The sequence below is a fragment of the Marinobacterium halophilum genome (assembly GCF_003014615.1).
In the GTDB taxonomy this organism is placed as follows: Bacteria; Pseudomonadota; Gammaproteobacteria; order Pseudomonadales; family Balneatricaceae; genus Marinobacterium; species Marinobacterium halophilum.
In genome coordinates this window covers 1-57,671 of the sequence record NZ_PYGI01000020.1, presented here as the reverse complement: position 1 = coordinate 57,671, position 57,671 = coordinate 1, and the positions used below count along the sequence as shown (strand labels likewise).

Here is a 57,671-nt window from a genome sequence, read left to right as displayed (position 1 = left end):
CACTTCGGAGGAGGTACTGTTCCTGCACTGGATCGAACTGTTGGACGCTCCTGTCTGAGCGCATGACCGCCGACAGCAGCTAGACTATGTGTAACCGTTAGCGATAAAAACAGGAGGCGATATCATGTCACTGGCCGATAAACGCTGTGTACCGTGCAAAGGCGGCGTGCCCGCCCTGAAGCGGGAGGAAATTACACCCTATCTGGAACAGCTGGACGATTGGCAGTTATCGGATAATGCCAGTCGTATCCGACGCGAATTCATTTTTCCCGACTTCAATACGGCACTGATGTTCGTCAACCATGTGGGCCACTTGGCCGAGGCGATGGGGCACCATCCTGAAATCCTCTTTGGCTGGGGCCATGCAACCGTTGAAATCTGGACCCATAAGATCGGAGGGCTGCACGAGAATGATTTCATCCTGGCCGCACAGATCGACCGGTTGCCAGAGGTCTAGTTATTGTTGCACAGGCTCTTTACTGAACAGCTGGGAATTATTTAGTTTTTATAACTTATAGATCTATCATGCGTGGGTCGAAATCATTCAGACTTTCAGGGTGCCACCATCACACCCGCGCTGCTCTCCACACGGCTAATGACTCTGGCTACGTTGCCGCTGACCTGAACACAGGGTAGCCGGTACTGGGCATTGGGTAAGCATCTATGGGTGAGTGTGAAGCTTGGGGTCTGCTAATATGGGCATGTTTGTTGTGAACCTGTTGAAAACCCGTTGCGGACCGAATATTGATGACATTGGACATACTGCTCCCCACCTTGATTGCCTCCTGTCTGGTTGCCCTATCGGTGTGGGCGTTGACCCGTTGGCGCACGTCTGCCGTGCTGCAGCAGGTACAAGCACTCAACGAACAGCTGCAACGGCATGCCGAGCAGCTGCAGGATGAAGCCGACATGCTGCGTGACCAGAGTCTGTCGCTGCAGCAGGAACAGACACAGCTGCAGATCGAATTGGGTCGGATGCAGTCCCGTGGTGAAGAGCGTGACCAAACCCTGGAACAGTACCAGCAATGGTGGCAACAGGAGCAACAGCGTCATCAACAGCTACAGGGCGAATACCAGCAATTGCAGTCTGAGCACAGTGCACTGACCTCGCGCCGCGAGCAACAGGAGCTGCATTTCCGTGAACAGCTCCAGCAGCTTGAGCAGAGCCGTGAACGGCTGAAGCAGGAGTTCGAACAGTTGGCCAGTGAGATTCTGGAGCGCAAGGGCAAGGCGTTCACCGAAATGAGTCAGCAGAGCCTGAGCCAGCTGCTCAACCCGATTCAGCATGAGATGAAAGGCTTTCGCGAAAAGGTGGAACACATTCACCTGCGCGAGACTGAACAGCGCGTGCAACTGCGTACCGAACTGCAAAACCTGCAGCAACTGAACCAGGCGATCACTGACCAGGCCGAGAAACTTACCAGTGCGCTGCAGGGACAGAAAAAAGTGCAGGGCAACTGGGGCGAGTTGATGCTGGAAAATGTGCTCGACAATGCCGGTCTGAGGTTGGGGCAGGATTACAAGCGTGAGGTCAGCATTACCACCGAAGAGGGGCGTCAGCGGCCCGATGCCATCGTCTATCTGCCTGGCAACAAGCACCTGATCATTGATGCCAAGACCTCACTGGCGGCCTATACCCGTTACGTTAATGCCGAGAAGGAAGGTGAGCGCCAGCAGGCACTGCGTGAACACGCCCGTGCCGTGTCCGATCGGATCAAGGAACTGGCCGAACGGCGCTATGATCGTCTTCCCGGCATTAATTCGCCGGAGATCGTCATCATGTTCGTGCCGATTGAATCGGCCTATGTTGAAGCCCTGAAAGCGGACGAAACTCTGTATCAGCGCGCATTGGAACAGAATGTGCTGGTGGCTACACCCACCACGCTGCTGACCAGCCTCAATATCGTGCGCCAGCTGTGGCGTTTTGAGGATCAAAGCAAACATACCGCCGAACTGGCCGACCGTGCCGAGAAATTCTACACCAAACTCAACAGCTTCCTGACCAGTATGCAGGATGTGGGCAAAAAACTGGATGGTGCCCGCGCCAGCTATGATCGTGCTTTCGGTCAGCTGTATTCGGGGCGTGGCAACCTGATCAAGCAGGCTGCCGAGTTCAAGGATCTGGGCGTGTCCGTGCAGAAAGAACTGCCCGCTGAATTGGTGGATAAGGCGCGTCTGGAGCTGGATAGCGGCAACTGATGATCTTCGGCAATCTTTTCCCTGGGATTGCCGCACTAATTTTATGCCAAGCTCCACGTTTATTGTGTAGAGTATTGGAAATATTATATAAACCGAGAAAACATTTAATGGTTAATAAAGATTTTATCCTTCAGAGAATTTGTATTTATGCAGGGCAGGATTTTGATCCCCTTGTCGATGAACAAGTAACGGAAGTTTTACGATCCAGGTTTAATATTAACTTGCCGCAGAAATCATCATTGGATTACTCTCTGGAATCAACAATAAGTGATCATGAGATTATTAATCTTATATTGCAGTATCGTGCCAGTGAATGACTTTTAAAGCATATTGAAAATTAATAAACTATATTTCCTATAGTGTTAAATAAATAGACAATATATATTTTTATGGAAAATTATTAACTTAACGGGAGTGGATTTTGAAATATTTCAGAATGGTCAGTGTGCTGGAAGGGCTTTCCTATCTACTGATACTAAGTGTTACCTTGGGGTTTATCAGTCGTGATTTTGTTTCCTACCTCGGCATGGCGCATGGTGTTCTATTTATCGTATATTTGATGCTATCGCTTCAAGTGTCACATGCCAAAGAATGGCCCGTGACAGTTTGGCTTCTTGTCTTCCTGGCTTCTCTCGTTCCATTTGCTTTTATTGCTGTAGAACTCTTTATGCGAAAAGAGTCTGGTGAGTCCGCTGTCCGCGCAACGACTTGATTGTTAACCACTATATTCAAGTCGTGAAAAAATGTAAAAGCAGCCAAATGGCTGCTTTTACTATTGGTCCTGCCCCCGCACTTTGCAACAGTATCTCTAAGCTTGGCAGCTAATATTCAGTGGCCTTGGCCGGGCACCCTCAGTACAACACGTCCTTGAAGTCGATAAACTCCAGTAGGTCGCCTTGCCGAATAGCGGTATTGGCCGGTACCCGCAGCAGGCCTTCGGTGCGCATGAATACGGACAGTACACCTGAGCTCTGGTTCTCGCTCAGCAGCACATCGTCATTTGTTCCCGGAGATACACGCAGGTATTCCTCACGTGTATTGGTGCGTGAACGGTTGAAGCCAGCGCGTACCTTACGTGTTTTAACACCGAAGTCGGTAGCACCCTGGGCTTTCAGTAGGCAGGGGCGTACCAGCAGGGCAAAGGTAACGATCACCGCGCCTGGATTGCCGGGCAGTCCGTAGAATGGAATGGACTGAACGTGACCGGCAGCAAAGGGTTTGCCCGGTTTCAGGTTCAGTCGCCACATATCCAGATGTCCTAGTGCCTCAATGGCATCCTTGACATGGTCTTCTTCACCGACAGAAACGCCGCCAGTAGTCAGGATGACGTCGGCTGTTTCTGCGGCGTGCTGTAAGGCTGCCCGGGTGGCGTCCGGTTCGTCAGGAGTCGTGCCAAGGTCTACCGGCTCCATTCCCAGTTGACGTATTAGCGTCAGCAACAGATAACGGTTCGAGTTATAGATTTGACCCGGTTGCAGCGGGGTGCCGGGCTCTGCCAGCTCGTCACCGGTCGACATCACGCCTACTCGCAGGGGGCGATACACACTGACCGACTCAGCACCGACCGATGCAAGGACGCCGATGCTGAGGGGATCAAGCCGCGCACCGGCGGCCAGCAACGTTTCCCCGTTAGCAATGTCCTGGCCACGCGGACGAATGTTCTGCCCCGGTTTTATACTGGCAGGCAATACAACCCGGCTGCCTGCAACAGACACCTGCTCCTGCATGACCACGGCATCGGCACCGGGCGGAATCGGGGCACCGGTAAAGATGCGTGCTGCCGTGTTGGCCTTCAGGGCGGCGGGCGCGGTGCCCGCGGGAATGCGCTGACTGACTTCCATTTCAGTGGGTACGTCTGCTGCCGTGTCGGCATAGCGGACGGCATAGCCATCCATGGCGCTGTTATCGGAGGGTGGCACGTCGATACGAGCGACATGATCAGCTGCAAGCACCCTGCTGTTGGCATCAAGCAGTGCGCAACGTTCAGGCTCGACACGGCAATGGGCCTGGTCCAGCAGGTGCTGTCGGGCCTGTTCCAACGGAATGAGGCCCGGTTGTGAGCAGGGGTCTTGGTATGGATTGGTCACGATTATTATCCCTGCTCGGTTCGACGGGTTTCCAGCGCCTGTTGCAAGGTGCCGACAAAGTTGCATGGGCGATGTCGGGCATCCAGTTGCTCGCAAATAATGCGATCCCATCCGGTTTTACAGGCACCCGTTGAGCCGGGCAGACAGAAAATCAGGGTTCCATTGGCCAGACCACCAAGGGCACGGGATTGAATGGTTGAAGTGCCGATCTCTTCATGCGACAGCTGACGGAACAGCTCGCCGAAGCCTTCGATATGCTTGTCCAGCAGCGGTGAAATAGCTTCAGGAGTGGAGTCTCGGTGAGAAAAACCGGTGCCGCCGGTCAACAGTACGACTTGAATATCAACATCGGCAATCCACAAAGATACTCGAGCGCGCAGCAGGTAGATATTGTCTTTGACAATATCCCTTTCGATCAGCGTATGGCCGGCCTTTTCAAGGCGCTCGACAAGTGTATCGCCAGAGGTGTCTGTTTCTGGTGTACGCGTGTCCGATACGGTAAGAACGGCAATATTGAGAGGAGTAAAGGCTTTTTCGGTTGTGTGTGACATATTGAGTCCCTACAGAGGTTTCTGAATTAACCGCCCGTCATATTCATGAAACGAAGAATTTGTGGTTCATCTTCAAAACTGAATTCATGCTTTTCCGGCTTGATCGCCATGGAGTCGATGATTGTCTGTTGCAAGCGCGCCCGGTCGCCTGGATGGTTGCGCAGTACGTCACGCAGGTCAACGGAGTGTTCATTGCCCAGGCACAGGAGCAGCTGGCCTTCCACGGTGACTCGCACCCGGTTACAGTCTCCGCAAAAATTATGGCTGTGGGGCGAAATAAACCCGATCCGAATATCGCTGCCGGGTAGGCGGTAATAGCGTGAAGGTCCGCCCGTACGCTCGGTCGAGGGGTGGAGATCAAAGTGTGTGCCAATCAGCTCACGCAGCTCATCACTGGAGCAGTAGCTTTCAGCACGGCCATGCTCGGTAATCTGACCCAGCGGCATCTCTTCAATAAAACTGATATCCAGCTCAGAGCGGCGGGCAAATTCGATCAGGTCGAGCACTTCATCATCGTTGCGTCCTTTGAGCACCACCGTATTCAGCTTTATGCGTTTGAAACCGGCAGAGCGGGCCGCTTCAATGCCATCCAGTACCTGATGTAAACGACCTGTTCGGGTTAGATCCTTGAAACGTTCATGCTGCAAGGAATCCAGGCTAATATTCAGACGGTCAACGCCAGAAACCGCAAGATCCTGGGCCATTTTCTGCAATTGGGAGCCGTTAGTTGTCAGGCTCAATTCTGCCGGCAGACGGCCTAACCGTTCGATCAGGCTCATAATATTGCGCCGTACCAGCGGTTCCCCCCCGGTCAGGCGAATCCTGTTGGTGCCCAGCTGGCTGAAGGCGGCGGCTACCTCATACAGTTCCTCAAGCGACAGCACTTCGCTGTGCGGCAGGAACTGCATTTTTTCCGTCATACAATACACGCAGCGGAAGTCGCAGCGGTCAGTGACGGACAGACGCAAGTAATTTACACGTCGACCAAAACGGTCGATAAGCTGGGAGGGCATGGGAATCTCCCCGATTTATATTTGTTTTGTATGGTCACCAATCGACCGGAAAATCTGTGGCTGATTCACAGGGTGAGCAGGGTTTTAAACGCCTCAGGCTGATGAGACACTAGCGCACTGTGCCGAGGTTCGTGCTTGAAGTCCAGCGCAATCTGATTGGAAATTCGGGACGAAACTTGGTGAAACAGCCGGCACTTTACACGCCTTAAAGCACTGGGCAATTAGCCTAAAGGCGCAACCGGAACTGCCAAAACATGAATATTTCCCGCTTGGCAGAGCGGTAACATGGATCTCAGGAGGGTGGTGTGTCGCAGCGTAACCTTGATCCGAAAAAGTTGACGGGTGTAATTCTGGCTGGCGGTCGAGGCCAGAGAATGGACGGGCATGACAAGGGTCTGATATTGCTGGCAGGTCAGCCACTGGCGGTGCGTGTCAGAAACCGTCTGGGCCCTCAGGTTGGCACATTGATACTCAACGCCAACCGTTCAGCGGAGCAGTATTCCCAGTTTGGGTTTCAGGTCGTCTCCGACCTTGTCGATGGTTACGCAGGGCCTCTGGCCGGTATTTTGACGGGACTGGCCAGCGCCAAAACGGAGTGGGTTGTGTTCAGTGCTTGCGACACTCCCTGGATTCCGGAAGATCTGGTTGCGCGCTTATGGCGGGCAGTCGAACAGAGCAGGGATGGTATTGCAGTGGCCCATGATGGCGGGCGCATGCAGTGGCTCAGCTGCCTGGTGCACAGAGATCTTCAGCCCGGATTGGCCCAGGCCCTTGCGGACGATGTTCGGAGCATGAAGGGTTGGATGTCACAGCTGGATGTGGCCGTTGCCGATTTCAGTGATCAGGCTTCCGCCTTTGCCAACCTGAACAGCCGTGAAGATATTGCACAGGCGGAAACCCGAGGTGTATGAGTGTGCTCTGGCGGTATCGCCGCCGGTTGCCAGACCCTGTGCAGCTTCAGCTCTGCATTTGTGCAAAGAGTACATCCGGTGTCAGCACCTCGCCACTGTTGTGGGCATCATACCCCGGCAGTTCAGCAACGGCGGCTCGAAACGGTTCGCTGCGCAGCAAGGCCAGCAATATCTGGCAGGCCGGATGCTCCAATGTGCGCTGGTGGCACGCCAGCAGGTATTGCTCTTGTGCCAAGGGGATGAAATCAAGCCCGAACTGGCCGGCTGCGGCCTGCACACCAAAACCCATATCGGCCATCCCGGCCGCTACATGGGCTGCGATGGCCGAATGGGTGTATTCAATACCGGCGGCTGACAGCGAGCTGCTGCTGCCGTGCCCTCCACGGCGTAACAGCTCGTCCAGCAACAATCGGGTGCCTGAATCATTCTCCCGGTTGATAAATACCAGATCCTCGCGGTGCAGATCGTCCAGCCCCTGAATGGCGAGTGGGTTACCTGCCGCTACCATCAGTCCCTGCTGTCGGGTGATGAAGCGGATGATGCGATGGGCACGTGGCTTCAGCAGGCGGATGGGCAGGGATTTCATTTCCTCGCTCAATACGCTCACCGGCAGGTGGAACCCCGCCAGGTCGCACTGCTCGCGCCCCAGTGATGCCAGTGCCTCGCGGGCGTTGCGATACTGCAGATCCAGTTCGAACGACTGGACGAAACGGGGCAGCAACTCGACTGCATATCCATGGCTTGCCTGCAGTCGCAGGCAAGGGCGTGTGCCCTCCAGCAGGCGCGACAGCTCCAGATTGAGATCGGACGTGATGTTGTCGAGTTGTGGTTCCAGGCGGGCAATCACGCGTTTTTCTGCCCACACCAGTTTGGCGCCCAACGGTGTCAGCCGTGCGCCCCGGCCTTTTTGTAGTTCAACCAGCGGTGTGCCGAAAAAATCGGCCCATTTGTTGAGTTGATTCCAGGCATGGCGATAGGAGATGCCGACCGACTGGGCTGCCGATGTCAGCTTTCCGTCCGTCTCGATGTATCTCAACAGTGAGAACAGCTGCGGATCCAGTTCTCGGCCGCTTTCGTCACGGAAGGACCAGGTGGGTACGATATTGATTTTGTTAATAGGCACTTTATTTCATATTTTGTAGTTTGATGGCTGATGGTAGTTTGGCTCGGATAATAAGATCAATACTCCATTCAGATATGAACTCCAGTTCATATCCTGGCGACAGGAGGTCAGACCATGAGCAATACGGACATCACACCTTGGCACCCGGAGGTCGCTGGCGCGATCATTGAGGAGCTGAAATCCCGGCCGGGTGCACTGCTGCCGATTCTGCATGCGTTGCAGGACCGCTTCGGCCATATTCCTGCCGAAGCGGTGGCGCTGATTGCGCCGGCACTCAAAACCACGCGTGCCGAAGTACACGGCGTGATCAGCTTCTACCATCATTTTCGTAACCAGCAACCGGGCCGTCATGTGGTAGAAATGTGCCGTGCCGAGGCCTGTCAGGCACAAGGTGCACGTGCGCTGGAAGCTCATGCCAAACAGACACTTGGCATTGATTACCATGGCACCAGTGAAGATCGAACAGTAACGCTGGAACCCGTATATTGCCTTGGCAACTGTGCCTGCGGCCCCTCTGTGCGTGTCGGTGATGATATCCACGCCTTCGTAACGCCCGATGCGTTCGATGTGCTGATGGATGACCTCAAAACCGAACGACTGGAGGTGAAGTGATGAACACGCGAATTTACATTCCTTCCGATACCACGGCAAAAGCACTGGGTGCTGATCGGCTGGCACGGAAAATGACCGCACTGGCCGTTGAACGTGGCGTTGGGCTTGAAATCGTGCGTAACGGAAGTCGTGGCCTGTATTGGTTAGAGCCGCTGGTGGAGGTGGATACTCCTCAGGGGCGCATGGGTTTCGGTCCGGTGAAAGAGAAGGATCTTGATGCCCTGTTCGATGTCGAGTTCTGGCGTGGTGGTCAGGATCATCCGCTGGCGCTGGGGGCGGTCGAAGAAATTCCCTATCTGAAACGGCAGCAACGGCTGACCTTTGCCCGGGCCGGTGTGATTGATCCATTGTCGCTGGCTGATTATCGGGCACATTCAGGTTATCAGGGCTTGTCCAATGCCTTGGCTCTAGATGCCCAGGCGATTGTCGATGCGGTCAAGGCGTCGGGCCTGCGCGGGCGGGGCGGGGCAGCCTTTCCGACCGGTATCAAGTGGCAGACGGTACTCGATGCTTGCGCCGAACAAAAATATATCGTGTGTAACGCCGACGAGGGTGACTCCGGCACCTTTGCTGACCGTCTGGTGATGGAGTGTGATCCCTTCATGCTGATCGAAGGCATGACCATCTCCGGTCTCGCCGTGGGCGCGACCCAGGGCTACATTTATCTGCGCTCTGAATACCCCTTGGCGTTTGAGACGCTGAACAGCGCCATTGCCACTGCTTATGCCAATAACCTGCTGGGTGACAACATTCAGGGTAGCGGGTGCCGTTTTGATCTGGAAGTTCGTATGGGCGCGGGTGCATACATTTGCGGTGAGGAAACATCGCTGCTGGAAAGCCTTGAAGGCAAACGTGGCCTGGTCCGCGCCAAGCCGCCGCTGCCTGCGATTGTGGGCCTGTTCGGCAAGCCGACGGTGGTCAACAACGTGCTGTCGCTGGCGGCAGTGCCCTTTATTCTGGATCAGGGGGCTCAGGCCTATGCCGACTGCGGCATGGGCCGTTCACGGGGCACACTGCCGTTCCAGCTCTCGGGTAATGTGAAACGGGGAGGTCTGGTGGAGCTAGCCTTTGGCCCCAGCCTGCGTGAACTGATGTTCGATTTCGGTGGTGGCACACGCAATGGCCGTCCGCTGCGCGCGGTGCAGGTGGGCGGCCCACTGGGCGCTTATCTGCCGGAAAGCCAGTGGGATACCGCACTGGATTATGAAGCCTTTGCTGGCGAAGGTGCCGTACTGGGCCATGGCGGCGTAGTGATGTTCGATGACAGCGTCGACATGAGTGAACAGGCCCGTTTCTCCATGGAGTTCTGTGTCGCCGAATCCTGCGGCAAGTGTACGCCATGCCGAATAGGTTCCACGCGCGGGGTTGAGGTGATCGACCGTATTCGTGCGGGCGAGAACAGAGAGGCCAATCTGGAACTGCTGGCCGATCTTTGCGAAACCCTGGTGGATGGCTCGCTCTGCGCCATGGGCGGCATGACGCCCTTCCCGGTACAAAGTGCGATAAAGCACTTTGGCGAGGATTTCGTTTCCACCCCGAACCGCGTGCTGGAGGAGGTCTGACATGTTGCAGCATTTTGATCCCAAGCTGGATTACAACCGTGACTACGGTACCCCGGCCTCGCTAAGTGAGAAGCAGATTACGCTGGAAATCGATGGCGTCGAGAGCCGCGTGCCCGAAGGCACTTCCGTCATGCGTGCGGCGGCACTGGCCGACATCAATATTCCCAAGCTCTGTGCCAGTGACAATCTGGACGCCTTTGGCTCCTGCCGTCTGTGTGCCGTGCAGATCGATGGCCGTCGCGGCATGCCAGCCTCCTGCACCACTCCCGTGGAAGAGGGGATGAGGGTATGGACCCAGAACGACAAACTGGCCAAGCTGCGTCGTAATATCATGGAGCTGTATATCTCCGACCATCCACTGGACTGCCTGACCTGCCCGACCAATGGTAACTGTGAACTGCAGGATATGGCTGGCGTAGTAGGACTACGCGAAGTTCGTTATGGCTTTGATGGCGAGAACCATCTGCAGGCGGAGAAGGATACCTCCAACCCCTATTTCACCTATGACCCCAGCAAGTGCATCGTCTGCTCCCGTTGCGTGCGCGCCTGTTCTGAAGTTCAGGGTACGTTTGCGCTGACAATCGATGGTCGCGGTTTCGATTCCCGTGTCGCTGCCGGTCAGGATGAAAGCTTCCTCGATTCCGAATGTGTCTCCTGTGGTGCCTGTGTGCAGGCTTGCCCGACGGCAACTCTGACGGAAAACTCCGTTATCGAAATGGGTCAGCCGGAACACTCAGTGGTGACGACCTGTGCCTACTGTGGCGTGGGTTGCTCATTCAAGGCGGAAATGAAAGGCGACAAGCTGGTGCGTATGCTGCCTTACAAGGGCGGCGAAGCGAACCATGGTCATGCCTGTGTCAAAGGCCGTTTCGCCTTTGGCTACGCCACGCACAAGGACCGCATCCGTGCGCCGATGATTCGCGATAGCATCGACCAGCCCTGGCGTGAAGTGAGCTGGGAAGAAGCGATCGGTTTTGCTGCCCGTCGTCTGAAAGAGATTCAGGCCGAGCATGGCCGTGAAAGTGTGGGCGGGATTACCTCCTCACGTTGTACCAACGAAGAGGCGTACCTGGTCCAGAAACTGATCCGCACGGCCTTTGGCAACAACAACACCGATACCTGTGCCCGAGTCTGCCACAGCCCTACCGGCTATGGCCTGAAGCAGACACTGGGCGAGTCTGCCGGTACCCAAACCTTTGATTCAGTATTGAAGGCTGACTGCGTGCTGGTGATTGGTGCCAACCCCACCGATGCGCACCCGGTGTTTGGTTCGTTGCTGCGCCGTCGTCTGCGCGAGGGAGCCAGTTTGATAGTGGCCGACCCGCGTCATATTGATCTGCTGGATACGCCGCACCTGAATGATGCCATGCATCTGCCGCTGCGTCCGGGCTCCAACGTGGCCATGGTCAACGCACTGGCGCACGTGGTGATCAACGAAGGGCTTGAAGACAGCGACTTTATTGCCAGTCGTTGTGACACCAAGGGCTACAGCCAATGGCGCGATTTTATTGCTGATGAGCGTCATGCACCGGAAAACGTGGAAGCAATCACTGGGGTGTCAGCCGATAAGGTACGTGCAGCAGCCCGAGCCTTTGCCAAGGCCCCCAACGCGGCGATTTATTACGGTCTGGGGGTAACCGAGCACAGCCAGGGGTCTACCACCGTAATGGGGATCGCCAACCTGGCGCTGGCGACCGGCAACATCGGCCGTGAAGGTGTAGGCGTCAATCCCCTGCGCGGACAGAACAACGTGCAGGGCTCCTGTGATATGGGGTCCTTCCCGCATGAACTGCCAGGCTATCAGCACGTGTCCGACCCTGTGGCTCGTGGACAGTTTGAGGCCGCCTGGGGCGTAGCGATCGATCCTGAACCGGGCCTGCGCATTCCCAACATGTTCGATGCCGCCATCGCCGGTGCTTTCAGGGCGATGTATGTGCAAGGCGAGGATATCGCCCAATCAGACCCCAATACCCAGCATGTGGAACAGGCGCTGCGCGCTCTGGATTGCCTGATTGTGCAGGATATTTTCCTCAACGAAACCGCAAAGTTTGCCCATGTGCTGTTGCCCGGCTCCACCTTTCTGGAGAAGAACGGCACCTTTACCAATGCAGAGCGCCGCATTAACCGCGTACGTAAGGTGATGCCGCCGCTGGCGGGCAAAGAGGATTGGGAGGTGACTCAGGATTTGGCCAATGCACTGGGCTACCCGATGAACTACAGCCATCCGTCCGAAATCATGGACGAGATTGCCAGCCTGACGCCTAGTTTTGCGGGCGTGAACTACGACAAGCTGGAGCAGCACGGCAGCCTGCAATGGCCCTGCAACGACACGTACCCGACAGGCTCGCCGATCATGCACGTGGACAGTTTTCCGATTGGCAAAGCGCAGTTCGCCATTACTGAATTCATACCGACTACTGAACGGGCCAGTCGTCGCTTTCCACTACTGTTGACCACCGGGCGTATTCTGAGTCAGTACAATGTGGGTGCCCAGACTCGCCGTACCGAGAACCAGGTCTGGCACAGCGAAGATATGCTGGAAGTGCATCCGCATGATGCCGAGGAACGGGGCATCAACGAAGGGGACTGGCTCGGGATCAGCAGTCGCGCCGGGCACACGGTATTGCGTGCACGCATCAGTGAACGCATGCAGCCGGGCGTGGTGTATACCACCTTTCACCACCCACACAGCGGTGCCAATGTGATCACCACCGACAATTCGGACTGGGCCACTAACTGCCCCGAGTACAAGGTAACAGCGGTACAGGTTGAGAAGGTAAGCCAGCCTTCCGAGTGGCAGAAGAACTTCCATGACAACCATCATCGCCAGCAGAGTTTTCTCCGCGAGGCCCGCTCGGAGCAATCCTGATGGCGGTACTCAAGGGCGAACAACACGTCCAGGTGTTGCGCCGTAAGGGTGCCGCCCTGGAGTGTGCCGAAGACCAGGTGGCGGATGAGGTAGCCGTCGCACTGGCCTATAACGGGTTATCCCATGTGGTCATGATGGCCACTCCCGACAACCTCGAGGACTTCGGGCGTGGTTTCAGTCTCAGTGAGGGCATCATTGAACGGCCGGAACAATTGTATGGCACCGAAGTTGTTCAGCATCCACTGGGTATCGAATTGCAGCTTGAACTGGCAACCGAGTGCTTTGAAAAACTCAAGCACCGTCGTCGTAATCTGGCGGGACGCACGGGGTGTGGGCTTTGTGGTGCTGAATCTCTGGAACAGGCAATTGGCACGCCCAGGCTGGTTAGGCCGGCTCCTTTGCCGAGTGCCGACGCGATTGAAAACGCTCTGACGCAGCTGCGCAAGCATCAACAGCTACAACGTAGTACGGGGGCCGTACACGGTGCTGCGCTTTGTGACGAGAGTGGCAGGGTTCGGCTGCTGCGCGAGGACGTGGGGCGACACAATGCATTGGACAAACTGATCGGAGCGATGGCCTCCTGTTGCATTCAGGATTCAACGGATTATGCGGGACGTTTCGTCCTGATCACCAGTCGCGCCAGCTTTGAAATGGTGCATAAATGTGCCGCCGCTAATATAGGCGCACTGGTCGCTGTCTCGGCACCTACGGCATTGGCGATCGAGCAGGCCAGCCGTGCCGGTATCCACCTGATCGGTTTTGCCCGACAGGGTCGCCATGTAATCTACACAACCACAGATAACGGGGACGACAGTCATGTCGCATGAAAAGACGTCTTTGATCAAAATGCTCAACCATATCGCCATCAACAACGCCAGCGCAGGAGACGAGGCCAGCGTTGCCGCGTTGATTGAGGGGCATGTGCAAAAATTCTGGTCACGCCGTATGAAGCAACAGCTGCACGAGCTGATCGAACACGGCAGCAATGAACTCCATTCTGCGGCGCAGTTGGCGGGGGAGAGATTGCGTGGAGCGTTGTAAGTCCACCTGATTCCGGCTTTGCCCACTATCGAGTGTGTATAACCGGAATGCCGAGTACGCAGGAGCCCGATCAGTCTCCGATTGCTTCGCGCAGCCGGCGTGCCTTGCGTTGGTTGATCAGGTCTTTGGCACTGACCAGGAAAATACCGGTCAGCACCATGAGTCCTCCGCTGACAAAGCTGGTGCTGAGTACTTCATCCAGAATCATCACACCGAATACAACGCCCAATAGCGGTGTGATGAAGACGAAGGTTGCCATGCGCGAGGCCAGATAGCGTTTCAGCAGCCAGAACCAGGTCAGGTAGCTGGCCAGTGCGATCAACACCGCCTGCAGGGCCAGGTTGGTCGTCGTTTCCGGGGTCCAGTTCATGGTCCCGTTGCCCATCAGAAATGCTGCACTGATCAACAATATTGCCGTGATGGCCATCTGGTAGAACAGGGTCTTGATGGCAGGTGCCTCCGACAGGGCCGAACCTCGGATGACCACGGTGGTAAAGCCCCATACCGCACCGGCGGCCAATGCGAACGCATCGCCCAGCAAGCTGGTACCGGCGGCTTCGCCACCGCCCATGAATGCGATGCAGATGCCGACAAAAGCCAAGGCTATCCCGCTCCATTGCAACCTGCTCAGGCGCTCGTCAGGGTGGATGAAATGCATTCCCAGCGCGGTGAAAATCGGTGAGGTATAAAGGAACACGACAACGTGAGAAGCACTGGTGCGCACCAGTCCTTCACCGACGAACAGAAATTCGGTACCGAACATGGCACCGGCCAGTAACCCGGCCTTCAGGGTGCCATCGCTGAACAGCTTTAGACCTTCGCTGCGCAGCATCAGCAATAGCAGTACCACGGCGGCAAAAGCCGAACGCAGGCCGATCTGTAACGTCGGCGCGATATCGTCCGCCGCCATTTTGATGGCAATCTGCTGAAAGCCCCAGCCCAGACACAACATCAGCAAGAGGCTGACGGCCAGCAGGTCAAGGTGGCGTCGTTGGGTGACCATGAACACTCCTTATGACGTGGTTGGCAATACAGTTGAAGCCAACCATCCGGAATTATTAAGTGTAACGAAGGTTACATACTATTCGGTCGCAATGCAGCCGCTGGCGGTAAATATTTTGCCGGACATATTATTTTGTCATCGGTGGTGAAAGCGCAGTATCAGGTGTTCAGCGTTGCAGATAATTGCTGCGTCAGTTGCAGCACACCTGCCCGCATTTCAGGGCTCAAGGCTGCATGGGGTGTGGGGACGGTTGGCATACACAGTCCGAACAGGCGCAGCCGTGTCGGCAATTGCGCTAATGTCGAGGCCAGCCTGAGTACTACCGCCAGGCCGAATCCATGGGTGGAGAGCGAATCCAGACCGGACAGCTGCTCAGGCGTCAATTCCAGGCAGGCACCGGGCGGGTATTGGTCGGTGCGTACAGCATCGATCAGGATAACCGAGCTGTATCCCTGCATCTGCTCAATCAGCGCCGGTCCCGGTCGGTCCAGGCTCAGCAGCTGTACCTCGGGCGGCAGATCCATCCGCTGCAGATGTTCGATGACCCGCCACCCCGCCTGATCATCGCCGAAGGGTGAGCCTATCCCGATAATCAGATGACGCCCGGCACGGTGGGCATTCACCGTTCAACTCTCTTCAGGGTCAGAAAGTGGGTGGCGCAGGAGATGCAGGGATCATAGTTTCGGATCACCTGTTCGGCTCGAAGTCTTAATGCGTCTTCGTCATGATCCAGTCCGAAGGCTGTGAGTGAACGGTGCAGGTCTGCTTCTATTCGCGCCTGGTTCTGGCTGGTGGGCGGGACGATGCGGGCGGCCTTGATCAGCTGATCCTCACCGATCTCATAACGGTGCCAAAGCAGCCCGCGTGGTGCTTCACTCATGCCGTAGCCGGTGCCTGCCTGCAAAGATAGCGGAGCATAGGGCGCAGCCGGGCAGGTGTAGCCCTCAAGCAGGGTAATGGCTTCATGCAGAGCCAGTTCGATCTCCACTGCGCGGGCAATCAGGCTGTGGAACATGTTGCTGGACGGCAGTGCCAGGCCTATTTCGCCCAGCCGGGTGTGCAAAAAATCGGGCAGTTGAGCGTGGTTGAGGTTCAGTCGTGCCAGCGGTCCGGTCAGGTAGGGTTGGCCGTCAAAGTCGGACCAAAGTGCAGTCGAATCGGACTTTTGGGTCTCATGGAAGTGCTGTTCGAACTGGGCAGCACTCAGCATCAAACCGGTGCTGGTGCGGATGTTGCCACATTCCATGGCGTAGCGGTCGGGGTGGTGCAGGGCTACGCCGATAAAGTCTTGAGGGTCATTCGGCAACGGCAGGCTGGCGCAGAAGCGGGTAAGGTCAGCGGCATCCGCTTGGGCCGCTTTCAGTTTATGTGTAAGGGCGGACACGTCATCCGCTGCAGGCGCATGATGAAAACCGCCGAGCCGCGCTCCGACCGGGTGTACCGAGCGCCCACCGAACAGGCGGATGAGCGCGTTGCCAAGCCCTTGCAGTTTGAGGCCGCGCTTCACTTCATCAGGGTGCTGCCCGGCCATGGCAATGGCGTTGTCGAAGCCGAGAAAGTCCGGCAGTGCCAGCAGGTGAATATGCAGGGCATGGCTCTGCAGCCATTCGCCGCAATAGAATACCCGTCGCATCGTTAACGCCCAGTCTGGCGCAGATTCGTTGGCGAGTGATTCCAGTGCATTGAGCGCGCTGATTTGGTACGCGACCGGGCAGATACCGCAGATACGGGCGACGATATCGACGACTTCCCTGGCCTCGCGACCTTCCAGAAATTTCTCAAAGTAGCGTGGTGGCTCGAAGATCGACAGTCCCAGTTCGACCAGCTTGCCATCCCTGACCTCTAGCCGCAGTGAGCCTTCACCTTCGACGCGGGTCAGCGCCGGAACATCAATACGAATACGGCGGCTAGTCATCCTGATCTCCTGGCGGTTGAGCGCGTGCTGGCGAGCGGTGAAAGACGCGGCCGGTTTGCAAGAATGCGGGTGCCTGGGAATTGATCAGCAGAAAACGGCGGGCGATGGCGTCGGGCAGCAGGCCTAGACCGGCAAAGCGGCGGGCCAGGGTGTCAGTCTGGGCGGTTTCGCTGGGGCCGTAGCAACCATAGCAGTCGCGGCCAAAGCGTGGACACAGGGCACCGCAACCGGTGCGCGTGACAGGCCCCATACAGGGCACACCCTGAGTGACCATAACGCAGACTGCCTGTTGGCGCTTGCACTCCAGGCAGACGCGGTCACGATCATCCACCGGGGCTACGCCAAACAGCAGCGCACGCACCGCGGCCAGCACTTGAGCGCTGCTGACCGGACAGCCCCAAAGTTCCAGGTCCACTTTGACCTCGGCAGCGACCGGTTTGACGTGCTTCAGCGTGTGGATGAATTCGGGGCGGGCATAGATGGCGTCACGCCAATCATCGTGATTGCCGTCCAGATTGCGTAGCGCCTGCAGCCCACCGCTGGTGGCGCAGGCACCGATGGTGACCAGATAGCGGCTGTGGGCGCGTACCTGCCGAATGCGGTCCAGTTCGTCCGGGGTCGACAGGCTGCCTTCGACAAAGGCGATGTCCACGTCGGCCTCGGCATCGCTCATGCCCGCTTCAAGAAAATGCAGAATATCGACCTGTGCGTTCAGTTGCAGCAACGCTTCACCCAGATTGAGAAAGGCGAGCTGACAACCATCACAGGAGCTGAACTTGTGTACGGCGATGCGGGGTTTGGTCATCAGGCTCTTCATTAAACGCCCTCCAGGCCCAGGCGATCACGCAAGCGCGGATAGGGCATCACCGGGCCGTCGCGGCAGATGAAGTCGGCACCGAACTGGCAATGGCCGCAATGGCCGCTGGCACACTGCATGTTGCGCTCCATACTTAGCCAGATCGCGTCGGCCGGTACGTGTTGGCGGATCAGCTGCTCGGCACTGGCCTGCATCATCGGTTCGGGGCCGCAGCAGCACACCAGGGTGTGTTCGGGATTGAGCGGCAAGCGCTTGATCAGCTCGGTGACGCGGCCGCTGTACCAGGGCCAGCCGGGTGCGGCGACATCTGCCGCCATCAACACAGTCGTTTCCGGCTGTTGTGCCCAGAATTCGTAACGGCTGCGCCAGAGCAGGTCGGCCGAGTGCTTGACCCCCTGAATAATATGAATGTGGCCATACAGCGCCCGGTTGGCAAAAGCATGTTCGATGATCGACACCGCCGGTGCACAGCCTAGCCCACCGGTGACCACACACAGGTCCATGCCCTCGGCCTGCTGCAAGGGCCAGCCATTGCCGAAGGGACCGCGCAGGCCGATCCGGTCTCCCGGCAGCAGTGCTGCCAGCGCCTGACTGACCCGGCCCAGCGCGCGAATAGTATGTGCCAGCACTGATTGGCCCTGTTCATCTTGGGCAATTGCCATGAACGAGATCGGAATTTCGCCGACGCCGAAGCGGTAAAGCATATTGAACTGGCCGGGCTGAATGCCCAGACGCCACTGCTGCGCCGGGTCGGTCAGACGCAACTGCAGGGTGAAAATATCCTCGGTCTCCTGAATGCGATTCAGGATCAGGGCTTCGGTGGGCAGCGCCGGATGAGTCATCGGCGTTGGCCGAGTGACAAGGCTTTGCTGGCAGAAACGGGCGAGTCGAACATGGGGCTGCTCCGCAGCAGTGTGTACCTTATACGTTAGATGCGGATGGCGCGGGGGACAAGCTGGAGCGGGGATAATACGGCGGGAAATGACCGAACGCAGGCGCTGTGCCCGCGTTCGGTTAATGTGCGAATCAGAGAGCGGCGTGATAAATCGCGGCGACTTCATCGTCAGTCAGTTTACGCGGGTTGGTCAGCGCACAGACATCCTTCTGGGCGTTGCCGACCATGGTCGGAATGTCTTCCGCTTTCACACCCAGCTCGCTCAGGGTCTGCGGAATGCCCACATCCATCGACAGCTCCTCAATGGCATCGATCGCCATATAGGCGGCATCGCGTTCGGACAGGCCGGTGGTGACTTCACCCAGTGCATCGGCGATGTCGGCAAAACGCTCGGTACGAGCCATCAGGTTGACGCGGCTTACGTGCGGCAACAGCAGTGCATTGCAGACGCCATGGGGCAGGTTGTAGAAGCCGCCCAGCTGGTGCGACATGGCATGCACATGGCCCAGACTGGCGTTGTTGAACGCCATGCCCGCCAGATACTCCGCATAGGCCATCTTGTCACGGGCTTCCATATCGTCGCCACGGGCCACGGCCTTGCGCAGATACTGGCCGATCAGACGGATCGCCTGCAGCGCACAGGCATCGGTGATCGGAGTGGCGGCGGTCGATACGTAGGCTTCCACGGCGTGGGTCAGTGCATCCATACCGGTGGCGGCGGTCAGTGACGGCGGCATGTCGACCATCAGTTCCGGGTCGTTGATGGCCACATCCGGGGTGACACGCCAATCCACGATCGCCATCTTCACATGGTTGGAGCTGTTGGTGATGATGGTGAAACGGGTCATCTCGCTGGCGGTACCGGCGGTGGTATTGATGGCGATGTAGGGCGGCAGCGGCTGAGTCAGCTGGTCCAGCCCTTCGTAATCCTGAATCTGACCGCCGTTGGTGGCCAGAATGCCGATGCCCTTGCAGCAGTCGTGTGCGCTACCGCCCCCGAGGGAGATCAGCATGTCGCAGTTTGCGTTGCGGTACACTGCTGTGCCTTCATCGACGTTGTGGTCGGTGGGGTTGGGCACAGTGCCGTCATATACGGCACAGGCAATATCGGCTTCTTCCAGCATGCTGACGACGCGGGCGGTGTAACCCAGCTGGGTCATGCCGCCATCGGCTACCAGCAGCGGTTTTTTGCCGCCCAGCATGCCGACACGTTCGGCCAAAGTGCTCAGGCAGCCTGCGCCCATCAGGGAAACATTGGGTACGAAAAACGCTTCAGTCGCCATGTTTAAGTCCTTGCTTTCATGAGGGTTTTGTTTCAGGAAACGTATCGGTGATGGCCGATTGATCCTTGATGCCAGACTACTCTTCCGGAATCGGTTGTAAACGGTTGTCCAGTCGATTTGCAGTAGGGATGACTCGGATCATGGGGAGACCAAATGGTCTGGAACCTGACGGCTGGTTCGTGGTCGTCAGTTGGATGTTGGAGGTTCATCACCCAGCTGTGCCAGTACTTGCAACGGATCAATGCCCACCGGACACCAGCTGATGCAGCGGCCACAGCCGGTACAGCCGCTGCGACCGTACTGCTCGACCCAACTGCCGAACTTGTGGGTCAGCCACTGGCGATAGCGCCCCTTGGTGTCGGGACGAAAGCGGTGGCCGTGGATATAGCTGTGGCCTTCGCTGAAGCAGGAATCCCATTGGCGCTGATGGCTGGAAGCCGTGCCGTCCAATTCCGGTACTTCACTTTCACTGAAACAGAAGCAACTGGGACAGACGGACGTACAGTTACCACAACTGAGACAGGCGTCGGCAACAGCGTCCCAGGCGGGGTGCCCTCCCAAATGGATCAGCTGCGCAGGGTCGAATGTTGGCAATTGACGTTGTTGCTGGCTGGCGCGGCGATATTGCGTCTCGGCCTGCTGGTGGCTGGCGTGGGATGCCGCTGTCAATGGCAAGGCTGTCATCAGATTTTTCCCCCGTTCACTGCCGGCCCGGATCAGAAAACCATCGTCCAGTTCGGTCAGGGCCAGGTCATGTCCTGCTTTCGCATCGGGACCGTCACCGGTACTGGCGCAGAAGCAGGTGTCGGCCGGGTGGGAACAGTCCACAGCGATCAGCAGCAGGGCGTCGCGCTGCTGACGATAGTAAGGGTCATCCGCAAAATGCTGGTCTTGCAACGCGAGTGCGGCCAGATCACAGCCACGGACGCCGATCACGGCGGTGGGGGTTGCCGGTTCGGGCGTTTCATGGAAACTGAGGCTGCCATCCTCATGGAGTTGTGAGCGCCACAGGGTTTCACGCGGGGTAAAAGTCAGCGGTTTCAGTGCCTGGGGGCCGTTGGCCCAGCTGAACCGGCGCGAGCTGTCGGTCTGGATCAGGCGATACTGACCGGGCTGCTGCACCTGTTCGGTCCCGCTGGGTAGCTGGTCGACGGCGGTCAGTGGCCGATAAAGAATGGCACCGTCAATCACCTGGGGGCCGACCAGCCTGTAGCCGTGTTGCTGCAGCAGATCGAACAGGTGCGACAGTGAGTGGCGGGGCAGATAATCGGCGGTGGGCATGGGCGGCGCTCTATTCGCGTGCTTTCCCTTACGTTAGGAGTGGGTGCCGCAGAATACAAGTATTCGCTTAACCGGTGGCAATACACACCTGATTACGGCCATTGGCCTTGGCGCGGTACATCGCCTGGTCGGCTGCGTGGATCAGGCCTTCGCCGGAGTCCGCATGTTCAGGGTAAACCGCCAATCCAATGGATACGGTCAGGCGTGGCATCGGTTGGCCGTCACGGCTGGTCAAGCGCAACAGAGCAATGCCTTCCAACAGGCGCCGTGCACGCTCTTCTGAATGGATCTGGCTGGCCTCGGGCAGCACCAGAATAATCTCTTCGCCGCCGAAGCGGCAGGCGATGTCGCTTTCACGGATCTGCTCTCCGATAAAGCGGGTAATGCTGCGCAAGGCCTGGTCGCCAGCCTCATGCCCCAGCGAGTCGTTGAGTTGTTTGAAATGGTCGATATCGATCATCATCAGGCTGAGTGGACGCTCGTGGCGTTGGCAACGGGACAGCTCCTGGTCCAGTCGACTATGCAGGTAGCGCCGGTTATACAGACCGGTCAGCGGGTCACGGGTTGCCTCTTCCATCAGTTGCTCGCGCAAGCGCAGATTGGTCAGTGCCAGCGCCAGGTGTTCTGTCAGAATCTGCAGCACGGCACTGACGGCGGTATCGCCCTCGGGTGCCGGCCCAAGCAGGATGACCCCGAGCAGGTGCTGGCCCGACTTCAACGGCAGGGCTCGGTGGACGCCGTGGTGGCCTTCAGGGTCGTAGGTCCTGACCTGATCCCAGGTGTTGGCATGCTCCGGCACGGTCAGCGTAGCCGCATGTTGCACTCCGATCAGTGGGAAGCGTCCCCAGTGGACCAGTATTTCCAGTTTGCGGTCCGCATTGACGCGGCAGAGAACACCCTCCATTTGCGGCAGCTGGCGCGGCAGGTATTCCGATAGCGCAGTAATGATCTCTTGAGCATTGGCAGCCGCGTGCAGACGAGCATCCAGCTGCGCCATCAAATTGAGCATTTGATAGCGGTGTTGCAGCTCGATCTGGATATTCTCGCGTTCCTTTATTTCGGCACTCAGGCGGTGATTGCTGCGGATGAGCATCTGGTGTGAATGGGTCAACCGTGCCGACCAGTAGCGGAACAGATAGATACCGAACAGGGTCATGGCAATCATCAATATCACCAGGACCGTCATTAGCGCATTGAGCGAGTCACGCACCATCCGGGCGATGGGTTGCCAGAGATAGACATCATGGCTGTATGCTGCCGTCATGATGGCATTTTTGGTCAGGCTGGCACTCAGCCAGGTAAACAGCACAACGGTCGACACCAGCAGTAGCGCGATCACCAGTGTCTGGCGCAGCCCGCGCTCGTTGAGCGGGCGAGATGGCCACAGGTGAGTGTTTTTTTGCCAGCGCCGGATGGTTGGGTCGGCAAATAACAATATCGGCAACACAATCAATACATTCTGCACCAGAAACCCCAGCCACCAACCTTGCCAGACTGCATAGAGGCCGGTGATTTGCGAATGGGTGGCATGGCTCCAGATAAACGCACCCACCGAACTCAGGACGGCGGCGGCAAAACTGAACAGAATGAACAGGGCAATATTGCCGGGTTTGCGGATCTGCAGTGCGGCGGGCAGTGCGCGATATACCATGGCCAGCAAGGCCAGTCCCAGCGGGTCTGAGCAGGCAAACAGCAACGCCCATTCGGGAGCCATGCCATAGTGGAGCGAAAGTATGAAGGTACTGGCCCAGGTAGGGATGGCCGCCCACCAGAAACCGAACCAGAACAGCCAGAACATGGCCAGAATGAGGGGAGGATAGAACGTCAGGTGAACGGTATAGTCGCCGAATGTGACCGGGATGCCGCTCCAGTTCAGCTCGACAGCCGCGACGCCAAGGAGGGTCGACATGGCAATACTGGTGACCCAGAGCAGCAGGATGAGCTTGCGCAGTATCGGGTCTTGCCCACGCAATAAGGACCGGAAATCGAGGCGTCCGGTTATGTCTGCGGGGGCAGAGGTCGGGATGCTGGGGCTCATGTGTACCGCTCGTTATTTCAAGGTACTTACGTACCTATTTATAGCGAAAAACGTGCAGTTAATCACCCGTTTGAAAGAAAAATGTTTCTGATTGGCAACTTAATGGGGAGATTGGGTAGGGGAGGTGCGGCTACCCCAGGTAGCCGCGATGACTCAGTGAGCGTTCTGTGACGACAGATAGTCGGACAAACGCTCATAGGCCGGCAGTGTGATGCAGTCGGTTGCCCGGTTGGCTGCCTTCGGGTGTGAGGCAAAGCGCACGATCACGACTTCTTTTTCCGGGTTTATATAAATGTTTTGCCCGTGTACGCCGCGTGCCATGAACGGGGACTGGGTGTTACCGGTTACCCACCACATGCCGCGGAACGACCAGTCGGCTTGCCCCGGATATTCCGGTTGGGTAAATACCGGGTGTTCGGCACCGGCACGGATGTCAGCCACAACCTTGGGGTGCAGGATCTGTTGATCACCGATACGGCCGTTGTTGCGCATGAGTTCGCCAAAACGAGCCAGATCACGCAGGCTGGCGTTGAGGCCGCCTCCGGCAAAGGGCGTACCCAGTTCGTCGACCTGGAACAGGGCGGCGCGTTCCATGCCTATTTTGCTCCATACGCGCTCTTCCAGATAGTCGGCGACCGACATGCCGGTCACTCGGGCGACCAGCCAGCCGATGACTTCGGTGTTTGCGGTTTTGTAAGCGAAGGCCTGGCCATGTTCACCGGCTTTCTGCACCAGTGGCAGGTATTCATAGTAACCGGTCGGGCCTTGATAGCCCTTGGGTTTGGGCAGCGGGTTACCGGCGGCCGAGAATACCCAAATTTCCGATTTCGGGTCGGCATAGTCTTCATCGAAATCGATACCGGCGGTCATATTCAGTACGTTTTTGACGCTGGCATCACCAAAACCGGAGTCTTTCAGTTCCGGAATGTAGTGGCTGATCGGCAGATTCTCGTCGATCAGGCCCTGATGAATCAGGTCCAGTGCCAGTGTGCCGGTGAGCGATTTGGTCACCGACATCAGGGCGTGGCGCTCGTAATCCTTGAAGCCACCGCGGTAGCGTTCATAGATCACCTTGCCTTTGTGCATGATCAGAATGCCGTCGGTATAGGTCTTGTCCAGCGCGTCGGCCCAAGAGGTTTGCTTGTCCTGGCCCCAGGGGGTAAAGGTCAGTGCATCAATGCTGGTGGTCAGCGCATCGCTCTGTGCGTAGGGCAGTTCAGACGGCGCGGTATTGCGTCGACTGACCAGTGTGGTCGGCAGGAATTCGTTCATGTGGCCTACGCTGTAGCGCAGTGCCGGGAAACTGAAAAAGGAACCGTCGGCCAAACGTACACGCTTGTCGACGGCCGGAGGGCTGCCCTGCATCCAACCCATTACTTCGGGTGCAGAGTCCGCTGCGGAGAGCGTTTGGCTGTCTTCGGCACCACACTGGGCAGCCGCCTGTAGCGCGGGTGCAAATGACACCGTTAACAGTGTCGAAAGGCTCAGTGCAGTGAGTGTCTTGGTACAGGGCATGACCTTCTCCTCAAACTCAGAATTGGCGAGTACGAACCATCGCATCCATGCCGCCATCAATGAACAGCACTGAACCATTAACGAAGGCGGACTTTTCGGACAGAAGGAAGTCGACGCCATCGGCGATTTCGTCCGGCACCCCGGCGCGGCCCATGGGGGCAACAAAATTCTTCACCGCTTCGCCAAAGCGTGCGTCATCCAGAGAGGCCTTGTGCAGTGGCGTTTCAACCGCACCCGGTGCGATGGTGTTCAAGCGCATGCCGCGCTTGCCCCATTCGACGGACTTGCTGCGAGCATATACGGTGACGGCGTACTTGGAGGCGGCGTAGGCGGCAGAGGGGTTTTCGCTCTCTTCGGCCAGCTGGCAGGCCTTGGCTTCGTCGCCTTCCAGCATGGCAGCGGCCATCGGGTGCGGCGTCGCCACCATGTGGCTGCCAGCCACGGAACCGATGATCACGGCCTTGCCGTTGCCACTGGCGGCCAGTGCGTCTTCCAGTCCGTCGAGGTATTCGCTGACACCAAAGTAGTTCACGCCGACAATCAGGCCCACCGAGGGTGCGGTCACACCGACGCCGGCACAGGCGACCACGGCATCCAGCCGGTTGTTGCAGGCGCTCAGGGTCTGTGCAACGGCAGCCTGACGGCCTTCGGCCGAGGACAGGTCGGCGTTGACGTCGGCATTGCGCAGGTCAACACGAATCAGTGTGTGGCCGGCGGCTTCAAGATGCTGGCAAACAGCGGCACCAATACCTGATGCAGCACCGGTTACGGCGATAATGGACATGGATGAATCCTCGTTGTTATTGGTTATCAAAATCGACTATGGAAGTGATCGCTTGGCCACTCTTCGTCCATTCAGACTAGAGCAGCCTGTGGTTTCATGCGTGCTTGTCGTTGGCAGTATCCCACCATGAACAGCATCCCCATGGCCAGTGCCGTACTGATACAGCCGATCAGCAAGGAGTAGCGCAGCGACTCGGCAGCCAGCAATGGTGCCATCAGATCGCTCAGTGCACCGACGGCCAGCGGGCCGATGCCAACGCCTAGCAACGTTACCAGTACGGTTTGGCAGGCCATGGCTACGGCGCGGCTGTCGGGTGACACGATCCGGGTAATCATGCTGAAGCAGGGGCCGACCCACCAGACGGCAAAAAAGCCATTCAGTGCGCACCAGATCATGGCGGTTGGTATGGTATGACCTGCCAGCATAAAGGTGCTGTCGGCGGGCCAGAGCAGATAAGTCGCCATGGCCACAATGCCGATGCCGTGCCCGACCTGCGGAATCAGCAATTGCCAACGGGGATGAGCGCTGATCAGGCGGTCAGTGAACCAGCCGCTGAACAGCATGCCCAGTGCTGCCGAGCCGCCCCCGACAAACCCGGCCAGAATACCGGCCTGCTGCAGATCCAGCCCATGGGAACGGACCAGGAAGGTAGCGTTCCACATGCCGTAGGCATTGGCACCCAAGGTGCTTAGGCCGGCGGCAAGGATCAGAAAGCGATAGGGTTTGATCGCCCACAGGGATTTGAGGGTAGCCATCAGAGACAGCGGCAGTGCCGGTTCGCTGCTGTGGTCGTCCCACGTACCGCGTTGCGGGTCGCGCATCAGCAGCATGACCACGGCAATCAGGCAGGCGGGTATGCCGACCACAATAAAGCCGACTCGCCAGCCGTACTGATCCACCAGCCAGGCACCGGCACTCATGGCGATAATGGCGGCCAGTGTGGGAGCGGTGCTGTAACAGCTGATGGCAAAGGCGCGGCGGTTGACCGGATAGAGGTCGGCAATCATGGAGATGGAACTGGGGGTGACCGCCGATTCACCGATGGCTACCAGCATACGGGCAGCGACCAGCATGATAAATCCGGTTGTGAAACCGCACAGAATAGTGGTGATACTCCAGAGCAGGGCACAGACAGCCAGCACGCGGGTGCGTGGCAAGCGGTCGGCAAGACGGCCCGCGCCGAGCCCAAACAGAGCATAGACGCCGGCAAACGCAAGCCCCGAGACCAGCCCCATGGCGGTATCGCTGGCGTTGAACTCCTGCTTGATCGGTTCAATCATCACCGCCATGATCTGACGGCCGATAAAGGTATCGGTGTAGAGCAGGGTGAGCAGGAGCAGCAATCCGTGGCGGCGCCAGGCGGATGCGGGTGAAGTGGAACCGATGGTGACCACGGATACTCTCCTTGTGCATACAGGGCCGACTGTTGTGCCGGAACCTGTTAGCGTGCAGAACCGGCCTGGACAGGCCGGTTTTCAATCGCCTGTCAGATCAGGCCCTTCTCCTTGGCCATGGTCAGCGCCAGATCTTCAATCATGTCTTCCTGTCCGCCCACGGTGCCGCGACGGCCCAGTTCGAGCAGGATATCACGGGCGGGGATGCCGTATTTCTTCTGTGCCCGCTGGGCAAACAGCAGGAACGACGAGTACACACCGGCATAACCCAGCGTCAGGGCATCACGGTCGACGCGGATCGGCTGATCCATCATCGGCACGACCAGGTCTTCGGCCACGTCCATGATCTTGTACAGATCGATACCGGTGTCGACACCCATGCGGTCGAGTACGGCGCAGAACACTTCCAGCGGCGTGTTACCGGCACCGGCACCCAGACCGGCAACGGAGCCGTCAATACGGGATGCCCCGGCGTCAATCGCGGCCAGCGAGTTGGCAATCGCCATGCCCATGTTGTGGTGGCCATGGAAGCCCACTTCAACATTGGACGGCAGCTCCGCACGCAGCAGACCGATCTTGGCAGTCACTTCGTCCGGCAGCATGTAACCGGCGGAATCGGTGGCATAGATGCAGTTGGCACCGTAGCTGACCATCAATTTGGCCTGTTCCAGAATTTTCTCCGGGCTGACCATGTGCGCCATCATCAGGAAGCCAACGGTATCCAATTCCATCTTGGCGGCCATGCCGATGTGCTGTTCAGACACATCCGCTTCGGTGCAGTGGGTGGCGACGCGGATAGTGGAAACACCGAGATCTTTGGCCATCTTCAGATGGTCAAGTGTCCCGATGCCCGGCAGCAGCAGGGCGGAGATCTTGGCGTTCTTCATCTTCGGCACGACAGCGCCGAGGTATTCCTCATCCGTGTGAGCCGGGAAACCGTAGTTCAAAGACGCACCGCCGAGGCCGTCACCGTGGGTGACTTCGATCAGCGGCATACCCGCGTCATCCATCGCCGTGGCAACGTTGACCATCTCGTCCAGGCTGATCTGGTGGCGCTTGGCGTGCATGCCGTCGCGCAGGCTCATGTCGTGCAGGGTGACTTTCTTGCCGTTCAAATTCATCGTGTGATCTCCCGCTTAGCCGCGTGCCGGCAGTGTGATGGTGCCGTTGGCCGCTTCTTCAGCGAACATCTCGGCGGTGCGCAGACCGGCAGCGGTCATGATATCCAGGTTACCGGCATACTTGGGCAGGAAGTCGCCCAGGCCTTCTACCTGCATGAAGCAGGAGACCTTGTTGCCATCGAACACCGGGCCGTTTACCAGGGTGTAACCCGGCACATATTTCTGTACCTCTTTCACCATGGCGTGCACGGACTCGGTGATCGCGGCCTGATCCGGCTCGCTCTCGGTCAGGCAATGGATGGTGTCACGCATCATCAGCGGCGGCTCGGCCGGGTTGATGACGATGATCGCCTTGCCACGCTTGGCACCGCCGATCTGTTCCACGGCACCTGAGGTGGTGCGGGTGAACTCGTCGATGTTCTGGCGTGTGCCCGGGCCCACAGAACGCGAGGAAACGGTCGCAACGATTTCGCCATACTCTACCGGCTGCACACGGCTCACCGCTGCAACCATCGGAATTGTGGCCTGGCCACCGCAGGTGACCATGTTGACGTTCATTTCCAGATTCTTGGCGTGGTCGGTCAGGTTCACCGGCGGTACGCAGAACGGGCCGATGGCCGCAGGGGTGAGGTCGATCATGATCACGCCCAGCTCGTTCAGCTTGCGGCTGTTTTCAGCATGGACGTAGGCTGAGGTAGCGTCGAAAGCAACACGGATGTCATCTTCAATCACGTGGGGGAGCAGGCCATCCACGCCAGTGGCGCAGGTCTTGATGCCCATCTCGGCGGCGCGCTTGAGACCCTCGGACTCGGGGTCGATACCCACCATCCACACCGGCTCGATCCACTCGGAACGCTGCATTTTCATCAGCAGATCGGTGCCGATGTTACCTGGGCCAATGATGACCGCTTTCAATTTTTTGGACATAGTCAGTTCCACGTATTCTTGTTTGATAGCTTGCCCGATCGCTTGCAAGGCACGCTCCTACAATGACGCTGTCCGTAGGAACCTGCCTGCAGGCGATAAATCTTGTCTTACCTGATCGCCTGCAGGGCAAGCCCCTACAATCATGTTGTCCGTAGGAGCCTGCTTGCAGGCGATAAGCCGGCGGTTATTCCACGAAGCTGATCGAACAGCTGCCCAGACCTTCGGCGGTGAGGCTGAAACGGTCGCCTGCTGCCGCCGGAATCAGCGGAGCCAGTGCACCGGACAGGATGATCTCGCCCTTGCGGAAGGGGATGCCATACTCGCCCAGTGTATTGGCCAGCCAGGCGACCGCTTCTGCCGGATGACCCTGCACCGCCGAGCCCAGGCCGGAACCGGCCGGTTCACCGTTCTTCTCGATCTGCATCGCCACGGCGGCCAGGTCCAGACTGTTCGGGTCGGTGCGGGTGTCACCGATGACAAAAACACCGCAAGACGCGTTGTCGGCCACGGTATCGACGATACTGATACGCCAGTTGTCGATGCGGGAGTCGACAATTTCGAAGCAGGGCGCAACCCATTCGGTCGCGGCCAGTACATCGGCGGCGGTAACACCGGGGCCGCTCAGATCTTCCTTCAGACAGAAAGCGATTTCGCCTTCGGCGCGGGGCTGGATCAGGCCCGCTGCAGACAGGCTGACTTCAGCGCCTTCCGGGTAGAACATGGTGTCGGTCAGGAAACCGAAGTCAGGCTGATGCACATTGAGCATCTCTTGCACCGGTTTGGAGGTAACGCCGATCTTCTTGCCGATCACCCGCTCGCCATCCTGCTCGCGCAGCTTCAGCGTGGTCAGGGAGATGTGGTAGGCATCGTCCAGGCTCAACTCAGGGTAACGCTCAATCAGGGGCGACAGGGTGCAGCCTTCCTTGAGCGCAATATGCAGTTCGCGGCCCAGCTGATTAATCAGGGGTGTCGTCATCTCAGTCTCCTCAGCCCCAGACGCTGCCTTCGGCACCGCCATCCACTTCAATCACTTTACCGGTCACCCAGCTGGACGCCGGGGTGGCAAAATACAGTGCGGCAGCCGCGATATCTTCAGGTTCACCGATACGCTGCAGCGGCGTGTTCTTGGCCATGGTTTCGAGCATGGCGGCCGGTGCGGCGTTTTCCAGCGCTGCGGTACGGATCGGGCCGGGAGCGATCGCATTCACGCGAACATCCGGTGCGAAATCCTGCGCCAGCAGCTTGGTCATGTGGGTCAGTGCCGCCTTGGCGGTGCCGTAGGCGCTGAAGTGTTTCTGGATGTAACGGGCCGCACCGGAGGTGATGTTGATCACGTTACCGCCGCCGGCGGTGCGCATGTGCGGCACACATAGCTGGGTCAGTGAGTAGGCGGAGGTGACGTTGAATTCCATGACGGCGGTGAAGTCTGCCGGAGTCATCTTCAGCGGATCATTGGGGCCGGAGCCACCGGCGTTGTTCACCAGGTGCGTGATCTTGCCCATGCCTTCCACGGCTGCTGCAACCAGTGCTTCGCGCTGAGCCTGGTCGTTGACGTCACAGCTGACCGCCAGCGCGCGGCGTCCCAGCGCCCGCACTTCTTCAGCGACTGCTTCCACGTCGGCCAGGGTGCGTGCCGAGCAGACCACATCGGCACCGGCTTCCGCGTAGGCCAGGGCGATGGCCCGGCCTAAACCACGGCCAGCACCGGTAATGACGGCGACTTGGCCTTCCAGGTTGAAGCTATTCAGAATGGACATGGCAACTCCTTGTTTTTATTGGCTAACGAGCATTAAGAGGATACAGCCCACAAGTCGGGCAGACCGGGATCGGTACGTTCGATCAGGCGCTTGAGCAGCAATTTCAATGCCATGGCGTCGCCCTGGCCCAGCGCTTCGACCAGCTCTTCTTCAATCGCCTTGGCATGGGCGATCTGGTGCAGCGAGGCTTCGCGGCCATCGGCGGTCATGCGATACCGGTCCTGTTCGATGACAACATGGCCACCGTCGGTCAGCACCTGCATGTCGTTTTCATCGACGGAGTAACCGGTGTAAGCGATATATTCGTTGATCTCGCTCAGCGTCATCCGATCGCGGATACACAGTACTGACAGGATGAAAAATTGCTCCTGTGCCAGCTTTTGTTCATCCAGCAGGCCCTTGAGGCGGTTGACCATCTGGAAGTGGGCACGTCCCAGCAGGTAGCCCAGCAGGTCTTCGGTGTAGCTGCACTCGGGCGGCGGCTCTGACTGGGTCAGGCGCACTTCCTCGCGCGGCTTGCGGGCCGCCAGCGCATACTGGCCGCTCTGGAATACCAGCGGTGGCAGGTCGCTTTGATCAAAGCCCAGAACTTCGCCGATGAATATAATGTGGTCACCGCCGTCATGCATGAACGCGGTGCGGCACTGGAAGCGGGCGGTGCTGCCGGGCAGCAGCGGGGCGTTGGTGATGCCGTCGTCCAGAGTCAGACCGGCGAATTTGTCTTCACCACGGGAGGCAAAGCGGCCGGAAAGGGCTTCCTGTTCAACTGACAGAACATGTACGTTCCAATGCTTGCTCTCGGTAAACACCGGCAGGCTATTGGCGGTTTTGGCCAGACTCCAGAGCACCATCGGCGGGTCCAGCGAGACCGAGTTGAAGCTGTTGGCGGTAATCCCTACCGGCGTGCCGTCGGCCGCTTGAGCAGTGATGATGGTGACACCGGTGGTGAAGGTGCCCAGTGCCGTACGAAAGGCTTTAGGGTCGAAACTGTTCTGGGTCATGTGATTGCCTCTGCTGGCCGATGAGTCTGAACCGAGTATTGCAGTCGCCACAAGGGGCATCATCGTCTTTATGGACTAAGGCCAATGGGGCGTTGTCGTCCGTCCGGACGAGGTATTCAGGTGGGATCAGAGGTAGTAATGTGAGGGGTAATAACAATAATCCGAAGGAGATAACCGATGGCTGCAGCCGTAACCACCCCTGAAGGCATTCGTGAACTGCTGACCGAACAGCAGCAGGCGTTCAACCGTGAAGGCACGGTCAGTGCCGCGACCCGCAAGGCACGCATCCAGCAGGTAATCGACCTGCTGGTTGACCACAGCGATGCGCTGGCCGATGCCATGGGCGCCGACTTCGGTGAAGGTTCAGCGGGTGGGCGTCCACGTGCGTTCTCTATCATGAACGATATTCTGGGGTCGCTGGCGTCGCTGAAGCATACACGTGATCACCTCGAACAGTGGATGCAAGACGATCCACGTACGGTGTTTTCCCCTTACGATCAGCTGGGTGGCCAGGCTGAAGTGCTGCACCAGCCCAAGGGTAGCGTTGGCATCATCGGCACCTGGAATGCGCCGCTGTTTACCCTGTTTAGCCCGCTGGCGTGTGCGCTGGGGGCAGGTAACCGCGCGATTTTAAAACCGTCGGAAGTGGCACCGCTTACCGCAGCACTGGTTGCCGAACTGGTATCCGCTCACCTGGACCCGGCCGTGGTTGGTGTGGCGGTCGGTGATGCTGCCATTGGGGCGGCGTTCGCCGGATCACCGTTCAATCATCTGGTCTTCACCGGCAGCACCGCCGTTGGGCGCAAGATCATGCGTGCCGCCGCCGAGAATCTGGTGCCGGTCACCCTGGAGTTGGGTGGCAAGTCGCCGGTGGTCATGGGCCGCAGTGCCGATGTTCAAGACGCCTGCCGCCGACTGGCGATTGCCAAGGGCACCAACGGTGGCCAGATCTGTATCTGCCCGGATGTGCTCTATGTACCGGCCGAGCAGCTGGAGAGCGTTATCGCTCAGTTGCAGCAGCAGTTCCGTACTCTTTACCCGAGCGTGGACGACAACCCCGACATGGTGGCTGCCATTAATGACAACCATTTGCAGCGAGTTGAGGCCTATCTGGCTGATGCGCGTGATCGCGGTGTACGTATTGAATCCAGCCATCCTGAAGCGACCGGCACCAGCCGCAAGCGTCCGTTGCGTTTGGTGATCAACCCGCCGGCTGACAGTGTCATCATGCAGGAAGAGATCTTCGGCTCGGCACTGGTGATCCAGTCCTACGACACGATTGATGCGGTGCTGGATGATATTCATGGTCGCGAGCGCCCGTTGGCACTGTACTACTTCGGCCAGGACAAGGACGAAGAGCAGCAGGTGCTGACGCAAACCCTGTCCGGCGGCGTGACCGTCAATGACCTGCTGATGCATGCGGCGATGCACGAAGCGCCCTTCGGTGGCGTTGGTGGCTCCGGCATGGGCCACTACCATGGCCATGAAGGCTTCCTGGAGTTCAGCCATACCCGCACCGTGTACCGCGCACCGGCGTATGATCCGCGCGGTGAGTGGGGCATGCTGCCGCCGCATCACGACCAGTTTGAAGCGATGATGCAGGCTCAGGTTACCAAGGATTGAGGCTGACACTATGACAACATTGAATCAGAGCCTGGAAGGCGGTGTACTGGCGCTGGAACTGAACCGAGCGGACAAGCGCAATGCGTTTGACCGTGAACTCTATGCGGCGCTGACTTCAGCGTTGCAGGCGGCCGATGAAAACCCCGAAGTGCGTGTTATTCGGCTCGGTGCCAAGGGCGACTGCTTCAGTGCGGGTAATGATATCGCCGATTTTCTTGCCGAGCCTGAGCAGGGTCGGCGGACCGATCCGCCGCTGCAGCTGTTGCAGGCAATGCGGGCTTGTCGCAAGCCGGTGGTTGCGGAAGTAAACGGCAAGGCGGTGGGTATCGGCGCAACCTTGCTGCTGCACTGCGACCTGATCTATGCCAGCGAACGTGCGGCCCTGATCTTCCCGTTTGTGGCGCTGGGGTTGTGTCCGGAAGGGGGCAGCACGCAGCTGATTCCGCAACTGGCGGGTCATGCCAAGGCGTTCGAGTGGCTGGTGTTGGGGGAGCCGTGCAAGGCGGTTGATGCCGCGCAGGCTGGATTGATCAATGCGGTGTTGCCACAGGAGCAGCTGGGTGCGCAGGTCGATAAAGTGGTGCGCCGGTTGGCGTCACTGGATGCAACCGCTGTTCAGCAGTCGCGGGCACGGTTGCAGCAGTCGGCGGGTGCGCAGCTGGATACATTGATGCAGGCCGAGATGGATCTGTTTGAACAGCTGCTGGAATGTGATGCCGCACAGCAGGCACTGAATGCATTTGTGACACGCTGATCGACTGAACATGCCAATACAGCATGTCATCGTAGCAACGCAATAACCCGAACGGCCGCTCATTGAGCGGCCGTTTTGTATATGGGGCGGGCTGGGGTGTGAGCGGTTCAGTAGCGTTCGATCAATGCCGCGATACCCTGGCCACCACCGACGCACAGGGCGATGACGGCATAGCGGCCGCCCGTGCGCTGCAGTTCATGCAGTGCCTTGACCATAATGATACTGCCGGTGGCACCAATCGGGTGGCCCAGTGAAATGCCGCTACCGTTGGGGTTCAGGCGATCATCGGGCAGGTTCAGTTCGCGCTGTACCGCCAGTGCCTGAGCGGCAAAGGCTTCGTTGACTTCGAACAGGTCAATGTCGTCGACAGTCAGCTGGTGGCGTTCAAGCAACTCACGGATTGCCGGTACCGGGCCAATGCCCATGATGCTCGGGTCAACGCCTACCAGGTGGTAATCCACCAGGCGTGCCATCGGCTTCAGGCCCTGACGCTCGGCTTCTGCGGCACTGGTCATCAAAACGGCTGCTGCTGCATCGTTAATGCCCGAGGCGTTACCGGCGGTGACGCTGCCGTCTTTCTTGAATACGGGGCGCATCTTGCTCAGCTGTTCCGGCTGGCAGTCCAGACGCACATGCTCATCCTGTTGAAACAGTTTGGATTGACCGCGCTTGCCCACTTCAATCGGTACGATTTGGGATTCAAAGCGGCCTTGCTCGATGGCCGCCTGAGCGCGCTGGTGGCTGCTCACGGCAAGCTGGTCCTGATCTTCGCGGCTGATGTTGAAGCGTTCAGCCACGTTTTCGGCAGTCACGCCCATGTGATACTGGTTGAACGGGCAGGTGAGTACACCGGTCATCGGGTCGGTCATCTGGGCGTCACCCATGCGCTGGCCAAAGCGGGCGCTGGGCAGATGATAAGGGGCGCGGGACATGGACTCGGCACCGCCGGCCACAACCGCATCGCAGATGCCGAGCTGGATCTGCTGGGCACCGGTGATGATCGCCTGCAGGCCGCTGCCGCACAGGCGGTTCAGGGTCAGTGCTGTGGTGGTTTCCGGCAGGCCACCATTCACGGCCGCCACGCGAGAAAGATACATGTCGGCATTTTCACTGTGCAGCACATTGCCGAATACCGCCTGGCCAACACGCTCCGGTGCGCAGCCGGTACTGTCCAGCAGTTGACGTACGACAGTTGCCGCTAGCTCGGTGGGGCGTTGCTGGGCAAGTGAACCGCCGAAACCGCCGATGGCAGTGCGCAGGCCGTTGATGAAGACAACTTCTTGCATGGTCATTGCTCCTTCGGTGGTAACCGAAAAAAACCGGCCTCAGAAGAGGCCGGAAAATGAAGTGGGAAATGCTATCGATCGCTGTACGCCGCCCTGACTTAGAAGGCGTACTTCACTGACAGGGACAGGTTGTCGCGGTCAGACAGCGAAAGCTGTTCATAGGGTAGATCATCATTACTGGCGCTGCCCATGTAAGTCAGGTATTTAACGCCTACCTGTACACCGGTGCGGTGAGTAAAGTCAGCACCGACACTGAAACGGTGATCGCCTTCACCACCCACGCCGCCAGTGATGGTACGGCCACTGATCTGGCGGGAGTAAGCGATCGGCACGCTCAGATCCCAGTTTTCAGTCGCGCCGGGATAGCTCAGGGAAAGGCTGCTTGAGAAAGCCAGGCCATGGTTGCTGTAGAAGAGATCATCGGTTGCGGTACCCGGGATACCGTTCAAACCGGTTTTTTCTACATCCATGATATCCACATAGGACAGTTCGGCGGTCAGGTTAACCGTATCGGCAATCCAGGAACGACCAAAGTTGACGATGGCGTTAACGTTGGTTTGCATGATATCGGCACGCGCAGCTGATGGCATGGTGATGCTGTAGCCTGGAGCCACTGGCAGCTGAGTGCTGACGAGAACCGGTGCGCCTTTCTTGTAGGTGACCTCGCCCGCAATGGATGCCATGCCCAAGCTGGTGGTCATGGTTGCGCCGTACAGCTGAATATCATCGAAATAGCGTATCTGATAGGTATTGCTCAGGGCGTTGTACTGGGTCAACGGGATACGGTCATGATAATTCATGTAGTAAAGGCCCCACTCTGTTTCCAGGCTGGTACGGAAACGTGTGCCGATGCCCCACTGACCCATTTCATCCGGCTCGATATCAGAGCCGCGAACACCAAAGCCACAGGGCTCACCGGGTGCCGCTGACAGACAGGTAGCACCTTCGCCGACAGCATCACTGGTGCTGAGGAAAGCGCCGGGCTCAGATACCTGGACCGGATGCCAGTTGTACTGTGCATGCGCCAGAATTGACCAGTTCGGGTTCATTTCCAACTGCATGGAGACCTGGTCTTCCGGCAGCAGGATATCCTTGACTTCTACGCCCGGGATACCGGATTTGGTGCCGTCGGACGGGCCCTGTGCCAGTGACATGCTGGGCATGAACAGGGCTTCACCCCATGCGACTACATGTTTACCGGCGCGCAGGTTCAGGTAACGTTCGTTACCCAATTCAAAAGTGGTGTAGCCGTACAGGTCCAGCAAGCGGGTGTAACCACCATGGTACTTCTCGGCGTCATCCGAGAACTTGCTGTCCTGGTACACGTCGTCATAGAAGGTGCTGGCGGACATCACCAGGCCGCTGTTGCCCTTGTGCAGGCGGCCTTCCATCAGCAGTGACAGGCGGTTATTGATCATGTCGCCCTGATCAAAATTACTGTTGCCACTGGACTGCATGTAGCTCGCATCGGAAGGGTCTTCCAGGCGTACGCCTGCGCCATAGCTGACGGTGCCTTTCCAGTCCAGGGTCAGGTCATTGCCCATGTCGATGCTTTCACCGGCCTGGGCTTGGGTTGTGATGCCTGCGGCCAGTACTGCGAGGGCCAGCAGGTTCGGTTTAAATGCTGTCATTTCAGGATCCTCGCGAAATTAGTGTGCACGACGGCGCAGAGCGGCCGGGGTGAAGTTGTCAGGCTCCAGGCCGCCGGCGTTCAAGATCGGCCCCTTTTCCAGATCCTGGAACAGGTTGTAGGCGATGTAACCACCGGTGGTGAGGTCGTGGTAGAAGCTGCTGCCCGCCTGCCATGCACTCATGTCATAGGCGTAGTAGTAGTTCAGGAACGCATGGTTGACGAGTTCGCCACGGGTGTCGTAGAAGTCACTCATGACGCCATGCCAGGTGTCTTCATCGATAAACAGTACACGCTTGCCGTACTTGTGACGGTGGGTGCTCTTGAGGTTGCCCTCCAGTACCCAGACGCGGCGCAGTTCGTAACGCATGAAATCAGGGTTGGCATGGTTTGGCGTCAGCAGATCGTCATAGGCAACGCCTTCTTCATGCAGGCGGTAGGCGTTGGCCGGGACGTAAATCTCTTTCTTGCCCTTGAGTTCCCAATCATAACGCTCTGGCGAACCGTTCATCAGGCGGTCCTGGTCGATGACCATCTTGCCGGAGGTACCTGCAGCCGGGGTGTCAAAACCATACTCGGGCAACTGGCGTACACGGCGTGTACCCGGGTTGTAGGTCCAGGCCAGACGCTGACCCTGAGCAAAGTTCATCGGTTCGATGGAAACAGTACGCTTGCCCTTGTCACGAGTCGGCAGCAGGGTGCCGGTGTCGCTGTAGGCCATGATTTCGCCAATGGGCTTGCCGATTTGGTCCGGCAACGTGATCACGTTCAGTGCCGCGTTGTGGGTTTGGCCCCAGGTAATATTGCCGCTGGCACTCACATCGGCCAGGTCACGTCTTTCCATCTGCTCGGTAAAGGCGCGGTACGGATAGTTGTGGTTGGCCAGTACCTGCATTGCCTGATTTTCGCCAGACGGAATCGGGAACGGTACCGGGCCCATGTAGCCGGTGAAGCCCATGCCGCCATCAATCAGTTCGGCTTCAACCGCGTTTTTCTTGGCCACTTCACAGATTTCGTCCGGGTAACGGAAGTCGCGACGACCTTCATAGACCGGTAGTTCGAAGCTGTCAGGGAAACGCTGGAGCAGGGCGATCTGACCGGGGGTCAGGTGTTCCTTGTATTGCTCCCAGTTCTTGCCGTTGATGACATACAGCGGCTTGTCTTCGGGATAGGGATCGATCGGGTGCTGGCCAACATTGGGGGTGTAGTCGATGCCCGGCGGTGTACCCAGCCATTTGCCAGAGAAGGCGGGAATGGTTCCGGCTTCGTTGGCGGCGGCGACGGCACCCATGCAGGTTAGTTCATTGCCCAGCTTACTGGCTTCTTCCGGTGCGACCTTGGCGTGTGCGGATGCGGACAGAGCCAGCGCGATAGCTGCGGCGAGTGGTTTCCATAATTGCTGCTTTCTCATCTTGCCTCCAGATGTGAACCCGGTCTGTCAGACTTAGTGTCGTAAGCGGGCGGCAGTTGGTGTTATTTTTGTTGTGGTTGCATTGTTTGGTAATCGGTGGCGGGATAAATCGTCTGAAAAGACTAGGCCACTTGTATTTGGTGTTTCAGGCAAAAAAAACGGCCTGGAAGGGGAGCTTCAGGCCGTCTGGGTGTTACATGTCAGCGTGTTCAGTTCTGGGTGTAGGGCTCGGTACCCTTGGGTACGTAGACGCCTTCACACTTGTCCAGAAACTCGGGCGCACGGGCGCGCGGGTTGTAGAACTGCTTGTACCAGATGCGGGCTTTCATGAACGGGCCGTCGCTGGGGATGAACATGCCGTTGAGGCACGGTGCCTTGTTGACCCATACCTCGAAGTCCTGAGCAAATGCCAGGCGGCTGGAGTTCTGGAACTGGGCGGCTGCAATCTTGTCTTCCACGGTGACTTTGGCGTTGTCGTTCGGTGACTTCACGAGCAGGGCGTGCCATACGCGGACGCTGCCATCTTCGACCGGGGTGTGAGTGATCATCAGAATCGACTCGTAGTAACCGGTCAGATAAGAGATCAGTACACCCGGACCGTTATAGGTGGTGATGGTATGCAGAATCGGGCTGGCACCGTCTTTACCGACCAGGGTGCGGTGCGGGCCGCACTGGCGCTGAGTGGCGAGGTGTCCTTTGAACTCGTTTTCATAGCGCTGTACGGTGGAACCGTGGATCGGGCTCAGGTGGCCATAGTCGCAGATGTTGTCGATCACTTCCTGCGGGTGCTGCTCAAGAATACCGAGGTCATCGAATTTCCACTGTACCCAGGACTCGTCATCCCACTGTGGCAGGGACGGGTGTTCCCACTCCGGCTCGCCACCTTCCGGATCATGCCAGACCCAGATTGCGCCCAGGCTTTCTTTCACGGTCCAAGACTTCACACAGGCCGTTTTCGGGATCGGACCATCATGGTAAGGGATGTCGTCACACTGGCCATCCGGGCCGAAGCGCCAGGCGTGGTAAGGGCAGCGAATGCTGTCGCCTTCGATGTTGGTGCCGCCACCGTCGATGATCACGTAAGACGTATCATTCGGCGCTGCCAGGTGTGTTTTCATGTGCGGGCAGTAACCGTCGAGCAGAACCACCTTGCCGGTTTCCTGGCCGCGGTAAAGCGCGAAGTCTCGACCAAAGAAGCGCACGGCCAGCGGCTTGTGCGTGTTGATGTCGTCAGAGGTCGCAATCATGAACCAGCCGCGAGGGAAGGTGTAATCACCGAGCCGGTAGTCCTGGGATGTTGCCATGGGAAACTCCTTGGTCTTGTTGTTATTACCCGTCCGATTCTGAATTTTGCGTCGGCCCGGGGCATACTCTGTTTGGACGATAGGTGCTGTGTACCTGATCTGCGTCAACTGCCTGACCGCTTAGGTCAGGCTTGCATCCAGTTCTTCCAGGCGACGCTTATAGGGACGAATGGCCAGGCCATACAGCAGAGCGGGAATGAGCAGCAGGCAGAGCACGGTCGCCAGTGCCCAGCGCAAGCCATCAGGCCCCATGCTGCTGGAGTACATGTCACTGAGGGTGCCGGACAGCAGTGGGCCAAGGCCTGCGCCAATCAGGGTCATGAACAGGTTGACGAAAGCTGCGCCAAGAGCGCGCTGCGAACTGGTCAGCAGGTGGCTGACAGCGGCAAAGGTCAGGGTGGGCCACCAGCTCTGGAAAAAGGCAAAACCGGCGCAGAACAGCATGGCGTAAGGGACGTTGAAGCTGCCGACGCTGAAGCTCGACGTTTGCGGCCAAAGCACGAACGCGATGCCCATCGGCAGGCTGATCAGGATACCCAGCATCGGCAGTGCAAGCTGCCAATTGGTGTTGCGACGGATCAGGCGATCACACAACCAGCCACAGAACAGGGTGCCCAGTATGGCGAACACACCGCTGGCAATACCGAACAGGAAGCCGGCGTGGGCAAGGGGCATTTCGTAGGTCCGCAGCAGGAAAGTCGGGGCCCAGATGCCGAAGCCGTAGCCGACTACGCCGGTCACCGCCACGCCAAAGCAGAGCAGTACGAAGGCGCGTACCTTGAAAATACTCTTGATCTGCGGGCCGGCCTTGATGTTGCGGGCTTCCATGGCCTGACGGCGTTCTTCGGCACTGTCGAATACGCCTCGGCCTGGATCACGGGTGAAGAACCAGAGTGTAGCGGCGAGCAGTACGCCGGGGATGCCGAAGAAAATGAACGTGGTGCGCCAGCCATAGGTCTGGGCAATGTAACCACCGACCACCATTGCGATCAGCAGGCCCAACTGCGGGCCGAGCATGAAGATGCTCATGGCTGAAGAGCGGCGGTTCTTGGGGTACAGGTCCGACACCATGGAGACCGAGGGGGCCATGCCACCGGCTTCACCGACGGCGACGGTCATGCGTGCAATCAATAACTGCCAGAAGCTGGTGGCCATGCCGCATGCCATGGTGGCGATACTCCACAGGCCGCAGCAGATGGAGATCATCTTGCGGCGGTCGGCACCCTGATCGACCATGCGACCCAGCGGAATACCGAGAATGCCGTACAGAACGGCAAAGGCGAGACCGGTCAGTAGCCCCATCAGGGTATCCGAAGCCCCAAACTCCTGCTTGATCGGTTCAATGACAATGGCAATGACATTCCGATCAATAAACGAAAAGACATAGACCAACGCCAGCAAAGCCAGGGTGAAGTGGCTCCTGCGGGTTACAGTGGGTGGCATGATCGACATGTTGGGGCTCCGTGGGAATTTATTGTTGTGGTGGATAACTTACGTGAGTGGTGCTGCTGAACATCGTCCTTTTGGACGTAGTGACTGCCGAGTGAATCACGTCATATGTGAACATGAATAAGTAGTGCCCCTACCCAACAGCAGGAGAGAGTCATGCTGGAACGTGAAACCGAGGCTCAGATCAAACAGCGCAAGGCGGCCGAACGCGAGGCGCTGGAGTATCCCTTCGAGGTACCGACGGGAGTGGGTGGTGTCACCGAAGTGGCTCCCGGGGTGTTCTGGACCCGTATCCCGATGCCGATGGCGCTGGACCACATCAATGTGTATCTGCTGGATGATGGCGATGGCTGGTATCTGGTTGATACCGGGTTGAATACCGATGTTTCACGCGAATGCTGGACCGCGTTGGCGGCACAACAGTTTCCGGGGCTGCCGCTCAAGGGCGTGATCTGCACCCATTTCCATTATGACCATGCCGGTTGCGCCAGTTGGCTGATGAGCGAGTTCGATGCGCCGCTGTACATGACTCATGGCGAATATTTCACCATGCGCGCACTGGCCAGTACCAACGCGGTGGTCAAGGAAGACTCGCAGCGCGCATTCTTCCAGCGCGCGGGCATGCCGCTTGAACGGTTCGAGAAGATGACCGGCTCGCACCGCAAAGACCCGTTTATACCTGACTTCCCGCCCAGTTTTACCCGTCTGCGTGACGGGGAAACGCTTAGTATTGGCGGGCGCGAATGGCAGGTCGTCATCGGTGAAGGTCATTCGCCGGAACACGCCTGCCTGTACGCCGCCGATGATCGTATCCTGCTCGCCGGTGATCAGGTTTTGCCCGGCATCAGCTCCAATATTCTGGTCAGCGATGTCGAGCCGGAAGCAGACCCGCTGAGTTTGTGGCTGCGGTCATTGAAACGGCTGCGAGAGTTGGCTGCCGATACACTGGTGCTGCCGGCGCATGGTCAGGTGTTTCGCGGGCTGCATGCCCGTATCGAGCAGCTTGAAGCGCACCACGAGCGCCAGTTGCAACACCTGATGGCCCCGCTCAAGCAGGGTGAAAAATTTACCGGATATCAGGCCATGGGTTGGCTGTTCCGGCGCGAGCTCAAATCGATCGAGTTGATGTTGGGTCTGGGTGAAACCCTGGCACACCTGCATTATCTCTGCCGTCGCGGTGAGCTGGTGCGGATCACGGATGATGAGGGGCTGGACTGGTACCAGACACGATGATTGAATTGCGCTTACAACAATAAGAGGAGACCCATATGAATGCCATCATGGAACAGACTGCGGCGATACAGGCGCAGCTGACCGCACCCGGGGCACCCTTTGAACTCGATGAAATCGATACCCCGAGTGGACGGCAGACGGTCTATAAACAGGCTCCTGCGCATCTCATCGACGTGATCAACCGGTCCCGTCGTGAAGATGATGCATGTTTCCTGGTATATCAGGGCGACCGCTGGAGTTTCGGCCGGTTTTACGCCCATGTGGATGCGCTGGCATCCTGGATGTATGGACTGGGCATCAAGCCTGGTGACCGCATCGCAATTGCCATGCGTAACCGCCCGGAATGGGTAGCCGTGTTTGTGGCGGCTGCGCGTTTGGGGGCAGTACCGGCACCGCTGAACAGCTTTGGTCTGGGTGAAGAGCTGCACGCCGCACTGGATGCACTGGATGCCAAAGTACTGGCTTGTGACCATGACCGTCTGAAGCGGATCGGGCTGGAGCATATCGCCGACAGCACCCATGTATTGATGGTGGGGCCGGGTGATGAGGCTGAAGCTGAAAACACCCGGATCAATGGCTACGACAAGGTGCAGTCACGCCCTGTGGGGCCGCTGCCCGAGATCAATCCGGCACCGGAAGACCCGGCGCTGATCCTGTTTACCTCCGGCGCGACCAGTCGGGCCAAGGCGGTGGTGTCATCGCAGCGGGCGGTCTGTCAGGCGCTGTACAACATCGACTACATCAGTGCCGTATCGGCCATGAGCTCGCCGGAAGCACTGGCGCGCATTCAGGCCATGGCGCTGACGCCGGTGATCCTGACGGCGGTTCCACTGTTCCATGTCAGTGGCTTGCATGCGCAGCTGCTGACGGCGTTGCGTACCGGTCGCCGCCTGGTGTTCATGCACAAATGGGACCCCAAGGCTGCCGTGGAGTTGATGGCGGCCGAGCAGGTCACCCAGTTCAACGGCGCACCGTCGATGGTGATGCAGCTGTTGCGTGAACCCGAATTCCACAGCGATGCGGTTAAAGGCCGCATGGCCGGACTGGGCTTCGGCGGCGCGGGTTTGCCTCAGGGACTGATCGATGAAGTGCTGGATGCGATGCCGGAGCAGTTGGTGGGCATCGGTTACGGCATGACCGAGTCCAACGGTGTGGGCGCGGGCATTTCCGGTGACCTGTTCCGCATGCACCCGACCGCTTCCGGCCTGCAGTCTCCGCTGATGCAGATCAGCGTACTGAACATGGAAGGCGAGCCGGTTGCAGCGGGTGAGAACGGCGAAATCTGCCTGCGCTCGGTAGCCATGATGGATGGATATCTGAATGATGATGACGCTACCGCGGCTGCGGTACGTGACGGCTGGCTGCACACGGGCGACCTGGGCCATGTGGATGCTGCAGGCTTCATCTACATCGTCGACCGACTCAAGGACGTGATCAACCGTGCGGGCGAAAACATCGCTGCGGCCGAGGTTGAATCCTGCCTGCTGCGCCATCCATTGGTGCGCGAAGCAGCAGTGCTGGGTGTGCCCGATGAAGAAACCGGTGAAGCCGTGGTGGCCGTGGTAGCGATCCAGCCCGGCGAAGAACTGGAAGAAGCAGAACTGCAGACCTTCGTTTCCGAGCATTTGGCGGGCTACAAGGTACCGTCGATGATCTCGGTACAGCAGGAAAAACTGCCGCGTAACCCGGCCGGTAAACTGCTCAAGGCACAGATCAAGAAACAGCTGTTCCTCTGATTCAGGGCTCCACAATCATATCGATCACAATGCCCGCACGTGCGGGCATTGTGCGTTACAACCTCCCCATGATCGCTGTTGCACACGAACAGTTCTCCGCTTTCCTCCCTGCTTAGTCCGGTTTGACGATGCCCGTGCCTGTTGCCGTTGCGCATGATGATACCTGAGTGCCAATGGCATTGGCCTTATCGTCGCAGCCAGGCGGCTGCCCCGGGTTGAGAATAATAAAATGGAGATAGCAGATGACTTCACAGGCAACAGTCACCGACACCTATGACGTAGTGGTGGTCGGTTCCGGCGCTGGGGCCATGTCGGCCGCGATCTTTGCCGCTGACCAGGGCATGAGTGTTCTGATCGTCGAAAAGGGCGCTAAATACGGTGGCACCTCGGCATTGTCGGGCGGCGGCATTTGGGTGCCGAATAACCACTACTTCAAAGCCAAGAAAGGCAACGACAGCTACGAGCAGGCACTGACCTACGTTAAGGCTTCCACTGAAGGCAAGATCGATGAGGCACGTCTGCGCGCCTATCTGGATAACGCGCCGAAAATGATGCAGTACCTGGAAGAGAATACCCAGCTGCATTACACCGTGGCCGAGCGTTACCCCGACTATTACCCCCACTTGCCTGGCGCGTTGCCCGGTGGCCGTACCCTCGACCCGGAACTGTTCGATACCAGCAAGCTGGGCGCAGAGGCCGATAACCTGATGCCTGCCTCGCCGACCACGCTGCTGATGGGCAAGATCGCATGGACCGCTCGCCACGCGCACAAGGCGATGGCCCGCGAGCGCGGCTGGCGTGTACTGCTGGTGTGGCTGATGCTGCGCTACAAGATGGACTTCAAACAGCGCCGCAAGACCAAGCGTGACCGCCGCGCGGCACTGGGTAATGCACTGGTCGCATCCCTGCGGGCCTCGTTGATGGACCGCAATGTACCACTGTGGCTGAACACCGATTTCCGTGAACTGGTCGAGACCGATGGTCGCATCAGCGGATTGATCGTCAAGCGTGATGGTCAGGAACAGCTGATCAAGGTGCGTCAGGGCGTCATCCTTGGCTCGGGCGGGTTTGAACAGAACCAGGCCCTGCGTGACAAGTACCTGCCGCAGCCCACCAAGGTGGAATGGAGCGCCACACCGCCGGGACAGAACACCGGTGCGGCACTGGAAGCGGGACAGGCGCTGGGCGCAGCGACCGATCTGCTCGACTGGGGTTGGTGGGCACCGACCATCAGCGTGCCGAAAGAAGAGAAAGCGCGTGGCGTATTTGCCGAGCGTGCCTTCCCCGGCGCGATTGTGGTCAACGGCGAGGGCAAGCGTTTCGTCAACGAGGCGGCTCCTTATCTGGAATTTGTTGACGCCATGTACAAGGACAACGAGGTGACCGGTGGCAAGACGATCCCGGCCTGGGTGATCTTTGATGGCCACTTCCGCTTCAACTACGCCATGGGGCCGTTGATGCCGTCGCAGATCATGCCGGACAGCCGTCTGCCCAAGGCCTGGCATAAAACCGTGTACTGGAAGGCCGATACACTGGAAGCCTTGGCCGGTGAAATCGGCATTGATGCGGCCGGTCTGACGGACACGGTCAAAAAGATGAATGGCTATGCTGCCAGCGGCAACGATGAAGACTTCCAGCGCGGCGGCAACGTCTTCGACCGTTACTACGGCGACAGCAACGTCAAGCCCAACCCCTGTCTGGCCCCGGTCAAAAAAGGCCCGTTCTACGCCATGCGTATGGATGCCGGTGATATCGGTACCAAGGGTGGCCTGCTGACCAATGAAAACGGCTGCGTCGTGCGTGAAGATGGCAGCGAGATCAAGGGGCTGTATGCCATCGGCAACTGTTCGGCATCGGTGATGGGCACCTCTTATCCGGGCGCAGGCTCTACGCTGGGACCGGCGATGACCTTCGGTTACATTGCCGTCAATGACCTGGTGCGCCAGCGTGAAGCGCAAAAGGTGAAGGCATGAGCAGAACCTCGGTAACCGATATCGGCGCGCCGCTGGAACTGCAAGACCCGGATCAACAGACGTGGGGCCGGCACTGTGATGTGCTGGTCGTCGGCTGGGGCGCGGCCGGTGCCAGCGCCGCATTGGAGGCCCATGATCAGGGCGCTGAGGTGATCGTGGTCGATCGCTTTAACGGTGGCGGTGCCAGCGCCAAGAGCGGCGGCGTGGTCTATGCCGGTGGCGGTACCCGCCATCAGCAGCAGGCGGGGTTCAACGACACGCCTGAGGCCATGTTCGACTACCTCAAGCATGAGACCCAGGGCGTTATCAGTGATGACACCCTGAAACGCTTCTGTGACAACAGCGTCGCCAACCTGCAATGGCTGGAGAGTATGGGCACGCCCTATACCCACACCATGCCACCGGGGGGCAAAACCTCCTATCCGCAGGACGGCTACTACCTCTATTACTCCGGTAATGAGCTGGTGCCGGCGTACCGTGGTGATCTGCCACCGCCGCCGCGCGGTCATCGCACGGTCGGCAAGGGCCATGGCGGTGTGGTGTTGTACTCACACTTGCAGGCGGCGTGCCGTGAGCGCGGCATCAACAGCCTGACTCAGTCGGCGGTACGTCGGCTGGTGGTGGATGCCGACCAGCGTGTCATCGGCGCTGAAGTGTGGTCGTTGCCTGTGGGCAGCAAGGCCGCCGAACTCCATAGCCGCTGGGCACAGCGGGCCGAAAAGCTGCAGAACCTGGCCCCCGGCTACTGCAACAAACTGCGGCTGAAACTGGCTGCACTGGAGCAGGAGCACGCACGTCCGGTGCTGGTCAGAGCACGCCGTGGCGTGATTCTCAGCACCGGTGGTTTCATCTTCAACAAGGAGTTGATGAAACAGTACGCCGCCAAGTACCGCGCCAACTTCAAGATAGGGGCTACCGGTTGTGATGGCAGCGGCCTGCGGCTGGGGCTGTCGGTGGGTGCGGCGGCAGACCGGTTGGATACCGTTTCCGCCTGGCGCTTTATCAACCCGCCGCAGAAGTGGCCCAAAGGCATTGCGGTCAATGCGCAGGGAGAGCGGTTCTGCAACGAAGAGGTGTACGGCGCGACGCTGGGCCATGCGATCTGCGAAGAGCAGAACGGCAAGGCCTGGTTGATTTTGGATAAACCGTTGCGCAGCCAGTCGATCCGCCAGGCGATGTTTGGCGGTTACTGGTGGTTCCAGTCGGTCCCGGCGCTGGTGATGATGCTGCTGGGCGCGAAAAAGGGCAAAACCCCGGCGGATCTGGCGCGCAAGACCGGTATGACCCCGGCGGCACTGGAGGCGGCATTGAGCGCCTACAACCAGGCGATTGCCGCGGGTGAACCTGATCCTGTGGGCAAATCGGCCGAGTCCTGTCAGCCGCTGCGTGAAGGGCCGTTCTATGCGCTCAATATCTCGGTGAAATCACCGGTATTGCCGCTGGGTGCGTTGACGCTGGGTGGCCTCAAAATCGCCGAAGACAGCGGTCAGGTACTGTCGGCACAGGGCCAGCCGATTGCCGGTTTGTATGCGGCAGGACGCACCGCGCTGGGCGTGCCTTCCAATCTGTATATCAGCGGGCTGTCGTTGGCCGATTGCGTATTCTCCGGGCGTCGCTCCGGCGCGGCTGCGGCCGTGAACGTGGCACCTGCTTCTCAGGCTGCGTCTGACACGCGAGTCTCTGCATAAGGAACTGAACAATGAGCAACTCAATGGATAACAAAGTCGCGCTGGTCACCGGTGCTGCCAGCGGTGTCGGCCTGTCGGTCGCCAAAACCCTGATTGCCGCCGGTGCGCGGGTGATCATGACCGACCTGCAGGAAGCCCGTGGCAAGACTGCGGCCGCCGAGCTGGGCGCGCAGGCGCGCTTCATGACCATGGACGTGGCCGACGCCGCCGATTGGGACAGCGTACTGGCCAGCATCAAGGCCGAAGAAGGGAAGCTGGATGTGCTGGTCAACAATGCCGCCATCCTCAAACCCGGCACCATCGAAACCACCTCGCTGGAAGACTGGCAGCTGCTGCACCGCATCAACTCCGACAGCGTCTTCCTCGGCTGCCAGAAAGGCATGGAACTGCTGAAGGAACAGGGCGGGGCGATCATCAACGTTTCCTCCATCGCCGCACTGGCGGGCCGTGCCGATTACCTGGCCTACAGCGCCTCCAAAGGCTCGGTAGCGGCACTGACCCGCGTCGTCGCCGCGCACTGCCGTCAGCGCAAATACCGCGTGCGCTGCAACTCCGTTCACCCCGACGGTGTACTGACCCCGATGACGCTGGCCGCGCTGCCGGAGGGCATCGATTCAAACATGATCACCATCGACAGCGACCCGATGAACCGCATGTGCCAGCCCGAAGACGTGGCCGCTGCGGTCGCGTTTCTGGCCTCTGACGAGGCGCGGGCGATCAACGGTATCGAGCTGCGCATCGACAGTGGCCAATTCATCATGAGTATCTGATATGACCAGCATGCAAACACAACTAGACCTTCCTCTGCAGGCGCAGACCATCCCCGAACTGGTATTCGAGGCGTCGCGTCGCTTTGCCGGTACCGCCGCCATTGAAGACGGCGGCGAAGTGATCGACTACGCCGACCTGGCCAGCCGTGCGCTGGACGTGGCGCGTGGGCTGATGCAGCTGGGCGTACAGCCCGGTGACCGCGTCGCCGTATGGGCTCCCAACGGTGCGCGCTGGATTCTGGCGGCACTGGGGCTGCAGATGGCCGGTGCCGTGCTGGTGCCGATCAACACGCGGATGAAGGCGGCCGAGGCCACCGACATCATCCAGCGCAGCGGCAGCCGTATTCTGTTTTCCGTGGGCGACTTCCTCGACACCGATTACCCGGCGCAGCTGACCGAGTGCTGCGCCGACTATCTGGACATGACCATCATCACCAGCCCGCGCACGGGCGCGCCGCTGGCCAACAGCCTGGACTGGGACGCCTTCATTGCGCAGGGCGAAGCGGTCAGCGAATCCGCCGCCCGTGTGCGCGCAGGGCAGCTGACCGGCGATAGCCTGTCTGACTTGATGTTCACCTCCGGCACCACCGGCAAACCCAAAGGCGTGATGAGTGCCCACGGTGCGGCCCTGCGTGCGTTCTCGGAGTTTGTGCGCATTCTCGGACTGGTACCGGGCGACCGCTTCCTGGTCGTCAACCCGTTCTTCCATACCTTCGGCTACAAGGCCGGTTGGCTCTGCTGCCTGCTGTGCGGCGTAACCATCCTGCCGCATCCGGTATTTGATGCCGATGAAGTGCTGGAGCGGATCGAGAAGGATAAAGTCAGCGTGCTGCCCGGCCCGCCGACCCTTTACCTGACACTGCTGGCGCATCCTGAGCTGGCCAACAAAGACCTGAGCAGCCTGCGCGTGGCTTCCACCGGTGCGTCCACCATTCCGCCGGTGCTGATCGAGCGCATGCGCAACGAGCTGGGTTTTGAGGTGGTCACCACCGCCTACGGCCTCACCGAGTGTGGTGGCCTGGCCACCATCTGTGATCCGACCGATTCCGCCGAGACCATCGCCGGTACCAGCGGCAAGGCGATTCCCGGCACTGAAGTGGCGATCTTTGATAATGACGGTAACCGTCTGGGTGCCAATGAAAGTGGCGAGATCTGCATTCGGGGTTTCCATGTGATGCAGGGCTACTTCCAGAACCCGGAAGCGACTGCCGAGACCATCGATGCCGACAAGTGGATGCACACCGGTGACATCGGCACCCTGGATGAGCGCGGCTACCTGCGTATCACCGGCCGCTTGAAAGACATGTTCATCGTGGGGGGCTTCAACTGCTACCCGGCGGAGATCGAAGCGGCACTGGTTGAGCACCCCGAAGTGGCGCAGGCCGCCGTGATCGGTGTGCCCGATGAGCGCATGGGCGAAGTGGGCTGCGCCTTCATCGTTCGCCGCCACGGCAGCCGTCTGGATGAGAAAGACCTGGTGCAATGGTCGCGTCAGAACATGGCCAACTACAAGGTGCCGCGTCAGGTGCGCTTTGTTTCCGCGCTGCCGGTGAACGCCTCCAACAAGGTCGACAAGCTGGTGCTCAAGCGTGATTACGCCAACACCTGAAGCGCAGGTGTGAGCTAAGCAAAACAAGGGCCGGTGAATGAACTCTCCGGCCCTTTTACGTATGGGCACACGAACATCATTAATAACAATAAGGACGCAGATATGAGCTATACCCCCCCTCGCGTAGCCGTTGTAACCGGAGCCAGCCGTGGCGTCGGCAAGGGCATCGCCATCGCCCTGGGCGCAGCCGGGATGACGGTGTACATCACCGGCCGTTCAGCAACGCGCAGCGACATGCAACTGTGCGGCCAGCCGCTGCCCGGCACCCTGGCCGAGACGGCCGCCGCCATTACCGCCGCAGGCGGGCAGGGCATCGCCGTACCCTGTGACCACAGTGATGACGCCCAGGTACGCGCTCTGTTTGAGCAGGTGCGTGAAGAGCAGGGGCGGCTGGACCTGCTGGTCAACAACGCCATCGCCCTGCATGAAAACCTGATCGACCCCGGCCCCTTCTGGGACAAACCACTGGACATGACCGCCATGCTCGACGTAGGCCTGCGCTCCTCCTACGTGGCCAGCTACTACGCGGCCCCGCTGTTGCTGCAAACCGGCACCGGACTGGTGGTGTTTACCTCCTCCTATGGTGGCGTCTGCTACATGCACGGCCCTGCTTACGGCGCGCAGAAGGCCGGTGGTGACAAGATGGCGGCTGACATGGCCATCGATTTTGAAGGCACCGGCGTCGACTGCGTCTCCCTGTGGCTTGGCCCCCAGCGTACCGAGCGTTCGGCCATTGCTGCCGTGGCGCGGGCCGATGCCTATGGCGACATCATGCAAAGCGGCGAGACTCCCGAGTTCAATGGCCACGTTATTCTGGCGCTGCTGGACGACCCGCAACGCGCCGCACATTCCGGCAAAACCCTGATCAGCGCCGAGTTGGCGCAGGACTACGGCGTAACCGACGGCGACCGTCAGCCACCCAGCTACCGGAAGATGCTGGGCGCACCGCAGCAATGGCATCCCGCCCGCGTCAAATAACCGCCCAACACGCGCATAACAATAAAAAGGACACACCATGATTAACGCACAACAGGTTCGCGACCTTATGACCCGCTACATCGCGCTGGTGGATGCCGGTGATGTGGAAGGCATACTCGCCCTTTACGCCGACAATGCCGTTGTAGAAGACCCTGTCGGCCAGCCGCCGCATGAAGGCATCGACGCCATCGCACGCTTCTACCGCGACGGCATGGGCGCAATGGACGTGCGCGCTACCCTGGAAGGGCCGATACGCGCCACCGACAACGGCTGCGGAGCCATGCCGTTTCGGGTTGACGTACTGGGCGAGCAGCCCTGCCACATCGAAGTGATCGACGTGATGGAGTTTGACGCCGACGGCCGCATCCGCTCGATGAAAGCCTACTGGGGTGAACTCAACTACATTCCGGGGGCCAGTGCATGACGGTAGAACAACGCCTCGCCCGCCTTGAAGCGCTGGAAGCCATTCGCCAGCTTAAGCACCGCTACCTCAACGCCTGCGACAGCAAAGACGTAGCGCGCATCCGCGACTGCTTCGCCAGCGGCGAGATCCACATCGACTACGGCCCCATCGGCACCTTCAGCGACCGCGACAGTTTCATCGCGCTGTATCAGCAACTGGCCTGCCACGAGCGGGTAAAAGACCTGCACCACAGCAGCAACCCCGAAATCGAACTGACCGACGACCACAACGCCACCGCCCGCTGGGCACTGTTCTACTTCAACCTGGACGCCGACACCGGCGCAACAATGCAACTGAGCGGCCAATATCACGACCGTTACCGCTGCATTGAAGGTGAGTGGATGATTGTGGCAACACGGTTTGAGCGATTGATGGAAGTGGCACAGCCCGCAACTGATTGAAAGCCAGAAAGCCGGTGACCCTACCGGCTTTTTCATACCTAAATACGACCATCGGTGTCTGGAAAAATAGACGGGAATCGGTCAGGATTAACCCTTAATGGATTCAGGCTGTGTAATACCACACACATGGCCAAGCACACATGTACGTTTACGCATTTTCAAGGGAAGGGGAATGGCGACGTTGTCTAAAAATACAATACTTTCAAGCTATTACCCTTCGACATGCCTGATGGGGTTTGCTCAACGCCTGCGCATTTTCAATGCGCTGAGGTTGCTTGGCCTGTACAAAAAGCGGTCATCAGTATACCCAAAGAGCAAATACCCGTTAGTTGGATTAGTATCGAGAAAAATACCTTTTTGCTCAGGTGGGTTATCTGTAACTTGCTGTTTATATTGGTTTTATGACGACGCTAACAGAATTATAAGGCATACCCGATAATAATTATTATGAGGTAGCAGACCTCATTAATAGACTGTTATATCTAAGGAGTCACATTGAGTATATCTAACCCTGAGGTAAAAAAATTATACGGCTTATCCGCTGGTAGATGTAACATCTGCAAAAAAGGGCTTTTTGAAAACGAAGTGCACATTGGGCAAATGGCGCATGTGATAGGGAGAAGCGTCGATGGGCCCAGAGGTAGAGACGTATTAGGGGGCGACCGAGACTCTTACGAAAATTTAATTTTATTATGTGCCAATCATCATATCGAAGTTGATCAAAATACAGAGGCATATCCTGTAAATAGGCTTCTAGAAATTAAACAATCACATGAATACTTGGTAGCATCACAATTTGAACACCCAAAGGAGCGGTTGCGTGATATAAATTTTATCAATCTGTTCATGGAGTTTGTTCCGTTTACACGACTGCAATCTCTTACTCACAACCTTCCATCATCAATAAACCTTGATTTTAGTTTGGTTGGGGATATGTTTGAGGCTTTAACTATAGATAATCCTCATCTATACCCCTTGAATGATCCGGAGCTTAATCAAAAATTTAATAACTTTATTCAAGCCTACTTCAACCTTTGGAATGTAATATCTGGATATTCAGAAGTAGAAGGTCGTCACCAAGCCAATTTCAGCCAGGCTACTGAGCGAATGAATATCCATATGGAAAAAATACATCTTCCATATGATGTGGTTACTTTATTAATCGATAGCATAGGCAAATTAAATTCGGATTTTGTAGCAGCATATTTAGAGCTAACAGACTTTTTAAGGAAAAACTATAAAGAGGTCAATTTAAGCTCATATCGTAAGCCGTGATATAACAAGTGACTGTGGTGTCCAGTTAAATTTTTAAGCCATATTTTCGCCCCAGCGTGTCTCGTTCTTGAGCATGGTGTTGAGCACCACGATCAGCTTGCGCATACAGGCAATGATGGCCACTTTGGGCAGTTTGCCCTGAGCTTTCAGATGCTCGTAGAAGCGTTTGAACACAGGGTTACATTGGATGGATGACAGCATCGCCATGAACATGACCGTGCGGATACGGTGCCGGCCTCCACGGATGCGCCGCTTACCATTCCAGGAGCCACTTTCACGGTTCATGGGCGCGACACCGACGAGTGCAGCGATCTCCTTGCGGTTGAGCTTGCCGAGTTCAGGCAGCTCGCTGAGCAAAGTGTAGGCGAGGACTTTACCGACGCCCGGCACACTGGTCAGGATCTCGGTTTGAGTGCGCCAATGCTTGACCTGCATAACGGCTTCATCGATCTGTTTGGTGATAGTCTTTATTTGAGTTTCCAGCGAGCGTAGCAATGTTTTGATGGAACGGTGCAGAGCTTTGGGCAAGATCTGGAGGCGGTTTTTCTCCATCGTCTGCATCTCAAGAAGCTGGCTACGGCGAATCAGCAAGTCCTTGATAAGACGAGACTGTTTGTCAGGAATAGGTTTAATGTCGGGCTGTATGGTGGCGGCAAAACGGGCGATGACATTGGCATCGATCTTGTCCGTTTTGGCCAGCACACCGATGGCCTGGGCATAGCGTCTGACACTGATGGGATTGACCACGACAATAGGAAGATTGGCCTGATCACAAGCGAACACGAAGGCGTGCTCATAGCGCCCTGTGGCCTCAACCACGATGCGTTCGATGTTGCGCTTTTTCAGCACATGAACGACCTTGAGAATACTGTCTTCGTCGTTCGGAATTTGGAAATAGAGGTCCAGCGGGTGCAGGACGATATCGAGTGTGGATTTGCCGACGTCTACGCCGACGTTGATGCTGATTTGGCTTTCTGTGTGTATGGTCATAAGCTAACTCTGCCTTGCTATGCGGGCTCGGGGCCCCGATGACTGTTCGAGTTATCGCTAAAGAGTCATGCAGCGCTACGCACTTGTTATCGGTCTCTCGCAAGAGGAGCCGGCGCTCAATCGAGCTGCTGCATGAAGGCCCTCAATGGCCGTTGAGGGTGGGTCCCAATTTACCCGGAAAACACAGATAATTATCCATACAAGGCGCTGCTACGGAAAATTTGCTCGCTGGCGCTCCTAAATTTCCGCAGAGCGCGGCGTTACAGGGCTAAATAATGACCTCTGAAATTAAAAGAACGCTAGCTCTAAGCCAGGAGTTGCTAAATGCAGTTAGGTTGATTAAAGCAGGCTTTGGCCAACTTCAATCCATCGGTGCTGGCAACGATTTCTACCACCTACCATTACTGACGTTGGCTAGCGGTTTCGAGCGGTTTATGAAGGTCACATTATGCTTTCGCTGGCTAGAGAAACATGGCTGCTTCCCGACTGACAAGGCCTTTCCATCGGGGCGAAATGGGCATGATCTCAGGCATCTGCTCGAAAAAGTTCGCACGGAATGCTTTCTAGATGATTACGTTGATAATATCCCAGTAGCACAGGACGATATTGAATACTTAAATTCAGAGAGGCTTCTCTCTTTTATCGGTGTGCTTAGTGACTTCGGGCAAGCGGCACGGTATTACAACTTGGACGTAATCGTAGGCCGTCAAGTACAGACTGACGACCCTGATACTGCATGGCAACGCCTAGAAACTGAGATCCTTTTAGCTCGCAAGGAGTTACTGGCTGAGATTGAAGAAAATCCCGCCAGCAACCGAATTCGCTTGGAAATCAACAATGAGGTTGTTGCTCGGCTTGAACGTTTGGCACGAGCTATCGCGAGGCTTTACACGATAGGCATGATTGGACGCGACGCAAAGAGACACTTGGCTTACATTGGCTGCTTTCTTCACTTGCCAGATGCTGAGCTTGGAACAAAAAAATATGAACTTTCGGGCAGCGCCCTGTAACAAGTGCAGGTTGTCGGACAGGCACTACGCTGCGCTCCGTACCTGCCGCAACTGCAAGCGTTAGTTGCCAAAGAGAGACTTGAGCATGATTCAAGGTGAGGAAGATTTTATTGGTTGGCTTGATGGACAATTAAATGGAGAGATTCCAGATAATATTATCGCCTTTAACCTCAACATCTATGAATCACCTTTCAAGATTGAGATAGTAGGGTCAAATGAATTCGATCGGGAAGATGAAGATTGGGCCTGTAATGAAGATTGGGTACCCCAGAATCGTACAATCTCTGTTTCTACTTCGCTATTGGGTGATTCTTGGGAGGAAACGCAAAGCAATCTTATTGCCATGGCACAGGGTTATCTGAAATCTGATGCTTCCAATGTATCTAAGCTCAGGAAAGCAAAGGCGTTCGCCGTAGGCTTCGTTGACGGAAATCTTTGCTATGTGAAGTAAGCAACTAACAAGCGCATGTTGTTCGCCCCTACGGGGCTGGGACCTTCGTTCCGCTGCGCTTCACTACGGCCCCAAATGCGGGCGTTATATTGTTATATGAGTAAAGAGAAGCCATGAACATTTCACTTACGTTAAAAAAATATTTTCATAGTCAGCATGAGTTGTTGGATATGAGAAATAGAGATGAGCGTGATATCAACACTCTATCAACTTACCTCACACAGCTACACTCGATCGCGGATAAATTGCGAAATAACTTTGATGTTAACCTGTCAAAGTACCCAGAATTTCGTGTTCTGAGGGTAATGAGAAACTACATGCACCACGTAGATGATGTAGAGGAAGTTCGTGCTTATGTTTCTCTGCAACCAGAAGTTTCGCTATATCATGCGGAGTATGTCATTGTTCCAATTAGCTTTTGGGCAAAGTGTCTTAAAAACCTTATTGAAACCAATACCAGACCTGAAGGACACCCTCAGCATGCGAGTAAGAAGAGATTCTTAGACAAAGAACTTGATGGGATTACTGATATTTGCGATTGCTTTGAAGTCATTGGGCATCTTGATGCTTTTTGTAAAACTGCTCACTTAAAATGTGATGGTGTTGTTGTTGAATTGGGCTTTGATATCTATAAGTTTGTTTATAATATGTCCAATGCGATCGTCCATGAATTTAGTAATAATACTGAGCTAGTTGGTTTCTTGGACGAAGTAGGTATCGATGATACTTATTCATTGAGCAACAATATCCCGAAGTATGACTTATCTTCTCGTCCAGGAGTTAATTGTATACTGACTACCAAGGGTTATATCTTTCCCGCTAAAATTGAGTCAGCAATATAAATAGACTGTTATACACAAGGAATGTTCGTAGATCATGGCAAGGAATCGCGGCCAAGGTGGGCCGATTGAAACAAGGTTGATTAGCCTTTTTGCATCACTGTTTTTCTCTATCCCAACCGCAGTATTCGTTTGGCTCTGGGTCAATTTGGAGTTGGCGGTCTACTGGGATGGCTTTCTCAGCAGTCGTTACCTCATTTCCTGTATCTTGATTTTTGCTGTGTTGGCGTTGCTGCTACCGAAACTGTTTCCGTCTATTCTCGGGGGTGTCTGGCGCGGTATCGCCAAAGTTTGGCACTGGTGGGGGTGGTAGCCTCATGTATAACCAATCGTTCAAGTTCGCTACCGGCCTGGCGGCCGTCCGCCGGACGCCTACTACGCTGCGCTCCGCAGGCGCCGCTTAACATTCAGCGTTAGGCTACTTTCATACACGGAGTTCAAATGTCAGAGTATTTTGCCAAAATAAATTGGGTTAGAGATAGCAATGAAAGTTATGTTGATAACAAATATAGCCGAGGGCATGAATGGATTTTTGATGGTGGTGTAACCGTTCAAGCCTCTTCTTCACCTCACGTAGTTCCTTTACCTTATTCCGTTGAAGCAAATGTAGACCCGGAAGAAGCATTTGTTGCGTCTCTTTCTAGTTGCCACATGTTGTTCTTCTTATCAATTGCAGCAAAAAGAAGATATGTTGTAGATTCATATATAGACGATGCTGTAGGTATTATGGAGAAAGATAGCGATGGTAAAATTTCAATGACTAAAGTTACACTTAGACCACATGTTCAGTTTTCGGGGGATAAAAAACCAACGATGGAGCAACTTGAAAAAATGCACCATCAATCACATGATCAATGTTTTATTGCTAACTCAGTAAAAACTGAAATTGTTACGGAAATCGTAGCCTAACAAGCTGTTAAACAAGGACAAAAAACAGTTGGTTTTTACTCCTTCGTCGCTTATTTTAACCAACAATTTTATTGCCTGTTAACAGGGCGTTAGCCGTCCGAGTTACCCACGAACAGTAGACACCTTCTATAGTTAGGTTTACCCCTGACGCGGAGGTGTAAGATGGCCAGGAAAAAGTACCAGCACTATA

Annotated in this window: 51 protein-coding genes; 25 read left to right on the top strand and 26 right to left on the bottom strand. The window is 57.4% G+C overall.

Annotated features, from left to right (window positions below; translation table 11 throughout):
* The first annotated feature begins 124 nt into the window (after nt 1-124).
* The 3 genes from CLV44_RS13835 to CLV44_RS13820 all read left to right on the top strand — a co-directional run bounded on the left by CLV44_RS13835 (nt 125) and on the right by CLV44_RS13820 (nt 2,911).
* A complete protein-coding gene (locus CLV44_RS13835; RefSeq protein ID WP_106592712.1) occupies nt 125-457 on the top strand; it encodes a 4a-hydroxytetrahydrobiopterin dehydratase in 333 nt (110 codons plus the stop codon).
* Between the two features lie 290 nt (nt 458-747).
* Complete coding sequence (locus CLV44_RS13830) at nt 748-2,199, top strand: DNA recombination protein RmuC (protein WP_106592711.1); 1,452 nt, start codon at nt 748-750, stop codon at nt 2,197-2,199.
* 421 nt (nt 2,200-2,620) lie between these two features.
* Nucleotides 2,621-2,911 carry a DUF3817 domain-containing protein gene (locus CLV44_RS13820; RefSeq protein ID WP_106592710.1) on the top strand — a complete coding sequence of 97 codons (291 nt, stop codon included), beginning with the start codon at nt 2,621-2,623 and terminating at the stop codon, nt 2,909-2,911.
* A gap of 139 nt (nt 2,912-3,050) precedes the next feature.
* Here CLV44_RS13820 and CLV44_RS13815 read toward each other — a convergent pair whose 3' ends face one another.
* Genes CLV44_RS13815 through moaA form a run of 3 tightly spaced genes read right to left on the bottom strand, consistent with a single transcriptional unit; the run spans nt 3,051 to nt 5,850 of the window.
* On the bottom strand, nt 3,051-4,286 hold the full coding sequence (locus CLV44_RS13815; protein WP_245912700.1) for a molybdopterin molybdotransferase MoeA: 1,236 nt from the start codon (nt 4,284-4,286) through the stop codon (nt 3,051-3,053).
* Between the two features lie 5 nt (nt 4,287-4,291).
* The gene (gene moaB, locus CLV44_RS13810) at nt 4,292-4,837 is read right to left on the bottom strand and encodes a molybdenum cofactor biosynthesis protein B (RefSeq protein ID WP_106592708.1); all 546 of its coding nucleotides are present in this window, start codon (nt 4,835-4,837) and stop codon (nt 4,292-4,294) included.
* 26 nt (nt 4,838-4,863) lie between these two features.
* Entirely contained in the window at nt 4,864-5,850 is a 987-nt protein-coding gene (gene moaA, locus CLV44_RS13805; RefSeq protein WP_106592707.1) for a GTP 3',8-cyclase MoaA, read from the bottom strand.
* 305 nt (nt 5,851-6,155) lie between these two features.
* On the opposite strand from moaA, the gene mobA reads away from it, so the two are divergent.
* On the top strand, nt 6,156-6,761 hold the full coding sequence (gene mobA, locus CLV44_RS13800; protein WP_106592706.1) for a molybdenum cofactor guanylyltransferase MobA: 606 nt from the start codon (nt 6,156-6,158) through the stop codon (nt 6,759-6,761).
* A gap of 46 nt (nt 6,762-6,807) precedes the next feature.
* Here mobA and CLV44_RS13795 read toward each other — a convergent pair whose 3' ends face one another.
* On the bottom strand, nt 6,808-7,878 hold the full coding sequence (locus CLV44_RS13795) for a substrate-binding domain-containing protein (protein WP_170069356.1): 1,071 nt from the start codon (nt 7,876-7,878) through the stop codon (nt 6,808-6,810).
* 120 nt (nt 7,879-7,998) lie between these two features.
* On the opposite strand from CLV44_RS13795, the gene CLV44_RS13790 reads away from it, so the two are divergent.
* From CLV44_RS13790 to CLV44_RS13770, 5 genes are read left to right on the top strand one after another with little or no spacing between them, the layout of a single operon-like run.
* The gene (locus CLV44_RS13790; protein ID WP_106592704.1) at nt 7,999-8,496 is read left to right on the top strand and encodes a formate dehydrogenase subunit gamma; all 498 of its coding nucleotides are present in this window, start codon (nt 7,999-8,001) and stop codon (nt 8,494-8,496) included.
* Nucleotides 8,496-10,058: a formate dehydrogenase beta subunit gene (locus CLV44_RS13785; RefSeq protein WP_106592703.1), complete on the top strand. Its 1,563-nt coding sequence runs from the start codon at nt 8,496-8,498 to the stop codon at nt 10,056-10,058. Before CLV44_RS13790 ends, CLV44_RS13785 begins: the two co-directional genes overlap by 1 nt.
* Before the next feature lies 1 nt (nt 10,059).
* Nucleotides 10,060-12,927, top strand: a complete 2,868-nt coding sequence (gene fdhF / locus CLV44_RS13780; RefSeq protein ID WP_106592702.1) for a formate dehydrogenase subunit alpha — start codon at nt 10,060-10,062, stop codon at nt 12,925-12,927.
* Nucleotides 12,927-13,754 (top strand): formate dehydrogenase accessory sulfurtransferase FdhD, encoded by an 828-nt coding sequence (gene fdhD, locus CLV44_RS13775; protein ID WP_106592701.1) that lies wholly within the window; start codon nt 12,927-12,929, stop codon nt 13,752-13,754. Before fdhF ends, fdhD begins: the two co-directional genes overlap by 1 nt.
* The gene (locus CLV44_RS13770) at nt 13,744-13,968 is read left to right on the top strand and encodes a formate dehydrogenase subunit delta (protein WP_106592700.1); all 225 of its coding nucleotides are present in this window, start codon (nt 13,744-13,746) and stop codon (nt 13,966-13,968) included. The genes fdhD and CLV44_RS13770 overlap by 11 nt, the downstream gene beginning before the upstream one ends.
* Nucleotides 13,969-14,038: 70 nt before the next feature.
* On the opposite strand, the gene CLV44_RS13765 is transcribed toward CLV44_RS13770, so the two are convergent.
* The 16 genes from CLV44_RS13765 to CLV44_RS13690 all read right to left on the bottom strand — a co-directional run bounded on the left by CLV44_RS13765 (nt 14,039) and on the right by CLV44_RS13690 (nt 31,699).
* Nucleotides 14,039-14,971 (bottom strand): DMT family transporter, encoded by a 933-nt coding sequence (locus CLV44_RS13765; RefSeq protein WP_106592699.1) that lies wholly within the window; start codon nt 14,969-14,971, stop codon nt 14,039-14,041.
* A 158-nt stretch (nt 14,972-15,129) separates the two neighbouring features.
* A complete protein-coding gene (locus tag CLV44_RS13760; RefSeq protein ID WP_106592698.1) occupies nt 15,130-15,594 on the bottom strand; it encodes a hydrogenase maturation protease in 465 nt (154 codons plus the stop codon).
* Nucleotides 15,591-16,886 carry a Ni/Fe hydrogenase subunit alpha gene (locus CLV44_RS13755; protein ID WP_106592697.1) on the bottom strand — a complete coding sequence of 432 codons (1,296 nt, stop codon included), beginning with the start codon at nt 16,884-16,886 and terminating at the stop codon, nt 15,591-15,593. Before CLV44_RS13755 ends, CLV44_RS13760 begins: the two co-directional genes overlap by 4 nt.
* On the bottom strand, nt 16,879-17,703 hold the full coding sequence (locus CLV44_RS13750) for an NADH-quinone oxidoreductase subunit B family protein (protein WP_245912699.1): 825 nt from the start codon (nt 17,701-17,703) through the stop codon (nt 16,879-16,881). The genes CLV44_RS13755 and CLV44_RS13750 overlap by 8 nt, the downstream gene beginning before the upstream one ends.
* Nucleotides 17,703-18,545: an FAD/NAD(P)-binding protein gene (locus CLV44_RS13745; protein ID WP_106592696.1), complete on the bottom strand. Its 843-nt coding sequence runs from the start codon at nt 18,543-18,545 to the stop codon at nt 17,703-17,705. Before CLV44_RS13745 ends, CLV44_RS13750 begins: the two co-directional genes overlap by 1 nt.
* 184 nt (nt 18,546-18,729) lie before the next feature.
* A complete protein-coding gene (locus CLV44_RS13740) occupies nt 18,730-19,881 on the bottom strand; it encodes an iron-containing alcohol dehydrogenase (protein WP_106592695.1) in 1,152 nt (383 codons plus the stop codon).
* Between the two features lie 186 nt (nt 19,882-20,067).
* Nucleotides 20,068-21,162 (bottom strand): 4Fe-4S dicluster domain-containing protein, encoded by a 1,095-nt coding sequence (locus CLV44_RS13735; protein ID WP_106592694.1) that lies wholly within the window; start codon nt 21,160-21,162, stop codon nt 20,068-20,070.
* Nucleotides 21,163-21,229: 67 nt separating this feature from the next.
* Nucleotides 21,230-23,200, bottom strand: a complete 1,971-nt coding sequence (locus CLV44_RS13730) for a sensor domain-containing diguanylate cyclase (protein WP_106592693.1) — start codon at nt 23,198-23,200, stop codon at nt 21,230-21,232.
* Nucleotides 23,201-23,353: 153 nt separating this feature from the next.
* The gene (locus CLV44_RS13725) at nt 23,354-24,715 is read right to left on the bottom strand and encodes a serine hydrolase domain-containing protein (RefSeq protein WP_106592692.1); all 1,362 of its coding nucleotides are present in this window, start codon (nt 24,713-24,715) and stop codon (nt 23,354-23,356) included.
* Between the two features lie 16 nt (nt 24,716-24,731).
* Nucleotides 24,732-25,499: an SDR family oxidoreductase gene (locus CLV44_RS13720; RefSeq protein WP_106592691.1), complete on the bottom strand. Its 768-nt coding sequence runs from the start codon at nt 25,497-25,499 to the stop codon at nt 24,732-24,734.
* Nucleotides 25,500-25,570: 71 nt separating this feature from the next.
* Complete coding sequence (locus CLV44_RS13715; RefSeq protein WP_106592690.1) at nt 25,571-26,893, bottom strand: spinster family MFS transporter; 1,323 nt, start codon at nt 26,891-26,893, stop codon at nt 25,571-25,573.
* 92 nt (nt 26,894-26,985) lie between these two features.
* Entirely contained in the window at nt 26,986-28,014 is a 1,029-nt protein-coding gene (dmpG, locus tag CLV44_RS13710) for a 4-hydroxy-2-oxovalerate aldolase (protein ID WP_106592689.1), read from the bottom strand.
* A 15-nt stretch (nt 28,015-28,029) separates the two neighbouring features.
* Nucleotides 28,030-28,941, bottom strand: coding sequence for an acetaldehyde dehydrogenase (acetylating) (locus CLV44_RS13705; protein WP_106592749.1), 912 nt, complete (start codon nt 28,939-28,941; stop codon nt 28,030-28,032).
* A gap of 184 nt (nt 28,942-29,125) precedes the next feature.
* Nucleotides 29,126-29,917, bottom strand: coding sequence for a fumarylacetoacetate hydrolase family protein (locus CLV44_RS13700; protein WP_106592688.1), 792 nt, complete (start codon nt 29,915-29,917; stop codon nt 29,126-29,128).
* A 10-nt stretch (nt 29,918-29,927) separates the two neighbouring features.
* A complete protein-coding gene (locus CLV44_RS13695; protein WP_106592687.1) occupies nt 29,928-30,698 on the bottom strand; it encodes a glucose 1-dehydrogenase in 771 nt (256 codons plus the stop codon).
* A 32-nt stretch (nt 30,699-30,730) separates the two neighbouring features.
* Nucleotides 30,731-31,699 (bottom strand): flavin reductase, encoded by a 969-nt coding sequence (locus CLV44_RS13690; RefSeq protein ID WP_106592686.1) that lies wholly within the window; start codon nt 31,697-31,699, stop codon nt 30,731-30,733.
* A gap of 177 nt (nt 31,700-31,876) precedes the next feature.
* Here CLV44_RS13690 and CLV44_RS13685 point away from each other — a divergent pair, with 177 nt between their 5' ends.
* Both CLV44_RS13685 and CLV44_RS13680 read left to right on the top strand, forming a co-directional pair.
* The gene (locus CLV44_RS13685; RefSeq protein ID WP_106592685.1) at nt 31,877-33,322 is read left to right on the top strand and encodes an aldehyde dehydrogenase family protein; all 1,446 of its coding nucleotides are present in this window, start codon (nt 31,877-31,879) and stop codon (nt 33,320-33,322) included.
* Between the two features lie 10 nt (nt 33,323-33,332).
* On the top strand, nt 33,333-34,076 hold the full coding sequence (locus CLV44_RS13680; RefSeq protein WP_106592684.1) for an enoyl-CoA hydratase-related protein: 744 nt from the start codon (nt 33,333-33,335) through the stop codon (nt 34,074-34,076).
* A gap of 107 nt (nt 34,077-34,183) precedes the next feature.
* On the opposite strand, the gene bktB is transcribed toward CLV44_RS13680, so the two are convergent.
* From bktB to CLV44_RS13655, 5 genes are all read right to left on the bottom strand, one after another.
* Nucleotides 34,184-35,362 carry a beta-ketothiolase BktB gene (gene bktB / locus CLV44_RS13675; protein ID WP_342748497.1) on the bottom strand — a complete coding sequence of 393 codons (1,179 nt, stop codon included), beginning with the start codon at nt 35,360-35,362 and terminating at the stop codon, nt 34,184-34,186.
* A gap of 98 nt (nt 35,363-35,460) precedes the next feature.
* The gene (locus CLV44_RS13670; protein WP_106592682.1) at nt 35,461-36,993 is read right to left on the bottom strand and encodes a DUF1302 domain-containing protein; all 1,533 of its coding nucleotides are present in this window, start codon (nt 36,991-36,993) and stop codon (nt 35,461-35,463) included.
* 18 nt (nt 36,994-37,011) lie between these two features.
* Nucleotides 37,012-38,403: a DUF1329 domain-containing protein gene (locus CLV44_RS13665; protein ID WP_106592681.1), complete on the bottom strand. Its 1,392-nt coding sequence runs from the start codon at nt 38,401-38,403 to the stop codon at nt 37,012-37,014.
* Between the two features lie 209 nt (nt 38,404-38,612).
* Nucleotides 38,613-39,707 carry an aromatic ring-hydroxylating dioxygenase subunit alpha gene (locus CLV44_RS13660; protein ID WP_106592680.1) on the bottom strand — a complete coding sequence of 365 codons (1,095 nt, stop codon included), beginning with the start codon at nt 39,705-39,707 and terminating at the stop codon, nt 38,613-38,615.
* A 120-nt stretch (nt 39,708-39,827) separates the two neighbouring features.
* Nucleotides 39,828-41,159, bottom strand: coding sequence for a spinster family MFS transporter (locus CLV44_RS13655; RefSeq protein WP_106592679.1), 1,332 nt, complete (start codon nt 41,157-41,159; stop codon nt 39,828-39,830).
* A 153-nt stretch (nt 41,160-41,312) separates the two neighbouring features.
* Here CLV44_RS13655 and CLV44_RS13650 point away from each other — a divergent pair, with 153 nt between their 5' ends.
* The 10 genes from CLV44_RS13650 to CLV44_RS17450 all read left to right on the top strand — a co-directional run bounded on the left by CLV44_RS13650 (nt 41,313) and on the right by CLV44_RS17450 (nt 53,282).
* Nucleotides 41,313-42,389, top strand: coding sequence for an MBL fold metallo-hydrolase (locus CLV44_RS13650; RefSeq protein ID WP_106592678.1), 1,077 nt, complete (start codon nt 41,313-41,315; stop codon nt 42,387-42,389).
* Nucleotides 42,390-42,424: 35 nt separating this feature from the next.
* On the top strand, nt 42,425-44,125 hold the full coding sequence (locus CLV44_RS13645) for a class I adenylate-forming enzyme family protein (protein WP_106592677.1): 1,701 nt from the start codon (nt 42,425-42,427) through the stop codon (nt 44,123-44,125).
* 242 nt (nt 44,126-44,367) lie between these two features.
* Nucleotides 44,368-46,098, top strand: a complete 1,731-nt coding sequence (locus CLV44_RS13640) for an FAD-dependent oxidoreductase (protein ID WP_106592676.1) — start codon at nt 44,368-44,370, stop codon at nt 46,096-46,098.
* Entirely contained in the window at nt 46,095-47,786 is a 1,692-nt protein-coding gene (locus tag CLV44_RS13635; RefSeq protein ID WP_106592675.1) for an FAD-binding protein, read from the top strand. The genes CLV44_RS13640 and CLV44_RS13635 overlap by 4 nt, the downstream gene beginning before the upstream one ends.
* An 11-nt stretch (nt 47,787-47,797) precedes the next feature.
* Nucleotides 47,798-48,556, top strand: a complete 759-nt coding sequence (locus CLV44_RS13630) for an SDR family oxidoreductase (RefSeq protein ID WP_106592674.1) — start codon at nt 47,798-47,800, stop codon at nt 48,554-48,556.
* Nucleotide 48,557: 1 nt separating this feature from the next.
* On the top strand, nt 48,558-50,165 hold the full coding sequence (locus CLV44_RS13625; protein ID WP_106592673.1) for a FadD3 family acyl-CoA ligase: 1,608 nt from the start codon (nt 48,558-48,560) through the stop codon (nt 50,163-50,165).
* Nucleotides 50,166-50,267: 102 nt separating this feature from the next.
* Nucleotides 50,268-51,143 carry an SDR family NAD(P)-dependent oxidoreductase gene (locus tag CLV44_RS13620; protein ID WP_106592672.1) on the top strand — a complete coding sequence of 292 codons (876 nt, stop codon included), beginning with the start codon at nt 50,268-50,270 and terminating at the stop codon, nt 51,141-51,143.
* A 37-nt stretch (nt 51,144-51,180) separates the two neighbouring features.
* On the top strand, nt 51,181-51,567 hold the full coding sequence (locus CLV44_RS13615; RefSeq protein WP_106592671.1) for a nuclear transport factor 2 family protein: 387 nt from the start codon (nt 51,181-51,183) through the stop codon (nt 51,565-51,567).
* Nucleotides 51,564-52,007, top strand: a complete 444-nt coding sequence (locus tag CLV44_RS13610) for a nuclear transport factor 2 family protein (protein ID WP_106592670.1) — start codon at nt 51,564-51,566, stop codon at nt 52,005-52,007. Before CLV44_RS13615 ends, CLV44_RS13610 begins: the two co-directional genes overlap by 4 nt.
* Nucleotides 52,008-52,502: 495 nt before the next feature.
* Nucleotides 52,503-53,282, top strand: a complete 780-nt coding sequence (locus tag CLV44_RS17450; RefSeq protein ID WP_211298148.1) for an HNH endonuclease — start codon at nt 52,503-52,505, stop codon at nt 53,280-53,282.
* 33 nt (nt 53,283-53,315) lie between these two features.
* Here the strand turns inward: CLV44_RS17450 and CLV44_RS13600 are convergent, their stop codons facing one another.
* Complete coding sequence (locus CLV44_RS13600) at nt 53,316-54,266, bottom strand: IS110 family RNA-guided transposase (protein WP_106592748.1); 951 nt, start codon at nt 54,264-54,266, stop codon at nt 53,316-53,318.
* Between the two features lie 281 nt (nt 54,267-54,547).
* Between CLV44_RS13600 and CLV44_RS13595 the strand changes: the two genes are divergently transcribed.
* The 4 genes from CLV44_RS13595 to CLV44_RS13575 all read left to right on the top strand — a co-directional run bounded on the left by CLV44_RS13595 (nt 54,548) and on the right by CLV44_RS13575 (nt 57,481).
* Nucleotides 54,548-55,282, top strand: a complete 735-nt coding sequence (locus CLV44_RS13595) for a hypothetical protein (protein ID WP_106592669.1) — start codon at nt 54,548-54,550, stop codon at nt 55,280-55,282.
* A gap of 85 nt (nt 55,283-55,367) precedes the next feature.
* The gene (locus CLV44_RS13590; protein ID WP_106592668.1) at nt 55,368-55,733 is read left to right on the top strand and encodes a hypothetical protein; all 366 of its coding nucleotides are present in this window, start codon (nt 55,368-55,370) and stop codon (nt 55,731-55,733) included.
* Between the two features lie 113 nt (nt 55,734-55,846).
* Nucleotides 55,847-56,575, top strand: a complete 729-nt coding sequence (locus tag CLV44_RS13585) for a hypothetical protein (protein ID WP_106592667.1) — start codon at nt 55,847-55,849, stop codon at nt 56,573-56,575.
* 438 nt (nt 56,576-57,013) lie between these two features.
* Nucleotides 57,014-57,481: an OsmC family protein gene (locus CLV44_RS13575; RefSeq protein WP_106592666.1), complete on the top strand. Its 468-nt coding sequence runs from the start codon at nt 57,014-57,016 to the stop codon at nt 57,479-57,481.
* Nucleotides 57,482-57,671 lie beyond the last annotated feature (190 nt).

Excerpts from the sequence above, each read along its gene's own strand:
- CLV44_RS13835 (WP_106592712.1), top strand. The coding sequence starts at position 125 with ATGTCACTGGCCGATAAACGCTGTGTACCGTGCAAAGGCGGCGTGCCC.
- CLV44_RS13830 (WP_106592711.1), top strand. The coding sequence starts at position 748 with ATGACATTGGACATACTGCTCCCCACCTTGATTGCCTCCTGTCTGGTT.
- moaB (WP_106592708.1), bottom strand. The coding sequence starts at position 4,837 with ATGTCACACACAACCGAAAAAGCCTTTACTCCTCTCAATATTGCCGTT.
- moaA (WP_106592707.1), bottom strand. The coding sequence starts at position 5,850 with ATGCCCTCCCAGCTTATCGACCGTTTTGGTCGACGTGTAAATTACTTG.
- CLV44_RS13790 (WP_106592704.1), top strand. The coding sequence starts at position 7,999 with ATGAGCAATACGGACATCACACCTTGGCACCCGGAGGTCGCTGGCGCG.
- CLV44_RS13785 (WP_106592703.1), top strand. The coding sequence starts at position 8,496 with ATGAACACGCGAATTTACATTCCTTCCGATACCACGGCAAAAGCACTG.
- fdhF (WP_106592702.1), top strand. The coding sequence starts at position 10,060 with ATGTTGCAGCATTTTGATCCCAAGCTGGATTACAACCGTGACTACGGT.
- fdhD (WP_106592701.1), top strand. The coding sequence starts at position 12,927 with ATGGCGGTACTCAAGGGCGAACAACACGTCCAGGTGTTGCGCCGTAAG.
- CLV44_RS13770 (WP_106592700.1), top strand. The coding sequence starts at position 13,744 with ATGTCGCATGAAAAGACGTCTTTGATCAAAATGCTCAACCATATCGCC.
- CLV44_RS13765 (WP_106592699.1), bottom strand. The coding sequence starts at position 14,971 with ATGGTCACCCAACGACGCCACCTTGACCTGCTGGCCGTCAGCCTCTTG.
- CLV44_RS13755 (WP_106592697.1), bottom strand. The coding sequence starts at position 16,886 with ATGACTAGCCGCCGTATTCGTATTGATGTTCCGGCGCTGACCCGCGTC.
- CLV44_RS13750 (WP_245912699.1), bottom strand. The coding sequence starts at position 17,703 with ATGAAGAGCCTGATGACCAAACCCCGCATCGCCGTACACAAGTTCAGC.
- CLV44_RS13745 (WP_106592696.1), bottom strand. The coding sequence starts at position 18,545 with ATGACTCATCCGGCGCTGCCCACCGAAGCCCTGATCCTGAATCGCATT.
- CLV44_RS13740 (WP_106592695.1), bottom strand. The coding sequence starts at position 19,881 with ATGGCGACTGAAGCGTTTTTCGTACCCAATGTTTCCCTGATGGGCGCA.
- CLV44_RS13735 (WP_106592694.1), bottom strand. The coding sequence starts at position 21,162 with ATGCCCACCGCCGATTATCTGCCCCGCCACTCACTGTCGCACCTGTTC.
- CLV44_RS13730 (WP_106592693.1), bottom strand. The coding sequence starts at position 23,200 with ATGAGCCCCAGCATCCCGACCTCTGCCCCCGCAGACATAACCGGACGC.
- CLV44_RS13725 (WP_106592692.1), bottom strand. The coding sequence starts at position 24,715 with ATGCCCTGTACCAAGACACTCACTGCACTGAGCCTTTCGACACTGTTA.
- CLV44_RS13720 (WP_106592691.1), bottom strand. The coding sequence starts at position 25,499 with ATGTCCATTATCGCCGTAACCGGTGCTGCATCAGGTATTGGTGCCGCT.
- dmpG (WP_106592689.1), bottom strand. The coding sequence starts at position 28,014 with ATGAATTTGAACGGCAAGAAAGTCACCCTGCACGACATGAGCCTGCGC.
- CLV44_RS13705 (WP_106592749.1), bottom strand. The coding sequence starts at position 28,941 with ATGTCCAAAAAATTGAAAGCGGTCATCATTGGCCCAGGTAACATCGGC.
- CLV44_RS13700 (WP_106592688.1), bottom strand. The coding sequence starts at position 29,917 with ATGACGACACCCCTGATTAATCAGCTGGGCCGCGAACTGCATATTGCG.
- CLV44_RS13695 (WP_106592687.1), bottom strand. The coding sequence starts at position 30,698 with ATGTCCATTCTGAATAGCTTCAACCTGGAAGGCCAAGTCGCCGTCATT.
- CLV44_RS13690 (WP_106592686.1), bottom strand. The coding sequence starts at position 31,699 with ATGACCCAGAACAGTTTCGACCCTAAAGCCTTTCGTACGGCACTGGGC.
- CLV44_RS13685 (WP_106592685.1), top strand. The coding sequence starts at position 31,877 with ATGGCTGCAGCCGTAACCACCCCTGAAGGCATTCGTGAACTGCTGACC.
- CLV44_RS13680 (WP_106592684.1), top strand. The coding sequence starts at position 33,333 with ATGACAACATTGAATCAGAGCCTGGAAGGCGGTGTACTGGCGCTGGAA.
- bktB (WP_342748497.1), bottom strand. The coding sequence starts at position 35,362 with ATGCAAGAAGTTGTCTTCATCAACGGCCTGCGCACTGCCATCGGCGGT.
- CLV44_RS13670 (WP_106592682.1), bottom strand. The coding sequence starts at position 36,993 with ATGACAGCATTTAAACCGAACCTGCTGGCCCTCGCAGTACTGGCCGCA.
- CLV44_RS13665 (WP_106592681.1), bottom strand. The coding sequence starts at position 38,403 with ATGAGAAAGCAGCAATTATGGAAACCACTCGCCGCAGCTATCGCGCTG.
- CLV44_RS13660 (WP_106592680.1), bottom strand. The coding sequence starts at position 39,707 with ATGGCAACATCCCAGGACTACCGGCTCGGTGATTACACCTTCCCTCGC.
- CLV44_RS13655 (WP_106592679.1), bottom strand. The coding sequence starts at position 41,159 with ATGTCGATCATGCCACCCACTGTAACCCGCAGGAGCCACTTCACCCTG.
- CLV44_RS13650 (WP_106592678.1), top strand. The coding sequence starts at position 41,313 with ATGCTGGAACGTGAAACCGAGGCTCAGATCAAACAGCGCAAGGCGGCC.
- CLV44_RS13645 (WP_106592677.1), top strand. The coding sequence starts at position 42,425 with ATGAATGCCATCATGGAACAGACTGCGGCGATACAGGCGCAGCTGACC.
- CLV44_RS13640 (WP_106592676.1), top strand. The coding sequence starts at position 44,368 with ATGACTTCACAGGCAACAGTCACCGACACCTATGACGTAGTGGTGGTC.
- CLV44_RS13635 (WP_106592675.1), top strand. The coding sequence starts at position 46,095 with ATGAGCAGAACCTCGGTAACCGATATCGGCGCGCCGCTGGAACTGCAA.
- CLV44_RS13630 (WP_106592674.1), top strand. The coding sequence starts at position 47,798 with ATGAGCAACTCAATGGATAACAAAGTCGCGCTGGTCACCGGTGCTGCC.
- CLV44_RS13625 (WP_106592673.1), top strand. The coding sequence starts at position 48,558 with ATGACCAGCATGCAAACACAACTAGACCTTCCTCTGCAGGCGCAGACC.
- CLV44_RS13620 (WP_106592672.1), top strand. The coding sequence starts at position 50,268 with ATGAGCTATACCCCCCCTCGCGTAGCCGTTGTAACCGGAGCCAGCCGT.
- CLV44_RS13615 (WP_106592671.1), top strand. The coding sequence starts at position 51,181 with ATGATTAACGCACAACAGGTTCGCGACCTTATGACCCGCTACATCGCG.
- CLV44_RS13610 (WP_106592670.1), top strand. The coding sequence starts at position 51,564 with ATGACGGTAGAACAACGCCTCGCCCGCCTTGAAGCGCTGGAAGCCATT.
- CLV44_RS13595 (WP_106592669.1), top strand. The coding sequence starts at position 54,548 with ATGACCTCTGAAATTAAAAGAACGCTAGCTCTAAGCCAGGAGTTGCTA.
- CLV44_RS13590 (WP_106592668.1), top strand. The coding sequence starts at position 55,368 with ATGATTCAAGGTGAGGAAGATTTTATTGGTTGGCTTGATGGACAATTA.
- CLV44_RS13585 (WP_106592667.1), top strand. The coding sequence starts at position 55,847 with ATGAACATTTCACTTACGTTAAAAAAATATTTTCATAGTCAGCATGAG.
- CLV44_RS13575 (WP_106592666.1), top strand. The coding sequence starts at position 57,014 with ATGTCAGAGTATTTTGCCAAAATAAATTGGGTTAGAGATAGCAATGAA.